The organism is Flavobacterium sp. (assembly GCF_031422135.1).
Taxonomy (GTDB): Bacteria; Bacteroidota; Bacteroidia; order Flavobacteriales; family Flavobacteriaceae; genus Flavobacterium.
In genome coordinates this window covers 1-44,713 of record NZ_JANOQD010000054.1, presented here as the reverse complement: position 1 = coordinate 44,713, position 44,713 = coordinate 1, and the positions used below count along the sequence as shown (strand labels likewise).

The window sequence follows — 44,713 nt, the reverse complement described above, 5'->3', positions numbered from 1 at the left end:
AAATCTGATCCCGAAATTTCGGGACTGAAAACTGAAAGTCTGGATAAAAATCAACAGCGTGAATAAAGAATTAATCATCAGATCTAGTTCCGAAGCCGTAGATTTTGCCTTATTAAAAGATGGAAAACTTATTGAATTACACAAAGAAGAAGAAACAAGCAACTTTCAAGTAGGTGATATTTTTATTGCCAAAATAAGAAAACCAGTTGCTGGACTTAATGCAGCTTTTGTAAATGTAGGCTTCGAAAAAGATGCTTTTTTACACTATCACGATTTAGGCCCTAATCTTGCTTCACAATTGAAATTCATAAAACTTGTAACAACAGGTAAAATAAAAGATTTCTCCTTTAAAAATTTCCAATTTGAAAAAGAAATTGACAAAGATGGTTCCATAGCAAATGTTATTTCGACCAATCAATCAATTTTAGTACAAGTAGTTAAAGAACCAATATCGACCAAAGGACCAAGAATAAGCTCAGAGCTATCTTTGGCAGGACGATTTATCGTTCTAGTTCCTTTTTCTGACCGAGTTTCTATTTCTCAAAAAATAGAATCCAAAGAAGAAAAAGACAGACTAAAACGACTTGTACAATCCATCAAACCAAAAGGATTCGGTGTTATTGTTCGAACAGTAGCCGAAGGCAAAAAAGTCGCAGAAATAGACAAAGACTTGCAAAACTTAGTCGACAAATGGTCGGCAATGTGCAAAAAAATTCCAACCGCTCCCCATCCATCAAAAGTATTAGGAGAACTCAATAGAGCCTCATCCATACTAAGAGATGTTTTTAACGATACTTTTAGTGGTATTGTTATCGATGAAGAAGAGCTTTATAATGAAACAAAGGAGTACATACAACAAATTGCTCCTACAAAAGTATCAATGGTGAAACTTTATCAGTCTAAAGAAACACCAATTTTCGAGAAATACAGTATCGAAAGACAAATTAAAACTTCGTTTGGCAGAACCGTGTCAATGAGTAAAGGAGCTTATTTGATTATTGAACACACAGAAGCAATGCACGTTATCGACGTGAACAGCGGAAACCGTTCAAACAAAGCAACCAATCAAGAAGACACCGCACTCGAAGTAAATATGATAGCCGCAGGGGAAATAGCACGACAGCTCAGACTGCGTGATATGGGTGGCATCATAGTTGTAGATTTCATTGATATGTCAGATCCAGAAAATCGAAAAAAAGTATTCGATTTCCTACGAGACGAAATGGAAGACGACAAAGCAAAACACAAAATATTGCCTCCAAGTAAATTTGGATTGGTTCAAATAACCAGACAAAGAGTACGACCAGAGGTTAATATTGAAACTCGTGAAGAAGATCCAAACAATGTAAATGGAGAAGTAGAAGCTCCAATACTAATCATTGATAAAATCACTTCCGATCTAGAAAGCATTATCAAGTTGCATAAAAAAGTGATCCTCAACGTTCACCCATTTATAGCCGCTTACCTTACTAAAGGGTTCCCATCATTACGTTCAAAATGGTTTTTTGAACACAAAAAATGGGTAAAAATAATTCCACGTGACGCTTACACGTACCTTGAATATCATTTTAATGACAATCAAGGAAATGAAATTAAACAATAATGCAAAAACCGCCTTTCTTTAGATTGGCGGTTTTTTTTATGTCTTTATTTTCTTAAAAATTTTTTGAAGCTAATCCAGCTATTCGTTGCAAGTTTTTTGCATCAGTTTGCCTTTTTTAAATCCTGAAAAGAGCTTCCTTTGGTCGCTTTGCCAGTATAAAAAAACTAAAAACTGATTTCAAAAAAGCTTTTCACTGCAAACGAAGTTCACTGAACTCTAATAAAAAACAGATAGTATGTGAAGTAATCTGGGCTAGGGGATTAGTTTTGGAAGTAACTGTTTTTTAGTCAAGGTTACTTTTTTTATTCCTGATTTATCTAAAAATTCTATTTCAATATTTTGTTTGTTAAATATTTCTTTTCGTTTGTTTTCCCAAAAATCACAAAGTTCTTGTTTGTTAAACTTTGATACATCAATCTTATTAATAGCTGAAACTTTTGTTCCATTCTCAATTTCGAAATCTAATTTATACTCTGTCCAAGAATTATTTACAACAATTGAATTTTCTTTGTAATTTAAACTAAGGCTTAATTGAAAGGAACTCAATTTGTCTTCTTTTATTTCATTAACTGGATCAAAAAAGACAATATCTTTTTTCCAGTCAATTGTTAAAGTATAATTTTCAAAAAATCGATTTCCTAACAATGAATGATTTCCATTTTCTAATGTAATGATTTGTTTTTCTATATTGATTTTGTCTAGACTAACTACATCAGCAATAAATTCATATTCATTTCCTAGTTTAAGAAATTCTAGTTTTTTGCTTTTATCCTGAAATGATTGAAATTTTTTAGAACTAGTCGTAATTTTCCAGTTAGAACCTGTGTCAAATGTAAATTTTGAAAAAACTCCATTAATGCCTACGTCAAAGTAAATATTTCCAGTAATTTTCGCATTCATTTTTATTGGTATAGCCTTTTCACTTATTTTGATTCTTTTTAAATCGTCAGTAATTCTAATAACCTTATTTTTATAATCTATTTGCCAATTTGCTTTCCTCATTAAGTTATTACCAATCAATCCGTTAACCTCAAAACAGCCATAATGTTTTTTAATTGGTATGTTTTGGATTATTGCACCAGTATTTAAAAAATCAACATTTGACAAACTTATTTTAGGAATTTCAATCAATTTCACTTTTTGAGTTGAAAATGAATTTCCACTTGCTTTTACTTCACTAATTGTTTTATATTGGAATTCATTAACTATTTCTTCGTCAATTACATTAAATTCTGCACCTGTATCAAAAAGGAAATTGTAGGTTTTGTTGTTAATATTTACATCAATAAAAATATGATTATTAATGTATTTAAAAGGGATTTCGGTAACATATTCTTTGTTTTCAACATTGCCTTTTTTTGCTAATTCAATTTTTCTAGAAGTTGAACAACTATTTAAAAATAGTGTAATTAATAGAAAATGGAATGTTTTTTTTAACACTGATTTCTTGAAAATTTTCATCATAAAATGTTTTTTAGAGTTATTTTTTAGCAAAAATATCTCTGCAAGATGTTATAAAAAAATCTTTGTGGTCAATCTATGTTTTTAGGTATGAAATTTGTGTTTTCGGGACGAAATGCAAATTTTTGGGTGAATTTAGTTTGCAATAACACTACTGTTTAATGTGTTTAACACATCTTCGGTAAACATTGCCGAAATTGGAATCTTATTTTCAATGTAAGCAAAATGCAAAAAATAACTTCCAGAGTCTTTAGAAATTTTACTTACTAAATTAAGATTACATAAATAAGAACGATGTGTTTTGGTTAAAAAATCATTCAAGATATCTGTTTCAATTGTTTTGATTTTACTTCTTATTAATCTTCGTTCGTATGCATTTTCTTCATTAATAAAGTGAACGTCTACATAATTATCGGCTCCATTCACAAATAAAACCTTGTTAGTTTGGAGTGTTAGTTTTTCAGATTTATTATCACTTTGAAAACTATATAATCGTTCTGAACAGTTAGTTTCTAAAATAATGTTTTCTTTATTGTGTTTTGCAATAGATCTATTAATTGATTCTATGTCATAAATCTTATTCTTTAATGAAGAAATATAATCTAGTAGTAAAATTATTAATGTTAATGGAAAAACTAAAGAAACAAATTTCAAAATAAAAGATAAAAAATTCTTTACGGACAATTCATTACTATAAATAAAACTATGATAGATATAACTGAAAAGATAGCCGAAAAATAAAGTTATCGTTAGCCAAAATAAATATTTTTTGACACTCAAGTCATCATATAAAACCTTAATCATATATTTTGGAATATAATAAAATGAGAATATAAATGTGATATACAAAATAACTCCAAAACCTAAATAAGTTGGTAAAATATATTGAAAAGGAATGGTCTCATTATTAACAATTAAAAATAAGTACACCACAAAAAAAGCCGATAAAATAAAACTTTTGATGAAATTTGCCTTAAATGTCTTCTCTAAAAAAAAATATTTTTTTGATAATAAATCCTTAATATCGGTAATGTAACTCATTTCAAATTCACTTATTTTATTGAAAAATATTTTTCGCAATAGTACAAAATATTTTTTTAAACTACTCCCTCAAAATCTCAATTTTCTTTCTAATCTCATATCCACTTTCATCAACAACCGTAATATAATGAAAACCTTCACTTGGCATAATGGGCATTTCGTGAAAAGTTTTTGTCGAGCCTTTGTACACATTATCCACATACCAAAAAACTTCGGTTTCCCGTTGCGAATGTGCCACTTTTAAAATTACAGGTTGGATTTCGCTATTAAAATTTTTGGTTAGATAAATTTTATTGTTCGTTTTTGGATAAATAAAATCCATAGTTGCGGTGATTGTTCCTGTACAGTTTTCTTTAAATGGCGGCATCGATAGGTATTCAATATGTTGGCTTTTATAATACCATTCCATTACAGGTGGCAAAACAAACCATTTTTTAGTGACTATATTTTCAATGTTTTCACAACTGCTATTCACTCTAAATTTCTCTGTAATATCTAAATGAACAGTTTTATGATATGGACAAATGCTGGTTGTTTTCCCTTTTAAAGAAACCAATTGTTTGATTTTTGGGCAATCATCTTGTGCCAAATGCCCACTCAATTTGCATATTTCTACTTCTTCCATATCTTGAAGTGGCGTTGCAAACCATTTTTGTCTTGGCAATAAATTAAAAACATCAAATAAAATAGGAGCTGCACTAGCCACGCCAGTTAAAGTTGGTCGACCTTCTCCTGAAGCGTTCCCAACCCAAACGCCTACTACATATCTTGAATTGGTGCCAATGGCCCAAGCATCACGATTGCCAAAACTGGTGCCTGTTTTCCAAGCAATTTTGAGTGAACTGTCATAGAACTTCCAAGCTTCGTCACCTTCTGGACGATTGACTTCTTCCATAGCATTGTAGGTTTGCCAAATGGCTCCAGCTCCCAAAATGGTTTTTTGTTTGCTATCTGATCCAAAATCTGGTGAGAAGTCATTATCATAATTAAGTTCTGTAAATTCATTGATTCTATAGTTTCCATTATTAGCATTAAAATAATTCACGGTTGACGACATTCCAGCATAGGTTCGGCACAAATCCCACAAATTACTTTCCGCTCCACCCAAAATTAGTGATAATCCGTAATGATCTGGATGTTTTGAAATGTCTCGCAAATTGAATTTTTGTAATTCTTCGTAAAATTTATTCACTCCATAATCTTGCAACATCAACACTGATGGAATATTCAAAGAACGTGACAATGCTCTGTGTGCTGGAACAGCGCCATCAAAAGTCAAATTGAAATTTTGTGGAGTATATCCTGAAATTTGCGTGGGAATATCTGCAATTAAAGTATTGGGTAACAATTCGCCTTCGTCCAACATTGCTGCGTATAATAATGGTTTTAGAATACTTCCGGTACTTCTTGGAGCATCAATAATGTCAACATCTTTTTGATGGTTCAAATCTGTTGGTGAATTCCCCATATAACTCATTATATTTCTAGTTTTTACATCAATAACAATTATAGCCAAATTATTGACTTCATTTTGTTTGTACTGATTGTAATAGTATTTAGCAATCTGATTCACTCGATTTTGTAAAGCGATATCTAAAGTAGTTTTTAATCGAGTTCCTTCATCATTTGTTGCTACTCTTTGTAACAAATGTGGCGCAATTTGAGGTAAATCATACGGTTTTTGAGGCAAAGGTTCTTCAATGGCCAAATCATAAGTTTGACTATCAATAATACTTTTATTCTTTAATTTTAATAATAATGCATTGCGTTTTTTGAGTAATTTCAATTGATTTTTCCCAGGATAAATCAAACTTGGCGCATTGGGTAAAACTGCCAATGTCGCGCTTTCTGCCCACGACAATTGATGCGATTGCACACCAAAATATCGCCACGAAGCCATTTCCAAACCCACTACATTTCCTCCAAAAGGAGCGTGAGCGGCATATAATTCTAGAATTTTGTTTTTAGAATGACGAAGTTCTAAACGTGTTGATAGAATAATTTCGATTATTTTTTCAAAATAAGTTCTGCCTTTTCCTTTTCTTGATAAACGAATCAGTTGTTGTGTGAGTGTGCTTCCGCCACGAACTATTTTTCCTGCTTTTCTATTTTCTTTGATGGCATTGACCATCGCCACTGGATTAAATCCAGGGTGTTTGTAGAAATATTCGTCTTCAAAATAGACAATACATTTTTTGAATTTATTGGGTATGCTATCTTGTGCTGGAAATCGCCATTGTCCGTCACGTGCAATTTTTGCGCCTAGCAATTCTCCTTCTTTACTTTCAATTACTGTGGAATATGGTTCTTGAAATAAGGTTCTTGGCAAGGAAAAATAATAAATCAGTAATAGTAAAAAAAATACTGCTGATTTTTTTTTGTTACTTTTTACATAATTTAAAATGCGTTGTAGAAACGCTTTGAGTTTTGTTTTCAAGACTGTTTTAATATCTTTTTTTGATTTCCTAACAGGTTTTCAGAACCTGTTAGGTTTCTTTTTAATTTGTGGTTTCTTGTTTTATAATTCCTAACAGGTCGAAAAAAGACCTGTTAGGAGATGTAAACCTGTTGGAAATTCAATCAAAATTATTTCACAACTTCAACCCATTTTCCTTTTGTTCTCGCCAAAAAAGTATTGTCATACATCGCTTCGCATTGCAATCCTGGTAAATAATAATTTCCAAGATAAGAAGCATTTAGCAAAACACTAAACGTTTTGGTCTCGCCAGATTTTAGTGGGAAATAGAAATTGGTTCTATCATCGCGAATGTCAATATAGTCGGCAACATTATTTGTAGCATCACCAAAATCGGTAAAACGAGTATTTACAATTTCGAATCCTGAAGGTAAAATTTGTGATAAGGCAACGTTCTCAACCCTTTCATTTTTCAAATTTTTGATGGTTACTTCGGCAACAAATTCAGTACCTTGATTGATTTTTGAAACATTTATAACGCTACCTTTTCTGTTTTTGAAAACCACATTGGCACTCAATCCGTTTTGAGCAGTTTGCTCTTGACCCACAGGAAGTATTCCAGAGTTTAAAACACGAACATACAAAGTATTGTTTTTATTATTCTTGATTTTCAGACCGTTTGAACCTGTTTTTATTGCCAGATTTCTTTCGGCTAATGTTTTATTGGTGTTTACCATATACGATTTTCCACCATTCACAAACTGAATATCAATTCCTTTTCCACCATTAAATTGTGCAAATTTTGACATCGAATACAAGCAATAAGCTGTAGTTTGTGTGCTCATCCATTGGTCAGTCGACATTTGCTTGGCGAGTTTCGTTGCGGTTGTAAATGCTTTCTGTTTTTGACCTAATAAAATTAAAGTCTCCAAAGTCATTGCACGATTTCTATCGCTTGAACCGTAATAATAATAGCGGTAATTGTTGTCATAATCCTCATCGATTTTAGATTTTAACAACAATGACATTCCTGCTTGTTTTTGTCCAGCCAAAGCGTAGGAAGCTGCCAATCGCAATTTACTTTCATTGGATATTCCGTTGGTTTCCCGTAATCTGTTCATAGATGATAAATCGGGAGAGCCGGCCAATGCTAAGGTGTATAAACGGTAGGCTTGCGCAAAATCGTTGCCATATTTAGGTTCGAAACGCCATTTTTTAGCTTCTTTTTGCTGGAAGCCAATCCATTTTGATTTTAAATTAATAGGTAATACATAGCCTTTTTTCTCGGCTTCCACTAAGAAATGTCCAGCATACGAACTTCCCCAATCGTCTGGAGACGAATCGCCTTGCCAATAAGAAAAGCCACCATTTGATACTTGAAATCCAAATAATTTTGTAATCCCAGCCGTTACATTTTTCTGAATGGTTGCTTTACGACTGGCATCAATATCGGCAATATCACTCAAATACAATTGTGGGAAAACCGATGAAGTAGTTTGCTCGACACAGCCGTGAGGATATTGAATTAAATATTGCAATCTTCCATTAAAATTAATAGACGGCATTGAGGAAACTTCAATTCTGGCTTTATTGCTTCCAGTCACACCAAAAGTTTTCCAAGAGATAGTTTCGGAACTATTGGGTTCTAAAACAATATCTGTGAAAGTATTAGTAACAGGATTTGGATTGGTCATATCAATTTCTACATCATAAGTAGATTTTTCATTTCCAGAAGTAGCAATCACTTGCACTTTTGCGATGCCTGTTGTGGCTCCAACTTCTAAATTGAAATAAGTCATTTTCTCATCTGGACTTGAAAATGTTAAGCTTTGAGTAGATTTTCCAATGACTTTTAATCCTGGACTTGTTTTAATTTGTACTGAAACATTTTTTACGTGATTTTCCATTGCAAAAATGGTAACAGGAATTGTCACTTTTTCTGATGGAGAAATTTTTCGTGGCAACGAAGCCAAAGCCATTAATGGACTACGAACAGGCGTTGCTTTTTCGACACTTCCGTATGCGCTTGTTGTAGCATCGCCAGCCACAACCATTGTTCTTACCGAACCTATGTATTTAGGTAATTTTATTTGATGCGTTTCAGTGTCTCCTTTTCCTAATTTGAATGGACCAAGATACACCACAACTGGCTTGAAACGATTGGCTTTTTTGGCTTTGCCACCACCCAAATCTTGATCACCACCAATACTAAATATCTGATTTATTTTTCCGCCATATGCCCCAATTACATCATCGTAAATGTCCCAAGTTTTTACGCCTAAAGCTTCTCGAACATAGAAACTATCCCAAGCATTAGGGGTTTTAAAACGAGTTAAATCCAACAGACCTTCGTCGACAACCGCAATAGTATAAGTCATAGCTTTTCCTGATTTTTCACTCACATTAACGCTAAATGTTTGTTCTGGTTTCAAAACATCGGGCATTACTATTTTAGGTTCAAGAATCGTATTTTTATTGATAACTTCCACAGGAATAATGCCGTACATTCTTATTGGCGAATCGTTTTTGGTCGATGCATGCGGTTGCAATAATGTAATGTTGAAATATACATTGGGCGCCATTGCAGCTGTAATAGGAACTTCGACTTTGGTTTCCCCTTTTTGGGTTTTCGCCCAAATGGTTTCTACGACTTTTGCGCCATTTTCAATAGAAATTAATGCACGTCCTCCTTCACTTGAGGGAAATGATATTTGCGCTTTTTCACCTACTTCATAATTCTTTTTATCAGTAGAAAAAACCAACATATTGGCCGTTGAAGCATCGGTATTTCTGGTTTTTCCAGACCAAGCGGGCCAATCGATATTCACGGTTTGTGCAGTGGCGTGACCTTCATTGGTATCCATAACTCGAATCAAATAACGTCCCCATTCTTCATCAGTAACCGCAAATTGTATGCTTCCTTTTCCGCTTGAATCAGTGTTAACTCTAAAAGTTTTGTAAGATGTGGTTGCGTTTGATGAATTGTAATTCGATAAATTATCGTTTGATGAATCCCACCACCAACGCCATTCTACCTTGAAAACTTTTACTTCTAGATTTCTAACTGGTTTTGGACGACCATTTTCATCGACAGTAATAATGTCAAAACGATTATTGGCTCTGGTTTCAAGCATCTCATATTTGGTTAACGCTGGCAATTTTAGCCCTACATACGTTTTATACGGAGAATAAGTTGTCGACATTACATCGGTACTAAAATCGCCTCCTTCTTCATACACTTTAGTCATAAAAGCAGCACGCAACATTCCTGGCGCTTGCCCTTGCAATTTAGGATCAATATTTATCGATGCTTTTCCGTTTGCATCTACTTTTCCTGAAAAAACATTGATTTCTTCAGTGCTAAACTGACGTACTTCATCATCAAAATCATATTTATCAAGTCCTTTGAAAGTAGTAATTTGTTGTGAGAATTTGGCTTGCATTTCTACTCGTAAATCTTTGGCAACCGCACCGTGAAGCCAATTTACTTGTAAATCAGCATTGTTTGGATAAGATGCTGAAAGCACTTCGTTTTTGAAAACATTTTTAATTTTTAAACGATTGGGCTTGATTGTTTCAATTTTTATATTTTTATAAAATTTCGCTCCACCAACATTCACCATAGCTTCCCAACTTCCAGTCGGATCGTCTGCATTTGTTGGAACTATAAAGCTATAATGGTTCAACTCATTTGATTTTTGAACCGTTTGATAGGTGATTTTTCCGTTTGGATTGGTCAATCTAAATTTGATAGGATGCGTATTTGGTATTTTGTTTGCTGCATCGTTAAAAATGAATGATAAATACAAATTATCGCCTGGACGCCAAACACCACGTTCTCCATAAATAAAGCCTTTCAATCCTTTTTGCAAAGCTTCACCAGCGACATCAAAATTGCTGACAGACAACGAATTTCCATCATCCAATTTTACATATGTAGATTGATCTCCTTGCGAAACTATCGCGAAATAGGCGAATTTATCCAATTCAAATTTTGCAATTCCGTCGCCATCTGTAGATTCGCTTGCTAATTTTTGTTGTTGAAAATTGAACAATTCTACTTTTGCACCAGAAACCGTTTCCGTTGTGACAATGTTGTTTACGGCAAATAAATACGATTTGTTTTCGCCACGTTTGGCAATAACACCCAAATCTGAGGCTAGAATATTGGTTCCAATGGTAGTATTGTAAAAGTAAGATTGTGTGCAAGCATCTTCGCTTTCGCGCCAGCTGTAATCTTCATAATAATAATCGTCGTAACTATTGCCACTATAATTCACATCATTTTCATCTACTTCATCTTCATCGGCTACATTTTCATCTTCTTCAGATCCTTTACATTTATATAAGGAATACTTTTTCTTAAACGAAAACTCGACGCGATAAATGGCGCCAGGTTCTGGCATAATTATCTTTGATAAATCAAGTGCAAATGTGTTCCATTCGCCAAAATTGACTAATTTGTTTTCTTTTAAATTTATAGTTGATTTTGCAATAGGCTGTGCAATTTTCTTCAAATTTTGAGAGCCATTCAGCTGATTGTATTGCAAAAATTGTAGAATGTTGTTTTTGTATATTTTATAAACCTTAACATCAACAGCACTTAAATTTACCGCTTCAAAATTGAGTTTTAAGTTGTTTGAACTAGGTAGAATAGTGCCGTTTTTGGTAAACTTTACACTAGGTTTAATTTGGTCGAATGAAATAGAAGTAGAAAAATTCTGTTTCATTTTGTACCCATTTTCACTTTCAACACCTTGAAAAACTTCTACCAAAACTTGTCCAGACATCACCTGTTCAGGTGTTGTGGTTTCTTGAATAGGTTCAACATAAGCTACCACTTCAGTAGTGGCATCGACCACATCAGTAGCTGTGGAATCTACAGCGACAGCTTCTACAGCTGATGTATCTATAGTAGTTTGAGCAATTTCTGCAACTGCCTCAATAATTGGAGCTGGAGCGTTATCTGTAACTGCATCATTATTAAAAAAAACTTTCAGAACATTTCCTTCTGTAGCAAATTTTAAATTTTTTGCGTTTTGAATATTAACCAATCCTTTGAAATCTTGCCCTTTTTGTAAAGCGTCAGAAAAGTTAATTAACAAGGTTTGATTGTCACCTTCAGGAATGGAAACATCAACCACTTTAAAATTGTCTTTACCTACAATTGTGTACTCTATTTTGCCCTTTTGATCAATATCGAAATCATCTCCATCGTACAAAATTTCTATTTTACTATCATTGTCAAAACGTTGAATGCTGTCAACAATAAATTTGAATTCAGTAGTTGTACTTGAGGATTTGGAAAATTTTAAGGCTAATTTTTTACCATCTTGCTCAGCAGTAACCAATTTTTGAGCCGTTTCAAAATCGAGATTATCGGCTGTTTTTAGAGTACAATTCAAATATTGATAATCTTTACCGTAAGACTGAATGTCTTCGGTAGTGACTAAAAAGTCTTGTTTTACTGTTTTAAGGGTAAAATTAAATACTGCTAAATCTTTGCTTTTTTCATCCAGTGTTACCACTTTGTCGACTTTGAAAGTCACTTGATATTCGGTATCTGGATCTAATTTTTCTTTAGGAATAAAAGCAATAGTATTTGGAGAAAGTGCCACAACCTTACCACTTACACTTGGTGATATGTCAAATAAATCATCATCCAAAACTTGATTGGCAGTCCATTCTTTTTTATCAAAAGCAAGCACAACTCGAATATCTGATCCAGCCGAGACTATTCCTCCCGTAAAATTTGAAATTATGCCTTTAAATAACGAAAAATCTGAATTAAAATCGGCAGCTGATTTTCTACCACACGCTTGAAAAATAAGAAAAGTAACAAACACCCAAACAAGATTTTTCGTTTTCATTTTGAATAAAGAATTAAGAGTAAATAATTGGTTAATTTTTCATTAAAAATACATCAAAATGCATACCGATTTTGTTAATTTTTTTTATTTTTTAAAATTTATTTTTTATTTTTAAAAATGCATTAATTGATAGCATTAAATAATATAAAAATTGCAATGATAAACAGTTCTTAAAAAAATAACACTTATAAAGTATTTTATTTAGAAGCATTAAAAATAAGAGTTATATTGATTTTTTTTGATGGAAAAAGTGAAATTTTATTGCGATTTAATTCCAGCCACGTATCTTTGTAGTTGTTATTTTAATTTTTTCAAATGCAATCAAATCAATTAGATTATTTTCCAATTTTGATGCAAATGCTACTCGCTGTAGGATTTGTTGTTGGAACTATTATAATTTCAGGTAAATTAGGACCAAGTAGATCCTCGGTTAATAAGGATAAAAATTTTGAAAGCGGAATCGATTCCATTGGAAATGCTCGTATTCCGTTCTCAGTAAAATATTTTTTGGTTGCCATTTTATTTGTACTTTTTGATGTCGAGGTTATATTTCTGTATCCTTGGGCAATCAATTTTAAGGAATTGGGAGAAGAAGGGATGATTAAAATGGTGATTTTTATGTCATTATTATTAGTTGGGTTTTTCTATATCATAAAGAAGAAAGCCTTAGAGTGGGATTAATCAATTACGAATTAAAAATTACGAATTACGATTTTATAATCTACCGTTCATAATTCATAATTCATAATTCATAATTTTTATAAAATGAGTTCAGATATAAACATAGTAGAAGCTCCGGAAGGAGTAACAGGAGAAGGTTTTTTTGCTACAAAACTTAATGACGTAGTAGGTTTGGCTCGTGCCAATTCTATGTGGCCATTGCCTTTTGCGACTTCCTGTTGTGGAATCGAATTTATGGCAACAATGGCATCGCATTACGATTTAGCACGTTTTGGGTCAGAAAGAGTGAGTTTTTCTCCTCGTCAAGCGGATATGCTGATGGTTATGGGAACGATTTCTAAAAAAATGGCACCTATATTACGTCAAGTATATGAGCAAATGGCAGAACCACGTTGGGTTATTGCAGTTGGTGCTTGTGCTTCATCAGGCGGAATTTTTGACACGTATTCGGTTTTGCAAGGAATTGATAAAGTAATTCCAGTCGATGTTTATGTGCCTGGCTGTCCGCCTCGTCCAGAGCAAATTGTAGATGGTGTAATGAAATTGCAGGAATTGGTTAGATCAGAGTCAGTTCGTCGTCGCAGCTCACCAGAATACCAAGAACTTTTAGCATCTTATAACATTAAATAAGAAAATGGCTTTAGAAAATACTCAAATTCAAGATAAATTAACCGAAACATTCGCTGAAAGTGTAATGCATTTTCGTCAAGAAAAAGACATTTTTACTTTTGAAGTAGATTCAGACCAAATAACTCCAGTAATTCTATTTTTAAAAAATGAAGAAGCATTAAATTTCCATTTTTTAACAGATGTTTGTGGCATTCATTATCCAGATAGCGATGTGAACGGGCAGTTTGCAGTCGTTTATCATTTGCACAATTGGATTGAAAACAAAAGAATTAGAATTAAATGTTTTTTGAATGGTGAAAATCCAGAAATAAAAACAATTTCCAATATATTTTTATGTGCCAATTGGATGGAACGTGAAACTTGGGACTTTTACGGAATCAATTTCATTGGTCATCCACAATTAAAACGAATCTTGAATATGGATGAAATGATTTCTTTTCCAATGAGAAAAGAATTCCCAATGGAGGATTCAGGAAGAACAGATAAAGACGATCGATTTTTTGGAAGAACAACGATTAATTCGTAATAAATTATGTCAGAACTATTATTACCACCAGAGCATCGATATGCTAAATTAATCAAAGAGAAACTAAACGATGATGGAAGCGAACTTTCGATTCTAAATTTGGGACCTACGCATCCAGCAACACACGGAATTTTTCAAAATATTTTGCTGATGGATGGCGAACGCATTATTGATGCCGAACCAACCATAGGTTATATTCACCGTGCATTTGAAAAAATTGCCGAAAATCGTCCGTTTTACCAAATTACACCATTAACAGATAGAATGAACTATTGTTCGTCGCCTATCAATAATATGGCGTGGTGGATGACATTAGAAAAATTATTAGATATTGAAGTGCCAAAACGGGCTCAATATTTAAGAGTTATTGTAATGGAATTGGCTCGAATTACTGACCACATTATATGTAACTCGATTCTTGGTGTCGATACTGGTGCTTATACAGGTTTCTTGTATGTATTCCAGTTTAGAGAAAAAATATACGAAATATATGAAGAAATTTGTGGCGCCCGATTGACAACCAATATGGGTAGAATAGGCGGTTTCGAAAGAGATTGGTCTCCAAAAGCATTTGAATTATTAAATACATTCTTGGAGGAATTTCCAGTTTGTTGGAAAGAATTTGAAAACCTATTCGAAAGAAATAGAATTTTTATTGATAGAACAGTCAATGTTGGAGCAATAACTGCCGAAAAAGCAATGGCTTACGGATTTACAGGACCAAACCTTCGTGCAGCTGGTGTCGATTATGATGTTCGTGTTTCTGAACCATATTCTTCTTATGAAGATTTCGAATTTATCGTTCCAGTAGGAAAATCAGGCGATACTTACGATCGTTTTTGCGTTCGTAATGCCGAAGTTTGGGAAAGTTTGAGTATTATTCGTCAGGCATTAGAAAAAATGCCAGAAGGAAATGTTTATCACGCCGATGTTCCAGACTATTACCTTCCTCCTAAAGAAGATGTGTACAATAGTATGGAATCATTAATTTATCATTTCAAAATTGTAATGGGTGAAGTGCCTGTTCCAGTGGCTGAAATATATCACGCTGTAGAAGGTGGAAACGGAGAACTTGGATTTTATTTGGTAACCGATGGAAGCAGAACGCCCTATCGTTTGCATTTTAGAAGACCTTGTTTTATCTATTACCAAGCCTATCCAGAAATGATAAAAGGTTCAATGTTATCGGATGCAATTGTAATATTGTCAAGTTTGAATGTAATTGCAGGAGAATTGGACGCGTAAGTATAATTAAAAATTGAGAATTAAAAATTAAAAATTTTGATTCTAGAAAATAAATCTTTGTGAACTTTGTGCCTTCTTAGTGCACTTTGTGGTTAAAAGAAAAGAATATGGAGAAAACGCATATCAAACAAGAAATAAAAATGACCGAATCATTGATGGCTCGCATTAATGAACTCATTAGTCATTATCCAGACGACAAACGCAAATCAGCATTATTGCCTGTTTTGCACGAAGTTCAAGACGCACACGACAATTGGTTGAGTATCGAACTGCAAGACAAAGTAGCCGAAATTTTGCACATAAAACCTATTGAAGTCTATGAAGTAGTTTCGTTTTACACGATGTATAACCGCAGACCAGTTGGTAAATTTATGTTTGAGTTTTGTCAAACTTCCCCTTGTTGCTTGAATGGCGTTGAAGATTTAATGGATTATACTTGCAATAAATTGGGTGTAAAAGTTGGCGAACCAACACCAGATGGACTTTTTGAAGTGCGTGGTGTAGAATGTTTGGGTGCTTGCGGATATGCTCCGATGATGCAATTGGGCGATTTTTACCAAGAACATCTAACAAAAGAAAAAATAGATCAATTAGTATTTGATTGTAAAGAAGGAAAAATCACTTTACACGATAAATAATTATGTCAAAGAAAATATTATTAGATAAAATAAACATTCCAGGAATCAAAACCTACGAAGTATATCGTCAAAATGGCGGATACACTTCCGTAGAAAAATCCTTAAAAACCTTAACACCAGACGAGGTAGTCGAAGAAGTAAAGACTTCAGGAATTCGAGGTCGTGGTGGCGCAGGATTTCCAATGGGAATGAAATGGAGTTTTATCGATAAAAAATCGGGTAAACCTAGATATTTAGTTTGCAATGCCGACGAATCGGAACCAGGAACATTCAAAGATCGATATTTGATGGAGTTTATGCCACATTTATTAATCGAAGGAATGATTACTTCGAGTTATGCTCTGGGTGCAAATTTATCATACATCTATATTCGTGGAGAATATATGTGGGTGTACAAAATTTTAGAACGCGCCATTGCCGAAGCAAAAGCCGCGGGTTGGTTAGGAAAAAATATATTAGGATCAGGTTTTGATTTAGAATTGTATGTTCACGTTGGTGCTGGAGCTTACATTTGTGGCGAAGAAACAGCATTAATTGAATCGTTGGAAGGTAAAAGAGGCAATCCTCGTATCAAACCACCATTTCCAGCAGTTTCAGGACTGTGGGCCAACCCAACTGTGGTAAACAATGTCGAAACTATTGCCGCTGTGCCTTGGATTGTCAACAATTCAGGAGCAAAATATGCAGAAATAGGAATAGGTCGTTCTACAGGAACCAAATTAATTTCAGCTTCAGGAAACATCAAAAATCCGGGTGTTTACGAAATCGAAATGGGAATTACGGTTTACGATTTTATCAATTCAGATGAATATTGTGGCGGAATGGCAACCAATCGACCTTTAAAAGCTTTGGTGCCAGGCGGAAGTTCAGTACCTATTTTGCCTGCAAATTTAATTTACAAAACTGCCAATAACGAAGATCGATTAATGTCTTATGAAAGCCTGTCAGACGGTGGTTTTCCAACAGGTTCAATGTTGGGTTCTGGCGGATTTATTGTGTATGACGATAGAGCTTGTATTGTAAGAAATACTTGGAATTTTGCTCGTTTCTACCATCACGAATCGTGCGGACAATGCACACCTTGTCGTGAAGGAACAGGTTGGTTAGAAAAAATATTGCATAGAATAGAAACTGGAACAGGTCGAGAAGAAGACATAGATTTGTTGTGGAATATTCAATCTAAAATTGAAGGAAATACAATTTGTCCTTTAGGTGATGCGGCATCGTGGCCAGTGGCTGCTGCTATTCGTCATTTTAGAGAAGAATTTGAATACCACGTTCGTTTTCCAGAAAAAATAAAAAATAGAGACCATTTTGTGAATGAGCCATTTGAAAAAGTGAAACATTTGGTTTCTAAATTAACAGTATAATTTAAAAGTCAGAAGTTGGAAGTTGGAAGTGGAAACACTTAAAACTTAAAACTTTTAAACAATTATAGAATGAAAGTAACCATAGACGGACAAAGTATAGAAGTAGAACCAGGAACAACAATCTTGCAAGCAGCACGAATGATTGGAGGCGAAGTAGTTCCACCAGCCATGTGCTATTATACAAAGCTAAAAGGAAGCGGCGGCAAATGTCGTTGTTGTTTGGTTGATGTAACCAAAGGTAGCGAAGCCGACCCAAGGCCTATGCCAAAACTAATGGCATCGTGTGTAACTGGTTGTCAAGACGGAATGGAAATAGCCAGCAAAGCATCACCAAGAGTTCAAGAAGCTAGAAAATCGGTAACAGAATTTTTATTGATTAATCATCCACTAGATTGTCCCGTTTGTGATCAAGCAGGAGAATGCGATTTGCAGAATTTAAGCTTCGAACACGGCAATCCAAAATCACGTTTTATAGAAGAAAAAAGAACATTTGAACCAGAAGATATTGGTCCGAATATTCAACTGCATATGAATCGTTGTATTTTGTGCCAACGTTGTGTTCAAGTAGCAGACCAATTGTGCGACGATAGAGTTCACGGCGTAATGGATCGTGGCGATCACGCAAATATTTCGACTGCAATTTCTAAAGCAATTGATAATGAGTTTTCTGGAAATATGATTGATGTGTGCCCAGTTGGCGCATTGACTGATAAAACTTTCCGATTCAAATCGCGTGTTTGGTTCAATAAACCTTACAATGCTCATAGAGATTGCGACAAATGTTGTGGAAAAACCACCGTTTGGATGTTTGGCGGGGAAATTCAACGTGTAACAGGTAGAAAAGATGAGTACCATGAAGTAGACGAATTTATTTGTAACGGTTGTCGTTTTGATCATAAAAATGTGGAAGATTGGACTATCGAAGGACCAAGAAAAGTAGAGAAAGATTCGGTTATTGGACAAAATAATTATACTCAAAAATTAGAAAAAGTCGAAATTGCTACCGAAAAATTCATATTGGAAGGTAGAGACGAAGACCGAAAAAAAATAAGTATGGCAGAAATAGATTACAACGAAAAAATTGATGGCAACTTAATAAATTCTAAGAAAAATGGATAGTACATTTATAATAGAAAAAAGTGTTGTTATATTAGTTGTATTTGCTCTAACAATGCTAATGGCGATGTATTCCACTTGGGCAGAACGTAAAGTAGCTGCTTTTTTGCAAGACAGAGTGGGGCCAAATCGTGCTGGTTGGGGCGGTTTATTGCAACCTCTTGCTGATGGATTAAAATTATTTTCTAAAGAAGAATTTATTCCAAATACACCTAATAAATTTTTATTTATAGTTGGACCAGCCATTGCAATGAGTACGGCTTTAATGACGAGTGCTGTAATTCCTTGGGGTGACAAATTGCATCTTTTTGGTAGAGATATTCAATTGCAAGCGACTGATATTGATGTAGCTTTGTTGTATATTTTTGGAGTAATTTCAGTAGGGGTTTACGGAATTATGATCGGTGGTTGGGCATCAAACAACAAGTTTTCGTTAATGGGAGCAGTTCGTGCTGCTTCGCAAATGGTTTCATATGAAGTAGCGATGGGATTGTCTATGATTGCTTTATTGATGATGACAGGAACATTGAGTCTTAAGGAAATATCTGTGCAGCAAGCCGGAATGAATTGGAATGTTTTTTACCAACCGGTTTCGTTTTTAATATTCTTAATTTGTGCTTTTGCAGAAACCAATAGAACACCTTTTGACTTGGCAGAATGTGAAAGTGAATTGGTTGGAGGTTATCATACCGAATATTCATCGATGAAAATGGGATTCTATTTGTTTGCTGAATATGCGAATATGTTTATTTCATCAGCAATTTTAGCTGTTTTATTCTTTGGTGGTTACAATTATCCTGGAATGCAATGGATGGTGGAAAATGTTGGTGTAAATACGGCTAACCTTTTAGGATTTGCCGCTTTGTTTATTAAAATATGTGGATTTATATTTTTCTATATGTGGATTCGCTGGACGATTCCTCGTTTTAGATACGATCAATTAATGCATTTGGGATGGAAGATTTTGATTCCGTTAGCGATTGTGAATATTATGATCACTGGAGTTTGTTTGTTGATTTTTAAATAAAAATCTTGAGGAGCCAATTTGACACCTCAAGTCTATAAATAAATTTTAAGGTGGTCACAATTTGCAACCATCCAATCTTAAAAGTAAGTGTTGAGTTTTTAAAAATAGAATGTTAGGTGGTCACAATTTGTGACCACCTAACTAAATAAAATAATATTTAAAGCATTAAAAGTAGAAGTTAAGGGTGTCGCAAAATGCGACACCATATAAAAAAATTAAAATGAACGATATTATTATTCCGAATGAAATAATAACTAATAAGATTTATTTTATTAGAGATCAAAAAGTAATGTTAGATATTGACTTAGCGGATCTTTATTAAGTAGAAACAAAAAGAATTAACGAACAGGTAAAAAGAAATATATTAAAATTTCCTGATCACTTTATGTTTCAACTAGATAAATATGAATTTGAAATCTTGAAGTCGCAAATTGCGACTTCAAGTTGGGGAGGAAGTCGCAAATTGCCATATGCTTTTACAGAACACGGAGTTTTACAATTATCTAATGTTTTAAAAAGCGAAAGAGCTACTCAAATGAGTATAAAATTATTGAAGTTTTTGTTAGTTTAAGAGATTTTTTGACAGATAATTTGAATTTAAAATTGGAAGTGGAAATGATTAAGAAAAAACTAATCAATCACGATAAAAATATGGAATTGGTTTTTTCTTATTTGGATGAATTGATGGAAAAACAAGATAATAAAGTAGAAAGAAACAAAATAGGTTATAAAAAATAAGAATATTACTGGAATGCCCTAGCCCTGATAGCAACGGAAATCCTTTTTAAATTGTCATACTGAGCTTGTCGAAGTATAACAATTTAAAAAGATTGCAGTGGATAGCAGGAAATAGCTTCAAATAAAAAAAGATTTAAAAATAGATGTATGAATTTGGGAGAAATCCTAAATCGTAAATCCCAAATCTAAAAATTAAAATGTCAATAGAAACAATATCATTATCGGGTAGAAAAAAATTGGTTTCCAATAAGGAAATGACTTTTTGGGAAAGCCTTTATTTAGTGGCCATCGTCAAAGGTTTACTGATTACAATCAAACACTTTTTTAGAAAAAAAGTGACTATTCATTATCCAGAGCAAGTGCGAGAAATGAGTCCTGTGTATCGTGGGCAACATATGTTGAAACGAGACGAGCAAGGTCGTGAAAACTGTACAGCTTGTGGACTTTGTGCTTTGTCTTGCCCTGCGGAAGCCATCACAATGAAAGCGGAAGAGCGAAAACCCAACGAAGAGCATTTGTACAGAGAGGAAAAATATGCATCTATATATGAAATCAATATGTTGCGTTGTATTTTCTGTGGTTTGTGTGAAGAAGCTTGTCCTAAAGACGCTATTTACTTGACTACTTCTAAGGTTTTGGTGCCTTCAAGCTACGAAAGAGAAGATTTTATTTTCGGAAAAGACAAGCTGGTTATGCCTTTGGATATCGCAATGAAAAATGCACAACTTAAAAACGCTAACTAAATGAGTACTTTATTAATTATATTCTACTTTTTGTCGGCCATAACTTTGGCGACTGCTTTTTTAACAATTATTAGCAAAAACCCGATTCACAGTGCCATTTATTTGGTGATTTGTTTTTTTACCATTGCTGGACATTACTTATTATTCAACTCCCAATTTTTGGCTATCGTGCATATTATTGTCTATTCTGGAGCCATTATGGTTTTGTTTTTGTTTACCATTATGTTGATGAATTTGAACGAAGAAGGCGAACCTCACAAAAAAATGGCAACCAAATTGGCAGCGGCAGTTTCTTTCGGATTGGTTTGCTTTGTAATGTTGGCAGTCTTTATAAAAACAATGCCAATTATTGATGACTATAAAAGTTCGGGACAAGATTATCAATCGATAAAAGTTTTGGGAAAAGTATTGCTTAACGAATATATGGTTCCGTTTGAGTTTGCATCGGTTTTGTTGCTCGTTGCAATGATTGGAACGGTATTATTGTCTAAAAAAGAAAAAACAATTCAATAAAATGAATACTATATTACAAGAAATAGGAATCGAAAATTACATTTTTTTAAGTATAATTTTGTTCTGTATCGGAGTTTTTGGGGTTTTGTATCGACGAAACGCCATTATTATGTTTATGTCTATCGAAATTATGTTGAATGCTGTAAACTTATTGTTTGTAGTATTTTCGACCTATCATCAAGATGCACAAGGACAGGTTTTTGTGTTTTTCTCGATGGCGGTAGCTGCTGCCGAAGTGGCTGTGGGATTGGCAATTTTGGTATCGATATTTAGAAACTTGAGTTCTATAGATATTGATAATTTAAAAAACTTAAAAGGATAATTACTAATGGAAAAAAATGTAGCTTTAGTATTATTGTTAACTCCTTTTTTAGGATTTTTATTCAATGTTTTCTTCGGAAAAAAAGCAGGAAAAACAATTTCGGGAAGTATAGGAACGTTGTCGGTTGTGGTATCTTTTGTGGCAACAATTTACTTCTTTATTCAAATTCAAGGTAATCCAAAACCAATCCAAATTGATTTATTTCAATGGATTTCATTAGAAAATTTCAATGTGAATTTTTCGTTTTTGTTGGATCAATTGTCCATTATTTGGTTGCTTTTTGTTACTGGAATAGGATCGTTGATTCATTTGTATTCTATTTCGTATATGCACGATGACGAGAATATGCACAAATTTTTCGCCTATTTGAACTTGTTCGTTTTCTTTATGATTACTCTCGTTATGGGAAGTAATCTTTTGGTAATGTTTATTGGTTGGGAAGGCGTAGGATTGTGTTCTTATTTATTGATTGGTTTTTGGTATAAAAACCAAGAGTATAATGATGCTGCCAAAAAAGCATTTATAATGAATAGAATCGGCGATTTAGGATTGTTGATTGGAATATTTATTTTGGGATACTATTTCGATACGTTAGACTATAATTTGATGAAAGAGAAAATGGTGTTTGGCTCTAATATTCCAAAAGAATATTTTACATTATTACCAATCGCAGCATTATGCTTATTCATTGGAGCTTGCGGAAAATCGGCACAGATTCCATTATATACTTGGTTACCAGATGCGATGGCTGGACCAACACCAGTTTCAGCATTAATTCACGCAGCCACAATGGTTACCGCAGGAATTTTTATGGTGACAAGAATGCACTTTTTGTTTGATATAGCGCCAGATGTACAATTGACAATGGCAATTGTGGGAACAGTTACCGCAATTGTTGCCGCATCGATAGGATTGGTTCAAAACGATATTAAAAAAGTACTGGCTTACTCCACCGTTTCACAATTAGGACTGATGTTTTTAGCCTTAGGATTGGGTGCTTATGAAGTGGCTGTTTTTCACGTTATCACACACGCTTTCTTTAAAGCTTGTTTGTTTTTGGGTTCAGGATCAGTGATTCACGCATTGCACGGCGAACAAGATATGCGTAAAATGGGCGGATTAAAAAAGTATATGCCAATTACCTTTTGGACAATGATGATTTCCACTCTAGCTATTTCTGGAATATTTCCTTTTGCAGGATTTTGGTCTAAAGATGAAATTTTAATGACAGCTTTCCACGGAAATAAAACCCTTTGGATTGTAGGAAGTATCGCATCTATAATGACCGCTTTTTATATGTTTCGATTGATGTATTTGACTTTCTTTAAAACCTTTAGAGGAACTGATGAGCAAAAACATCATTTACACGAAAGTCCAAGTTTGATTACCATTCCATTAATTATTTTGGCAATTTTAGCAGCCTTTGGAGGATTGATAAGTTTGCCAGGAAACAGTTGGTTGAATCATTATTTGGCTCCTTTGTTTACTAAAGTGCACGAAGCACATCATTTAGACGGAACGGCTTATATGTTGATGGGAATTGCAACTGTTGGTGCTTTGGTAGGTATTGGAATTGCCTATTTTAAATACATCAAAAATTCAGAAGTTCCTTCGGAAGATTCTGAAATTAAAGGAATTGCTAAAGTTTTATATAACAAATATTATGTTGATGAAGCATACGATACAGCCATTGTAAATCCATTATATAAAATATCACATTTCTTTAGAAAGTATGTCGAAACTGCCCTTTCAGGATTTGTTTTTGGTTTAGGAAAAGTGATAAATGCAATAGGAAATCAAGGGAAACTGGTTCAAAACGGAAACATTGGATTGTATCTTTTTGCTTTTGTTTTAGGAGTTTCATCGATTTTAATTTATTTATTTTTAGTTTAATAATTATACCTAATGAACGTATCTTTTATACTCATTCTCTTATTATTCGGTGCTTTGGCAACTTTTTTTGCTGGAGATAAATTGGCAAAAACGGTCGCTTTAATTTTTAGTTTGGCTTCTTTTGCTGGTTCGATTTTTATTTTGAACCAACACAATCAAGGTGTCAATTCCGATTTTATAGCCAATTGGATTTCAAATCCAAATATATATATCGCCTTAAAAGTAGATGGATTGTCACTAGTAATGTTGCTTTTAACAACCGCATTAACTTCTTTAATATTATTTTCATCTTTCGGAAACCAATACAAAAACAGCAAAAATTTCTACGCTTTAGTTCTGTTTATGTCGTTTGCAATGGTAGGAACATTCTTGAGTGTTGATGCATTTTTGTATTATATTTTCTGGGAATTGGCATTAATTCCAATTTATTTTATAGCTTTAATTTGGGGTAATGGCGATGCAGAAGAACGCAAAAAAGCGGTGATTAAATTTTTCATTTATACTTTGGCTGGATCGTTGTTTATGTTGGTTGCTTTTATTTATTTGTTTCAAAAATCAGGAAGCTTAATGATTGGTGATTTATACGCCATTCAATTAACCGAACAAGAACAATTTTGGATATTTTTGGCTTTGTTTTTAGCTTATGCCATCAAAATTCCGATTATTCCTTTTCATACTTGGCAAGCTAATGTGTATCAAAAAGCACCAACTGTAGGTACAATGTTGCTTTCAGGAATAATGTTAAAAATGGGATTGTACAGCGTTTTGCGTTGGCAATTACCAATCGCGCCAATGGCTGCAAAAATGTTTATGAATGTTCTAATCGGATTAAGTATTGCTGGAGTAGTTTATGGATCAATTGTAGCCTTGAAACAAAGAAATATCAAGAAACTGTTGGCCTATTCCTCACTAGCACACGTTGGATTAATCGCGGCTGGTGCTTATTCTCTTTCCATCGATGGATTGCGTGGTGCTGTTATGCAAATGATTGCTCACGGATTTGTAGTCGTTGGACTTTTTTTCGCTGCTGAAGTAATCGAAAGACGTTTCAATACGCAAGAAATTTCAGAAATGGGAGGCATTAGAATTCAAGACAACAAATTCGCTTCGATGCTTATGATTGTAATGTTGGCATCGGTAGCATTGCCGTCAACATTCAATTTTGTGGGCGAATTTACTTTGCTTTACAGTTTGTATAATGTGAATATTTGGTTTGCTATCATTGCCGGAACCACCATAATTTTAGGAGCCGTTTATATGCTTAAAATGTTTCAGCATGTAATGTTGGGCGAAGCAAATTCAAAAGTTTTTAAATCTATTACCATAAATGAAACCATAGTTTTTGTTGTAATCATCGCTGTTTTGTTGTTTTTTGGATTGTATCCAAAACCAATTACAGATTTGATTACGCCAGCATTAATGGAAATTGTCGCAAAAATTAATAAGGTTTAGTAGTAGTTAAATAAACAAACTATAAAGCAAAAAACAATATATAGATTTAGTATTTGAGATTCAGGAATTTTAAAATCCTAAATCTCAAATCCTAAATCCCAAATTAAAAAAAATGAATACACTTATAACCATATCGGGATTAGGAATTTTAATATTACTAGCTGAAATATTTAACGCTAGAAAAGCAATTGTGCCAATAACTATTATTGGACTTTTGGCAATTTTAGGATTTAATATCTCTGCTTACAATCACTTTGGAACATTTTACAATAATATGATGGTTGTCGATAAGTTTTCGGTAGCATTTTCTAGTTTGTTTATTGTAATTACTGTTTTTTTGGTGGCATTAAGTCACGATTTCTATAAAAACCAAGCTACTAAAATTTCCGACTATGTTTCCATAAAAGTATTTCTTTTAGCTGGAGCGGTTGCTATGGTTTCTTTTGGAAATTTATCGATGTTCTTTTTAGGAATTGAAGTATTATCCATTGCATTATATATTTTAGCGGCAAGCAATCGTTTGAATTTAAAAAGCAACGAAGCAGGAATGAAATATTTCCTAATGGGGTCTTTTGCTTCGGGTATCATTCTTTTTGGTATTTGTTTGATTTACGGCGCCACAGGAAGTTTCGATTTAAATACGATTTATCAAGTTACACATAATCAAAGTTATCCGCAATGGTATTTTATAGGTGTTGTATTTTTAGTTATTGGAATGTTATTTAAAATTGCAACCGTTCCATTCCATTTTTGGGCGCCAGATGTGTATGAAGGTGCTCCAGCTCTTACAACTGCCACAATGAGTAGCTTGGCAAAAGTTGTTGCTATGGCTACATTGTATAAATTAGTAATGACTTTGATACCAACACAAACCTATTCTTTTCAGCTTATAATTGTTTGCGTGGCTATTGCGTCAATGGTTTTAGGAAATGTTATGGCATTACGCCAAAACAATGTGAAACGTATGTTTGCTTTTTCAGGGGTTTCTCACGCTGGTTTTATGGTAATGACACTTTTGTTGACAAACAATGCTGCAAGTACTTTATTATACTATGCCTCGGCGTATGCTGTTGCTGGAATAGCTTTCTTTGCAGTGGTTTTATATGTAACAAAAGATAGAGAAAACGAAACCATCGATAGTTTTAACGGTTTTGGAAAAACACACCCTTTGTTAGCAGGAATACTTACAGCATCATTATTATCAATGGCTGGAATACCTATTCTTTCAGGTTTCTTTGCTAAATTCTTCTTATTAAACCAACTAGTTCAAACGGGTTGGATGGTTTTGGTAATTGTAGCGATTATTAGTTCAATAATAAGTGTTGGGTATTACTTCAAGATTATTTTGGCGATGTATACCAAAGAAAGTGAGGTTGCTTTGCCAAAAGTTCCAGTGATGTATCAAATTGTAGCTGTTTTGGCTTTGCTAATTAATATTGTTTTGGGATTGTTTCCTAATGTAGTTCTGGATTTGATTGCATAAATATAAAATATTTTTAGCTTCCATAAATGATTGTCTATAATCGAAAGCATAGGTTAGTAAATTTATAATTACTTTTGTAAAAAAATATTTAGATGCCTACTAAACTATATGTTCTGTTTTTTTTTATAGCTAATATTGCCTTTTCTCAAAGCAACTATTCCCTAACAGACCAAGAATATCAAAAACTACATGATAAATCAAGACTGTTAATAAATTCTAATGTAGATAGTTCTTTTATTTACGCAAATAGAATCGAAAAGTCAAATAATCATTTGCATAAATCATTTGCTTATGGTATCAAGTCCTATTTGTATCAATTAAAAGGCGATAGTATAAAATCCAAGCAATTTTACAAACAAGCTCTTGTTTATTTAGATAAAATGCCACAATCAAATAACAAAACAAAACTTAATGCTTATTTACTTAATTATGGTGGGCTAGCTGAAAGGAAAAGGGGAAATTTAAGTAATGCTTTACTGCAATATGAAAAAGGTAAAAAACTTTCTTTAAAGCTAAATGATATTATTCAAGTTATTAAATTCAGCTATAACATCTCAAATATTTATGGTGATACTGGAAATTATAAATTAGCAATAGAAAAGGCTAAAGAAGCGGATGAATTTTTAAACAAATATCAATCAAAATTAGATTTTGATCAATTTTACAACAATAAAAGTAATCTCAATATTAATTTAGGAAATTTTTATGAGAACTTTTATTATGTTGATTTGTCTAAAAAATCTAGATTAGATTCCGCTATCTTTTATTACAAAAAAAGCATTGTTTATTCTAAAGATTTTATCAGAAATAAAATAATAGCCCAAATTAATCTTGCTAACATTTACTTAAATGAACGGGACTATGTTAATTCTGAAAAGTTATTTCAAGAAATAATACTGTTTACAAAAGAAAATAATTTCGAATTTGAATATTATAGTACAAACTATAATTATGGGTGTTTATTATATACACAAAAAAAATATAATAAAGCATTAATTTGTTTTAGTAAGGTGGATTCAATATACAAAACAAAGAACGCATATCCTAAAGAGTTTTATTTGTCAAACTATTACCAAGCCAAAATTTATAATGAGTCGAATAATCCTGAAAAAGCATTATACCATTCGGAATCATATATTGAGAATTACGAAAAGATCGAATCTAAATTATTAGATCAGTCAAAATCAGTAAATTTAAGTTTGATTAATGTCAAGTATAATGAGGAAATGAAAATAATTCAAAATAAATATCATAAAAGTGAATTGTATGGTAAAATTCTAAAAATCGGGTTAAGTTTAATTTTCATTATTGTATTAGTATTGTTGATTAAAAACAACATTGCTAAGAAAAAAGCCCAACTGCGAATAAAAGAATTAATTGAAGAATTTAGAAATAATAAAGAAAAAATTACTGTTATTCCAGATGGCAATATTGAGCCTAAAACGGATGTAATCAGTAAAAATAAAAATAACACATTAAATATTGACGAACTAAAAGAGAAAGAAATTATTTCCAAACTTAACGATTTAGAACATAAAGAAGCTTATTTAATGGAGAATTTCACACAACAGTATGTCGCAAAAAAAATTAAAACAAACACCACTTATTTGTCATATGTAGTCAATAAAAATTTCGGAAAAAGTTTTAGTGAATATGCTAATGAGCTAAAAATAAATTATGTTATTAATCAAATGATTGTAAATTCTAACTATAGAAAATATTCAACTCAAGCTATTGCTGAAAGTGTCGGGTTTAAAAATGCAACGTCATTTACCAAATCATTTAAAAAAAGAACTGGAGTCACTCCAGTTCTTTTTGCTCAAAACATATAGTTTTATAAACCATAAACAGGTATAATTATAATCTCTTCATCACCAACTAATCCACCATCAGTTGTGGATTGTGTCGTTACAACTTCATTTCTTTTAGGTGGGTCACCTGCAAAAATAGTATTACTTTCTTTTCTAGACAATTGATTAATTTCAAAATCAATTAAATTTTTTTTTGTTTTCATAATGTGTTTAGTTTTTTACTACTCAAATTTAAAATAATAATTTAAAAATAATTTGTTTTAAAATAAATAAATAAAAACGTGTATTAAATTAATTATAATCGCTGTTTATCAACAGTTTTATTGAAAAAAAATGGCTAAACAATTTATAAATTATATTACCTATAATTTACAAATTACCAAATTAAGTACTTTTTTTAACGTCAGTAACCTTTAATCTTTGAAAAAAAATTCACTTATGTTGAATAATTTTAAAAGATAAAGTATGATAAATTTAGTAACAAAGTATTTAAGTATAAATCAATATTCACATTTAAAAAACTCTTTTGAAGATTTATTCTTATCACACCCTAATTATCCCAGTGTATTTGCCATAACAGATTCGTTAACGATGTTGTCTATAGAAAACATTGCGATAAAAGTACCTAAAGAACAATTCATAGAATTGCCTGTAAATTTTTTAGCAATTTATAATGATACTGTAGTTTTAGTTTACAAAACAAATACTAACGTAATCATTGAAAACGAAAAAGGGAAACAACAAAAAATAAGCTATAATGAATTCCTTTTAGGCTGGAACCAAGTTGTTATCGCAATAGAGCCCAATTCAAGTACTACAATTCAAAGCGAGGTGAAAATTACCAACGGGTTATTATATGCTTTGCCAGTATTTGCACTTATTGTAACATCTTTTTTTTACAATAATTATACTATTAAGAGCATAACATTTTTAATCACATCCTTAATAGGCTTATTGATTAGTGTTTTTATTATACAAGAAAAGCTTGGGATAAAAAACGAAATAGCATCAAAAATTTGTAATATAAACCCGAGTACTTCTTGCGATTCCGTGATAAAATCTACTAAAAGCAATATTAACAAATGGATTGGTTTTTCCGATTTGCCGTTGTTGTTTTTTACCGTAAGCTTTTTAGCAATATTACTGCAGCCGGAATCCACCATTTTCATTGTAGGTTTGTTAAGTTTACTGTCAATTCCTGTTATACTTTATTCTGTTTGGCTGCAAAAATTTCAACTCAAAAAATGGTGTGTGTTGTGTTTGGTAATTTCGTTTATAATCGTAATGCAAAGTTTGGTTTTTGGTTTCACAGCCACATCATTTTTTAATATAGCGGCAATAAATGGATTTGGCTTTCTATTTTCTGCTATACTCCTCACAACACTGTGGTTGTTTATAAAACCTGTTTTAGAAACAAAAATAAACGCCGAAAAAGGAGAAACTGAATTAAAAAAATTCAAACGCAATTTTGAAGTTTTTAATTTCTTATCAAAAGATATTCCTGCAATAAATGGATTTTCCAAACTCGAAGGATTGCATTTTGGTAACAGAACAGCTAGTGTACAACTCACCATAATTATCAGTCCAAGTTGCGGGCATTGCCACAAAGCGTTTGAAGATGGTTTTAATTTGGTCAAAAAATTTCCTGAGCGTGTATTTTTGAATATTCTTTTTAATATCAATCCTGAAAATAATGAAAATCCATATAAATCAGTTGTAGAAACACTATTGACAATAAGTAACATCAATCCAGAAAATGCAGAAAGTGCCATTACAGATTGGCACATTAAGAATATGGATTTAGAATTATGGCTCAAAAAATGGAAAATGAATACGCTAGAAATGAAAGTGAACCATCAAATCCACCAGCAATACAATTGGTGTGTAGCAAACGAATTTAATTATACGCCAGTTAAAATAGTAAATAATAAATTATTGCCTAACGAATACGAGATTAATGAACTAAAATATTTCTTTAATAATTTTTCAGAAGAAAAAGAAGAAAATCAAATTTTAGCGCAAGCATAAAATTCATAAAAAAACATTCTTGGCCGAGAACCAGACACAGGATCCAAGTGTCTCTAAACGATTGGATTTTAAATCAACAAATAAATTAGACTATTATGTTAAAAAACATTTTAAAATTAGAGGGTGCTCAACAATTAAGCAAAAATGAGCAAAAAACAATTAATGGTGGAATTACAAGAGAATGTTCCAATGCCTTATCATATTGTACAAATGTTGCAAGAAAAACGCTAGCTCAATGTAATGCTCTTGGAGGAGATCTTTTTTGTGGCTACTGTTGTTTTTAATATTTTAAAAGAGCATAAAAACTTTTTCATTTTGCAGACACAAAATCCAAGTGTCTCTAAACGATTGGATTTTAAATCAACAAATAAATTAAGCTATTATGTTAAAAAACATTTTAAAATTAGACGGTGCTCAACAATTAACTAAAAATGAGCAAAAAACAATTCAAGGAGGAAAAATTCTTTGTAAAGTTGATGGAGTATGTACTTCTTATGGGATACAATGTGCCGAAAGAGAGTGTAGAGTACTACTTGAACTTGAATTTTAATAATATTGCTTCTAACAGTCTAAAGTTATTTTAGACTGTTTTTTTGGTATTAAAAAAGGGGTTAAAAAAAATTAAATTATAAACAATAAATGATACTACTATGTTAAAAAACATTTTAAAATTAAACGGTGCTCAACAATTAAGCAAAAATGAGCAAAAATCAATTAACGGTGGATTAAGAGCTTGTGGTCCAGGTGGAACATGTGGTGCGGGTTTTTGTTGTTCAGGAAGTGTTTGTTATAGATACGGTACTCCAGGGCATTTATGCAATCCTCCAGGTCTTGAATTAGGGGAATAATAATTGTAAGTTTGACTTAAATTTAAACAGTCTAAAAAAAATATTTTTTAGACTGTTTTACCTATTTTTACATCCAAAAAAACAAATTGAAAAAATTTCCCAACTATATACAAGCCGATAATAAAGACTGCGGTCCTACTTGCCTCAAAATTATTGCCAAACATTATGGTAAAACGCTTAATATACAGGACCTTAGAGATTTTAGCGAAACCACTCGTGAGGGCAGTAATTTACTTTTCTTGAGTGATGCCGCTGAGAAAATAGGTTTCAGAACACTAGGTGTAAAACTAAATCTAGAACGACTAGACGAAGCGCCATTGCCTTGCATTTTGCACTGGAACAAAGAACATTATGTGGTTCTTCATAATATAAAAAAGGACAAATATTGCATTTCAGACCCAGGTTATGGTCTGATAGAATACAACCAAAAAGATTTTATAAAATTCTGGATAGGCAACAATGCAGATAATTTGACACAAGAAGGGATTGCATTACTACTAGAGCCAACGCCAGTTTTTTACCAATCAGAATTTGACAAAGAAGACAAAAAAGGACTTGGTTTTGGTTTGTTAGCACAATATGTATTGCGTTACAAATCGTTTCTTATCCAATTAAGTATCGGTTTGCTTGCCAGTAGTTTGTTGCAATTGATTTTTCCGTTTCTTACTCAAAGCATCGTCGATGTTGGGATTCAGAATCAAAACATCAATTTTATTTACCTCATTCTTTTCGCGCAACTGTTTTTGTTTGCAGGAAGAACAGGTTTAGAACTCATTAGAAGCTGGATTATGCTTCACCTTTCTACACGAATCAACATTTCATTAATCTCTGATTTTTTTATCAAATTAATGAATCTACCCATATCTTTTTTCGATGTCAGAATGACGGGCGATATTATGCAACGCATTAACGATCACCATCGCATCGAAAAAATTTTAACTACATCCTCACTCAACGTATTGTTTTCAGTTATCAATATGTTTATAATGGGAGGCGTTTTAGCGTATTATAATGTGCAAATATTTCTAGTGTTTTTTGCAGGAAGTTTGCTTTATTTTGGTTGGATAACCTTGTTTTTAAAACGACGAGAAGCATTGGATTACAAACGTTTTTCAGAAGTTTCCCAAGAGCAAAGTAAGGTTATTGAGCTTATCAATGGTATGCAAGAAATAAAACTCCACAATGCCGAAAAACAAAAGCGTTGGGGTTGGGAATATGTCCAAGCACGATTGTTTAGAGTTTCTATAAAAGGATTGGTTTTAGAACAAACACAAACCATAGGTTCTTCGGTAATTAACGAATTAAAAAATATTTTTATTATTTTTCTTTCCGCAAAATTAGTTATCGATGGCTCCATTACGTTAGGAATGATGATGGCAATAAGTTCCATAGTAGGCAGTTTGAATGGTCCTATTACGCAATTAATTTCTTTTGTTCGGGAAGTGCAAGATGCCAAAATTTCGTTAGCGCGGTTGTCTGAAATTCACGAAAAAGAAGATGAAATTCAACAAGAAGAGTCACAAACCCACGATTTCCCTAAAGATGTGGCTATCGAAATAAAAGAATTGTCGTATCGGTATTTAGGATCTGACATTTCGGTACTAGAGGGTTTGAATTTGATTATTCCAGCCAATAAAATCACGGCTATTGTAGGCACTAGCGGAAGCGGAAAAACCACGTTAATGAAGTTGTTGTTGAAATTTTATGAACCCAATAGTGGTCAAATAAACATTGGTAACACGCAACTATCTAACATTGCACAAAAAACGTGGCGAGCGAATATCGGTGCGGTGATGCAAGAAGTATTTATTTTTAATGATACAATTGCTAATAATATTGCCATAGGTGTCGATATAATTAACAAAGAGCGACTGGTTTATGCTGCAGACGTAGCCAATATAAAAGAATATGTTTCCGGATTGCCATTAGGATACAACACAAAAATAGGTTCAGAAGGAGTAGGAATGAGTACAGGACAAAAACAACGATTGTTAATTGCAAGAGCAGTCTACAAAAATCCTGAAATGTTGTTTTTTGACGAAGCCACATCAGCGCTTGATGCCAATAATGAAAAGGAGATTATGCAAAAACTGGATATTTTCTTTAAAGACAAAACCGTTGTAGTCATTGCGCATCGATTAAGTACGGTTATGAATGCAGATCAAATTGTAGTGCTCGATAAAGGAAAAATTATTGAAATTGGAAACCACCAAGAATTGGTAAATCTAAAAGGGAGTTATTACGAATTAGTTAGAAACCAGTTGCAATTAGGAAGTTAATAGTTTGATTGAAGATTTAAAACGATCAAATTCCTTCAAAATTTCATTATATTTGATTAATATAATTAAACGGAAATAAGATGACACTAGTTATAAACAAAAAACTAACGGCTAAAGAAATTAAATCTTCGCTTGAAAAAATAATTAAAAAAAACAAGCAAGTTGGATTAAGAAAACATTTTGGCTTGTCTAAAGAAAAAATTGATGCACTAGAATTTCAAAAACAAGCAAGGAATGAATGGGATTGATTTTTTAGCCGACACTAATTTTATAATTCATCTAAATCAGGGAAACCCTTTGGTTGAGTCTTTTTTAGAGTATGAATTTGGGGTCTCATTTATATCTGAAATAGAACTTTTAGGTGCATTTGGTATTTCTAAAACTAAAAAAGCACAGTTAAGCGACATTCTTAAAGATTGTCTAATATTAGATTTGAATGCTCAAATAAAAGAAACTTGTATTAAAGTTAGACAACAATATAAATTGAAAATTCCAGATGCAATTATAGCATCAACTGCGATTGTATACAGAATTCCTCTGATTACTTCCGACCGAGATTTTGAAAAAATAAAAGAAATTGATTTGATTTTTATCGAAAAATAAATAATGTCTGAAAACGAAATTCAAACCCAAAACACCCAACTTCCTACTTCAGACTTCCATCTTCGTAGCGAAGAAGTACAAGATATATTAACTAAAGTACCACATTGGATGATTCGTTGGGGGACTATTTTGATGTTTGGAATCATTAGTATGCTATTTTTTACTTCGTGGTTTTTAAAATACCCTGATGTAGTTAAAGCAGAAATTACAATTACAACCAATATACCACCAGAGAAATTAGTAGCTAAAACATCGGGTGGAATAGAAGCTATTTTGGTTCAAGACAAATCCATAGTAAGTCAAAATACGCCATTGGCTATTATTGAAAATACGGCAAATTATAAAGATGTTTTCAAGCTAAAAGCAGTAATCGATAAAATCAATATTAATGATTCCAAACAAAAAATTCCTTTTGAGCAATTGCAAAATCTACAATTAGGCGATATTGAAAGTAGCTTTGCCCTTTTTCAAAAAGATTATATAGCTGACGGACTTAATACTGATTTAAAACCATTTCAGGTTGAAAACAATGCGCAAATTTCCGAAAGCAAACAAATAACAGAACGATTAAACCTTTTGCATCAGCAAAAAAACATTACTGAAAGTGAATTACAACTTCAAAAAAATGATTTGAATCGATATGAAAATTTGCATAAAAAAGGAGTGGTTTCTACACAAGATTTAGAAAACAAAAAGTTAACTTATTTGGGAGCGGATAAAAATTACAAAAATTTATTGTCTTCAATATCACAATTAAAATCTGCATTGATAGACAATACTAAAGCTACGAAGAGCACACAAATAAATAGCGCCAAAGAGACTGTAAATCTTGAACGAAGCGTAATACAATCTTTCTATCAGCTCAAAAAAGTAATAAAAGATTGGGAGCTGACCTATGTGCTTGAATCATCAGTAGCTGGAGAAGTTACATTTTTGCAAATCTGGACAGAAAATCAAACCATAACCTCTGGAGACAATGTTTTTTCAATTATTCCAACCACTCGAAAAGGGTTTATAGGAAAACTGAAAGCACCAGCCTTAAATTCTGGGAAGATAAAAATGGGGCAACAAGTAAATATTCGTTTGGCTAATTTTCCTGATAAGGAGTTTGGAGTGCTTAAAGGAGTGGTGAAAAACATTTCACTTGTGCCAGACAAAGAGGGTAATTTGTTAATAGACGTAGTTTTGCCAAAAGGGTTATTCTCGTCGTATAAAAAACAAATTCCTTTTCAACAAGAAATGAAAGGCAGTGCCGAAATAATCACAGAAGATTTACGATTGTTGGAAAGAATATTGTATCAGTTTCGTGAGGTTCTTAAAGTCGAATAGCTTTAATTATCCCCAGCAAACCATTCCGCAAACGAAGTTTCTGTTTCTTGCAATCTTAATGAATGGAGTTGAATGGTTTCAGGTAATCTGCGTTTTATTTTTTCAGAAAAATCAATAACCATATTTTCGCTTGTGGGTTGGTAATCTACTAGAATGACTTCGTGACCACGAGATTTTAGTTCGTTTGCCAGTTCAATGTGAGGAGTTGTGCCATTAAAAACAGTAGCGTGGTCAAAAATATCAACAATATCTTCTTTAACTATTTTTTTTAGGTCAGAAAAATCTATTACCATACCAAATTTCACATCGTTTCTATCCGAAATAGGAGTTCCAATAACTGTTACCGAAAGTTTGTAACTGTGCCCATGTACATTTTTACATTTTCCATCATAACCGTATAAAGCATGACCCGTTTCGAAACTAAATTGCTTGGTAATTCTAATTTTGCTCATAAAATAATACTTATTTGTAAAGGTATCGAAATAAATTATTTAACCGCTAATTAGCTAATTTTTATTAATCATAAAATAACGTAAGTACGATGTAAATAACATAATTTAACCACAGATTCACTGATTATAATATGTTATGCTTATAAATAAATTTCACAAGATTTTAATTTTAAATATTCATAAATCTAAGGAGTTTTAACTTTTTATCAAAAATTAAATAAAATCTGTGAATCTGTGGTTAAATTATTTATATCGAACCTAAGTTGAAATAAAATTAGCGAATTGGCGGTTAATTTTAAATACAAAAAACGTCCAATTTCTTGGACGTTTTGTAAACTATAAGTTAGATAGACTAAGCTTCAAAAGCAATTACAGAAACATAAGATTTGTTTTCACCTTTTTTCTGAAATTTCACTACGCCAGGAACTCTTGCATGCAAAGTATGATCTTTTGACATGTAAACGTTTTCTCCTGCGTTGTGTTTAGAACCTCTTTGTCTAACAATGATATTTCCAGCTATTGCAGCTTGACCACCATAAATCTTAACGCCTAAACGTTTTGATTCTGATTCTCTACCATTTTTTGAACTACCGACACCTTTCTTGTGAGCCATGACGTTTTGGTTTTATAAGTTAATACTAATTAAACAGCTTTACCACCGTTTAATTCATCTTGTAATTTTTTTAATTCGTCCATTTTACCATCAGCAGCAAGTTGTGCTTGTTGCGCCCAAGTAGTTGGATCTAAATGTTGTACTTTAGCTTCAGCAGCATCTAAAATCGTATTGATTTTTTCTGCTTTTGTTTTAGCTAATTTAGCGAAAGTGTCAATTCCGGCAGCAACTAATACTTCAGCAGCTTTAGGGCCAATACCTTCAATAATTTTCAAATCGTCCCCTTTAGCAACTTTTGCTTTTGGAGCTTTAGCTTCTGCTACTGGAGCATCTACTAATTTTTCTGCTTTTGGAGCTGCAACTTTTTCTGCTTTTGGAGCCGCTTTTTTAGCGCCTGAAGCGGAAATGCCTTCAATTACAATTTGAGTAAGATACTGTCTGTGACCGTTTCTTTTCTTGTAACCTTTTCTTCTTTTCTTTTTGAAAACGATTACTTTGTCTCCTTTTAAGTGTTGTAACACTTTAGCTTCTACTGAAGCACCTTCTATAGCTGGGGCGCCTAAAGTGATTGTGCCATTGTCATCTAATAAAAGAACTTTGTCAAAAGAAATTTTTGAACCTTCTTCATCAGATAAACGGTTAACATAAACCTTTAAGTCTTTGCTTACTTTAAATTGTTGCCCTGCTATCTCTACGATTGCGTACATAACAATGATGTTTAATTGATTTTTTTAAGGTTGCAAATATACAATTATTTATTAAACCAACAAGTTAGCTTGTAAAAAAGTTTTGTTTTTATGTGTTTTCAATCTTTTTTTGCCAAAAAACACTTAAAAAAGCAACATCTAAATTCTAAATTAAAGTATATTTGATGTAACAATTACAAATACCTAAACACTAACTCAAAAACAAAATTATTAATTAATATGAAAAAATCTTTAATGGCAATAAGTTCATTGTTTTTATTGGGAGGCACAGTTACTGCCCAGAAAGTTGAATTTCAAGAATATAAATTGGATAATGGTTTACATGTTATTTTGCATCAAGATAAATCAGCACCAGTAGTTATTACTTCTGTCATGTATCACGTAGGTGCAAAAGATGAGAAGCCAGATCGAACTGGTTTTGCTCACTTCTTTGAACACCTTTTATTTGAGGGAACTAAAAATATAGCTCGTGGAGAATGGTTCAAAATTGTTACTGCCAATGGCGGTGTCAACAATGCCAATACAAACGATGACAGAACGTATTATTACGAGGTTTTTCCTTCTAACAATCTAGAACTTGGACTTTGGATGGAATCGGAAAGACTAATGCATCCTGTAATCAATGAAATTGGCGTGAAAACCCAAAATGAAGTGGTTAAAGAAGAAAAACGCCTACGTGTAGACAATCAGCCTTATGGTAGTTTGATTGCCGAAGTAAAAAAGAATATGTTTACTAAACATCCGTATCGTTGGGCAACAATAGGTTCTATGGAACACTTGGATGCAGCTACATTGAAAGAGTTTCAAGATTTTAATGCTAAATATTACATTCCAAACAATGCGGTTTTGGTTGTAGCGGGTGATTTTGAATTTGCGAATGCTACAAAATGGGTACAACAGTATTTTGGGTCTATCAAAAAAGGAGTAGATATTGTTAGAGAAACATATGTTGAAGAACCTATCACACAAACAATAACAGCAAATTATCAAGACCCAAACATTCAAATTCCAATGATGGTCGCTGCATACAGAACACCATCGATGAAAACCCGTGATGCAAGAGTATTAGATTTTATCTCAACGTACCTAAGTGATGGTAAAAGTTCTAAATTGTACAAGAAAATTGTAGACGATAAAAAAATAGCCTTGCAAGTTGGAGCTGTTGGACTTTCGCAAGCAGATTATGGAATGTATGTTTTGTATGGGTTGCCTTTGGGTAAAAATACATCGGAAGTATTGTTGCAGGAAATTGATGAAGAAATTGTAAAAGTTCAAACCGATTTGATTTCTGAAAAAGATTTTCAAAAAATCCAAAACAAATTCGAAAACCAGTTTGTAGACAACAATGCTACGATTGAAGGAATTGCCTCTAATCTAGCTACATATTATATGTTGTATGGCGACGTGAATTTGATAAACACGGAAGCAGATATGTATCGTTCCATTACTCGTGAGGAAATGAGAGATATTGCTAAGAAATATTTGAACCCGAATCAACGATTGATTTTAGATTATTCACCATCAAAAGACAAAGCTCAAAACTAAAAAAATGAAAAAAATATTAATATTGACAAGCTTGTTTTTAACCATAACAATTATGCAAGCACAAACAGAAAGAAAACAGCCAAAACCAGGACCAGCACCAACTGTAAATATTGGGAAACCACAACGATTTACCTTATCAAATGGTTTGAAAGTAATGGTGGTTGAGAACAGTAAATTGCCTCGAGTTTCCTTTAATCTTAAAATTGACAATGCTCCTTTTGCCGAAGGAAATAAAAAAGGAATTGACAATTTGACTGGAACTATGATGGGTAAAGGAACCAAAACCATTTCAAAAGATGTTTTTAACGAAGAAATTGATTTTCTGGGAGCAAACATCAATTTTTCTGCCGATGGAGCCTATGCTTCAGGTTTGTCAAAATATGCCGGTAGAATTATGGAATTAATGGCGCAAGGTTCACTAGATCCTAATTTTACTCAAGAAGAATTAGACAAAGAAAAAGCCAAAATGATAGAAGGTTTAAAATCTAATGAAAAAAGCGTAGCAGCTGTAGCGGGTCGTGTAGAGGATTATTTGACTTTTGGAAAAAATCATCCAAGAGGAGAATATATGACAGAACAAACCATAAACAATGTTACCTTAAACGATTTAGTGCAACACTACAATACCTATTTTGTTCCTGAAAATGCTTATTTAGTGATTATTGGCGATGTTAAATTTGCGGATGTTAAAGCCAAAGTTGAAACAGCTTTCGAATCTTGGACAAAAGCGACTGCTCCTCAGTTAAGCTACTCTGAACCAAGAAATGTACAGTACACACAAATCAATTTTGTGGATATGCCTAATGCGGTGCAATCTGAAATTTCTGTTGTGAATACAGTAAATTTAAAAATGACCGACAAAGATTATTTTGCTGCAATTGTGGCAAACCAAGTTGTAGGGGGCGATTTTAATAGTTATTTGAATATGAATTTGAGAGAAAAACACGGTTGGACTTATGGAGCAGGTTCTAGCATTTCTGGAAACAAATATGTAACCAAATTCAAATCGTCTTCACAAGTTCGAAATGCCGTGACTGACAGTGCTGTTGTTGAATTTATGAATGAATTGAAACGCATTCGCAAAGAAAAAGTAACTGACGAAAATTTAAAAAATGTTAAAGCAGGTTTCATAGGCAAATTTGTAATGCAAATTCAAAAACCTGAAACCGTGGCTCGTTATGCTTTGAATACTGAAACTCAAAAATTACCAGCAGATTTCTACGAAAATTATATCAAAAGTATCAATGCGGTTACGGCTGATGATGTTTTGAGAGTCGCAAACAAATATTTTCTAGTGGACAACACAAGAATTATAATAACAGGAAAAGGAAGCGAAGTAATTTCAGGATTGGAAAAGCTCAAAATACCAATCTTCTATTTTGATAAATTTGGGTTGCCTGCTAAAAAAACAGAAGAGAAGAAAGCAGCAGTCGGTACAACTGTAAAATCGGTAATTGATAAATACATTGCGGCAATAGGAGGAGAACAAGCTGTGAAAGCAGTTAAGACCACTGCAACAAAAGCCACTGCAACAGTACAAGGTATGCCTATGGAAATGACGATTAAGAACTCTAGCGACGGAAAATCACTTGTCGAAATGACTATGATGGGGAATTCTATGATGAAACAAGTTGTAGGAGAAAAATCAGGATATGCCATTCAACAAGGACAGCGAAAAGAGTATGATGCAGCAAAATTAGCAGAAGAAAAAATAGAGGCATTGCCTTTTCCAGAATTAGCATTAGCGACCAAAACAGATGTAACACTTTTGCCAATTCAGACTGTTGACGGGAAAGAAACGTATGGAATTAAAGATGGTAAAAAAACCTATTTCTTTGATCTTGCTTCAGGTCTAAAAACAAGTACTACAGCGGAAATGGAAGCAAATGGACAAAAAATGAGCCAAACCGTTACTTTTTCGGATTATAAAGAAGTAAAAGGAATTATGTTTCCATACAAAATGGTTTTGAATGTAGGAATGGAAATCGAATTGATCACTTCTGATGTAAAAATTAACGAAGGAGTTACAGAAGAAGATTTTAAATAATCTTTTTTTTAAAATAAATTAGAAAGCGTCTCAAGAACTGGAGACGCTTTTTTTATGATTCATATTTTCTTCAAATAAAAACAACCGTTATAATAATCAATAATTGCCTTGCCTTCAAGCAAAACATCGGCTCCAATAATTCCATGAACTGGTTTAGCTTTGTGCTGAATTAGGGCTTCATTTACGTGCGACATATTGAAAACAACCAAATCAAATTTTTGAAATTTAAATTTTCCAATTTTAAGGATATTTTTTTTAGAAATTAAAGTGTCCATATTGGTTCCTCCAGCTCCTGAAGCTTTGGTTTTTGAATGGGAAGTTTCTAGTTTAAAATAATCAATACTTTCAAACCCTACACAACTAGTAGAAGCACCTGTGTCTAGAATGAAATTTCCAACAACATTGTTGATTTTCGCTTCTATCAATAAATGTTGTGTTTTAGAAAGTTTAAATTTTATTTTCGTATAACCATTGTCTAAAAGTTGGTGCAAATTTTTCATTTTTCAAAAATAGATGAAAAACAAAACAATCCCAAAGAACCTTTGTAACTTTGTAACTTTAAAACTTTGTACCCAATCGAAAATGATTTTTACTGACACACACACCCATTTATATTCTTCAGAATTTGATAACGATAGAAACGAAAGAATTCAAGATGCCATTTCAAAAGGTGTTTCTCGTTTTTTTATTCCTTCGATAGATGCCAGTTATACTCAAAAAATGTATGATTTGGAAATCAAATATCCTGAAAATATTTTCCTAATGATGGGTTTGCATCCGTGTTATGTCAAAGAAAATTTTGAGGAAGAATTGGCTCACGTAGAAGTCCAGTTGTCCAAAAGAAAATTTGCAGCCATTGGCGAAATTGGTATCGATTTGTACTGGGACAAGACTACTTTAGGAATTCAAAAAATAGTTTTTCAACGTCAAATTCAGTTGGCAAAAAAATATAAATTGCCTATCAATATACATTGTCGTGAGGCATTTGATGAAATTTTTGAAGTATTAGAATTAGAAAAAAGCCCAGAATTATTTGGAATTTTTCATTGCTTTTCAGGAAATTATGAGCAAGCTTTACAAGCCATATCCTATAATATGAAACTCGGAATAGGTGGTGTGGTCACTTTCAAAAATGGTAAAGTCGACCAGTTTCTAAATCAAATTGACCTTCAACATATTGTTTTAGAAACCGATTCACCTTATCTGGCTCCAGCACCTTTTCGAGGCAAGCGAAACGAAAGTAGTTATATTACTTTGGTAGCTCAAAAACTTGCAGAAATTTATGGTCTTTCAATAGAAGAAATTGCAAGGGTAACAACTCAAAATTCCAAAGTAGTTTTTGGAATGTAACTTTGTCTTAATCTGTATCTCAAAAAAAAAGCGTTCTTTTGCATAAGAAATTAAATTTAAAATGACCAAATTCGATTCCATTCGTCCTTATTATGATGCCGAAGTAAACGAAGCACTACAAGCTACAATCAAACATCCAATGCTTAGGGCAATGATGAATTTTGCATTTCCTGGTACTGAGGACGAAGTGTGGAAAAATCAACTCCGAAGGACACATTCTATTCGTGATTTTCAATGTAATTTTATATATGAAACAATCAAAAAAGTGCTCGAAAAAAGCTCTGAAGGATTGTCTACTTCTGGATTCGAAAAATTAGAAAAAAATTCAGCCTATCTTTTTATATCCAATCACAGGGATATTATTCTAGATACATCGTTGTTAAATACAGCGCTTTTTGAACACGGTTTGGTAATGACTGCTTCTGCAATTGGAGATAATTTGGTTAAAAAAGATTTTCTAAAAACCATTTCAAGACTCAACAGAAATTTTATAGTGCAACGTGGATTATCGCCTCGAGAGTTATTGCAAAGTTCTAAATTAATGTCAGAATATATCGAAAGATTGTTGTTGCACGAAAATCGTTCTGTTTGGATTGCCCAACGAGAGGGTAGAACAAAAGACGGAAACGACGCTACAAATTCTGGGATTTTGAAAATGCTAACGATGGCATCGGGTGAAAAAGATGCTATGGATTATTGTAAAGAACTAAAAATAGTTCCTGTCTCTATTTCTTACGAATATGACCCTACAGATGCGCTAAAAATGCCACAACTTTTGGCTGAAGCCAATCAAGAAGTGTATGTAAAAAGCGAAAACGAAGATTTCCAAAACATACTTAGCGGAATAATGGGTCAGAAAAAGCACATTCACATTCATATTGGCGATGTATTAGATACAGAATTAGACATCATTAAAAACGAATTTCCAAACACAAACAAGCAAATTCAAGCGTTAACTCAAGTGGTTGATGATTCGATTTTGCAATCCTATAAATTGTGGCCTACTAATTTTATTGCTTACGATGTTTTAAACAATACAAATCAGTTTTCTAAACACTATTCTGAGAATGAAAAGTCCCTTTTTGAACGACGTTTAGAACTAAAAATTGACTCCAAAAACGAGCAAATGCGCGATAGTTTTTTAGCGATGTATGCCAATCCAGTAGTTAACAAATTAAAATATGATGCTATCTAAAGCCAATATTCTTCTCATTTATACTGGTGGAACCATAGGTATGGTTAAGGATTTTGAAACAGGAGTTCTCAAAGCGTTTAACTTTAGTAAATTACTAAAAAACATTCCAGAACTCAAGTTGTTGGATTGTGAGATTGCAACCGTTTCTTTCGAAAACCCTATCGATTCTTCGAATATGAATATTCAGGAATGGATAAAAATAGCTAAAATTATTGAGGAAAATTACACAGATTATGATGGATTTGTAGTGCTTCACGGATCTGATACAATGTCTTATTCTGCATCGGCATTGAGTTTTATGTTAGAAAATCTGGACAAACCAGTTGTATTTACAGGCTCTCAATTGCCTATTGGTGATTTACGAACAGATGCCAAAGAAAATTTGATTACTGCCATACAAGTGGCATCGTTACAAGAAAATGGAAAGCCTGTTGTTACTGAAGTTTGCTTGTATTTTGAATACAAATTGTATCGTGGTAATCGAACTACAAAAATTAGTGCAGAACATTTTAATGCATTTGCTTCGCCAAATTTCCCTTGTCTGGTGGAATCTGGAGTCAATTTAAAAGTAAACAAATCTGATTTATTGAAGCAGTCAATTGTCAAAAAACTTAAAATTAATGGCACTTTTGATGACAATGTGATGATTTTAAAGATTTTTCCAAGTATTAGCAAAAAGGTAGTAGAAACTATTTTGTCTATTCCAGATTTAAAAGGAATTGTTCTGGAAACCTATGGCGCAGGAAACGCTTCTAACGAAAAATGGTTTATTGATTTGTTGGAAAAAGCGATACAATCAGGATTGCATATTGTCAATGTTACCCAATGTTCAGGCGGAAGCGTTGTTATGGGGCATTATGAAACCAGTTCACAACTCAAACAAATTGGTGTTATCTCTGGAAAAAATATCACAACAGAAGCTGCCATAACAAAACTGATGTATTTGTTAGGTGAAAAAGTAGCTCCCAATGTTTTTAAAACCATTTTTGAAACTTCGTTGCGTGGCGAAATGAATTAATTCTAAAATAATTACCTCAGACAAATATTTTTTTCTTTTCTTTGCAAACTCAAAATAGAGAGGTGGCCGAGTGGCTGAAGGCGCACGCTTGGAAAGCGTGTATATGGCAACATATCGAGG

The 44,713-nt window shown here is 32.8% G+C and carries 40 protein-coding genes; 31 read left to right on the top strand and 9 right to left on the bottom strand.

Annotation, left to right across the window (positions count from 1 at the left end; genetic code table 11):
• Window positions 1-58 precede the first annotated feature (58 nt).
• Entirely contained in the window at window positions 59-1,603 is a 1,545-nt protein-coding gene (locus tag RMO70_RS07585) for a ribonuclease E/G (RefSeq protein WP_310555823.1), read from the top strand.
• A 252-nt stretch (window positions 1,604-1,855) separates the two neighbouring features.
• Here RMO70_RS07585 and RMO70_RS07580 read toward each other — a convergent pair whose 3' ends face one another.
• From RMO70_RS07580 to RMO70_RS07565, 4 genes are all read right to left on the bottom strand, one after another.
• Window positions 1,856-3,067 carry a retropepsin-like aspartic protease gene (locus tag RMO70_RS07580; protein WP_310555822.1) on the bottom strand — a complete coding sequence of 404 codons (1,212 nt, stop codon included), beginning with the start codon at window positions 3,065-3,067 and terminating at the stop codon, window positions 1,856-1,858.
• Between the two features lie 132 nt (window positions 3,068-3,199).
• Complete coding sequence (locus RMO70_RS07575) at window positions 3,200-4,105, bottom strand: LytTR family transcriptional regulator DNA-binding domain-containing protein (protein ID WP_310555821.1); 906 nt, start codon at window positions 4,103-4,105, stop codon at window positions 3,200-3,202.
• 61 nt (window positions 4,106-4,166) lie between these two features.
• Window positions 4,167-6,542, bottom strand: a complete 2,376-nt coding sequence (gene pbpC / locus RMO70_RS07570) for a penicillin-binding protein 1C (protein WP_310555820.1) — start codon at window positions 6,540-6,542, stop codon at window positions 4,167-4,169.
• 149 nt (window positions 6,543-6,691) lie between these two features.
• The gene (locus tag RMO70_RS07565) at window positions 6,692-12,391 is read right to left on the bottom strand and encodes an MG2 domain-containing protein (protein ID WP_310555819.1); all 5,700 of its coding nucleotides are present in this window, start codon (window positions 12,389-12,391) and stop codon (window positions 6,692-6,694) included.
• A 315-nt stretch (window positions 12,392-12,706) separates the two neighbouring features.
• Between RMO70_RS07565 and RMO70_RS07560 the strand changes: the two genes are divergently transcribed.
• From RMO70_RS07560 to RMO70_RS07480, 17 genes are all read left to right on the top strand, one after another.
• On the top strand, window positions 12,707-13,072 hold the full coding sequence (locus RMO70_RS07560; RefSeq protein WP_310555818.1) for an NADH-quinone oxidoreductase subunit A: 366 nt from the start codon (window positions 12,707-12,709) through the stop codon (window positions 13,070-13,072).
• Window positions 13,073-13,156: 84 nt separating this feature from the next.
• Complete coding sequence (locus RMO70_RS07555; protein WP_310555817.1) at window positions 13,157-13,702, top strand: NADH-quinone oxidoreductase subunit B; 546 nt, start codon at window positions 13,157-13,159, stop codon at window positions 13,700-13,702.
• A 4-nt stretch (window positions 13,703-13,706) separates the two neighbouring features.
• Window positions 13,707-14,228 carry an NADH-quinone oxidoreductase subunit C gene (locus RMO70_RS07550; RefSeq protein WP_310555816.1) on the top strand — a complete coding sequence of 174 codons (522 nt, stop codon included), beginning with the start codon at window positions 13,707-13,709 and terminating at the stop codon, window positions 14,226-14,228.
• 6 nt (window positions 14,229-14,234) lie between these two features.
• Entirely contained in the window at window positions 14,235-15,473 is a 1,239-nt protein-coding gene (locus tag RMO70_RS07545; RefSeq protein WP_310555815.1) for an NADH-quinone oxidoreductase subunit D, read from the top strand.
• A 107-nt stretch (window positions 15,474-15,580) separates the two neighbouring features.
• Entirely contained in the window at window positions 15,581-16,111 is a 531-nt protein-coding gene (locus RMO70_RS07540; RefSeq protein WP_310555814.1) for an NAD(P)H-dependent oxidoreductase subunit E, read from the top strand.
• A gap of 2 nt (window positions 16,112-16,113) precedes the next feature.
• On the top strand, window positions 16,114-17,481 hold the full coding sequence (gene nuoF, locus RMO70_RS07535; RefSeq protein ID WP_310555813.1) for an NADH-quinone oxidoreductase subunit NuoF: 1,368 nt from the start codon (window positions 16,114-16,116) through the stop codon (window positions 17,479-17,481).
• 69 nt (window positions 17,482-17,550) lie between these two features.
• On the top strand, window positions 17,551-18,600 hold the full coding sequence (locus tag RMO70_RS07530; RefSeq protein WP_310555812.1) for a 2Fe-2S iron-sulfur cluster-binding protein: 1,050 nt from the start codon (window positions 17,551-17,553) through the stop codon (window positions 18,598-18,600).
• Entirely contained in the window at window positions 18,593-19,624 is a 1,032-nt protein-coding gene (gene nuoH / locus RMO70_RS07525) for an NADH-quinone oxidoreductase subunit NuoH (protein ID WP_310555811.1), read from the top strand. The genes RMO70_RS07530 and nuoH overlap by 8 nt, the downstream gene beginning before the upstream one ends.
• A gap of 337 nt (window positions 19,625-19,961) precedes the next feature.
• Window positions 19,962-20,195, top strand: coding sequence for an ORF6N domain-containing protein (locus RMO70_RS07520; protein WP_310555825.1), 234 nt, complete (start codon window positions 19,962-19,964; stop codon window positions 20,193-20,195).
• 44 nt (window positions 20,196-20,239) lie between these two features.
• Complete coding sequence (locus RMO70_RS07515) at window positions 20,240-20,362, top strand: hypothetical protein (protein ID WP_310555810.1); 123 nt, start codon at window positions 20,240-20,242, stop codon at window positions 20,360-20,362.
• A gap of 197 nt (window positions 20,363-20,559) precedes the next feature.
• Window positions 20,560-21,105, top strand: a complete 546-nt coding sequence (locus RMO70_RS07510) for an NADH-quinone oxidoreductase subunit I (protein ID WP_310555809.1) — start codon at window positions 20,560-20,562, stop codon at window positions 21,103-21,105.
• The gene (locus RMO70_RS07505; RefSeq protein WP_310555808.1) at window positions 21,106-21,618 is read left to right on the top strand and encodes an NADH-quinone oxidoreductase subunit J; all 513 of its coding nucleotides are present in this window, start codon (window positions 21,106-21,108) and stop codon (window positions 21,616-21,618) included.
• A gap of 1 nt (window position 21,619) precedes the next feature.
• The gene (nuoK, locus tag RMO70_RS07500; protein WP_310555807.1) at window positions 21,620-21,940 is read left to right on the top strand and encodes an NADH-quinone oxidoreductase subunit NuoK; all 321 of its coding nucleotides are present in this window, start codon (window positions 21,620-21,622) and stop codon (window positions 21,938-21,940) included.
• A gap of 6 nt (window positions 21,941-21,946) precedes the next feature.
• Window positions 21,947-23,833, top strand: a complete 1,887-nt coding sequence (gene nuoL, locus RMO70_RS07495) for an NADH-quinone oxidoreductase subunit L (protein WP_310555806.1) — start codon at window positions 21,947-21,949, stop codon at window positions 23,831-23,833.
• Window positions 23,834-23,845: 12 nt separating this feature from the next.
• On the top strand, window positions 23,846-25,285 hold the full coding sequence (locus tag RMO70_RS07490; RefSeq protein WP_310555805.1) for an NADH-quinone oxidoreductase subunit M: 1,440 nt from the start codon (window positions 23,846-23,848) through the stop codon (window positions 25,283-25,285).
• Window positions 25,286-25,397: 112 nt separating this feature from the next.
• The gene (locus RMO70_RS07485) at window positions 25,398-26,768 is read left to right on the top strand and encodes an NADH-quinone oxidoreductase subunit N (protein ID WP_310555804.1); all 1,371 of its coding nucleotides are present in this window, start codon (window positions 25,398-25,400) and stop codon (window positions 26,766-26,768) included.
• Between the two features lie 92 nt (window positions 26,769-26,860).
• Window positions 26,861-28,600, top strand: coding sequence for a helix-turn-helix domain-containing protein (locus RMO70_RS07480; protein WP_310555803.1), 1,740 nt, complete (start codon window positions 26,861-26,863; stop codon window positions 28,598-28,600).
• A gap of 2 nt (window positions 28,601-28,602) precedes the next feature.
• On the opposite strand, the gene RMO70_RS07475 is transcribed toward RMO70_RS07480, so the two are convergent.
• Window positions 28,603-28,782 (bottom strand): hypothetical protein, encoded by a 180-nt coding sequence (locus RMO70_RS07475; RefSeq protein WP_310555802.1) that lies wholly within the window; start codon window positions 28,780-28,782, stop codon window positions 28,603-28,605.
• Between the two features lie 262 nt (window positions 28,783-29,044).
• Between RMO70_RS07475 and RMO70_RS07470 the strand changes: the two genes are divergently transcribed.
• The 8 genes from RMO70_RS07470 (at window position 29,045) to RMO70_RS07435 (ending at window position 35,666) form a co-directional block, all read left to right on the top strand.
• Complete coding sequence (locus tag RMO70_RS07470) at window positions 29,045-30,607, top strand: vitamin K epoxide reductase family protein (protein ID WP_310555801.1); 1,563 nt, start codon at window positions 29,045-29,047, stop codon at window positions 30,605-30,607.
• Window positions 30,608-30,702: 95 nt separating this feature from the next.
• Complete coding sequence (locus RMO70_RS07465; protein WP_310555800.1) at window positions 30,703-30,891, top strand: hypothetical protein; 189 nt, start codon at window positions 30,703-30,705, stop codon at window positions 30,889-30,891.
• 98 nt (window positions 30,892-30,989) lie between these two features.
• Window positions 30,990-31,157, top strand: coding sequence for a hypothetical protein (locus RMO70_RS07460; protein ID WP_310555799.1), 168 nt, complete (start codon window positions 30,990-30,992; stop codon window positions 31,155-31,157).
• Window positions 31,158-31,257: 100 nt separating this feature from the next.
• Window positions 31,258-31,455, top strand: a complete 198-nt coding sequence (locus tag RMO70_RS07455) for a hypothetical protein (RefSeq protein WP_310555798.1) — start codon at window positions 31,258-31,260, stop codon at window positions 31,453-31,455.
• Window positions 31,456-31,541: 86 nt separating this feature from the next.
• Entirely contained in the window at window positions 31,542-33,734 is a 2,193-nt protein-coding gene (locus RMO70_RS07450) for a peptidase domain-containing ABC transporter (RefSeq protein WP_310555797.1), read from the top strand.
• An 80-nt stretch (window positions 33,735-33,814) separates the two neighbouring features.
• A complete protein-coding gene (locus RMO70_RS07445) occupies window positions 33,815-33,982 on the top strand; it encodes a hypothetical protein (protein ID WP_310555796.1) in 168 nt (55 codons plus the stop codon).
• Window positions 33,969-34,337 (top strand): type II toxin-antitoxin system VapC family toxin, encoded by a 369-nt coding sequence (locus tag RMO70_RS07440; RefSeq protein ID WP_310555795.1) that lies wholly within the window; start codon window positions 33,969-33,971, stop codon window positions 34,335-34,337. Before RMO70_RS07445 ends, RMO70_RS07440 begins: the two co-directional genes overlap by 14 nt.
• Before the next feature lie 3 nt (window positions 34,338-34,340).
• Complete coding sequence (locus RMO70_RS07435) at window positions 34,341-35,666, top strand: HlyD family efflux transporter periplasmic adaptor subunit (protein ID WP_310555794.1); 1,326 nt, start codon at window positions 34,341-34,343, stop codon at window positions 35,664-35,666.
• Between the two features lie 2 nt (window positions 35,667-35,668).
• Here the strand turns inward: RMO70_RS07435 and RMO70_RS07430 are convergent, their stop codons facing one another.
• The 3 genes from RMO70_RS07430 to rplU all read right to left on the bottom strand — a co-directional run bounded on the left by RMO70_RS07430 (window position 35,669) and on the right by rplU (window position 37,438).
• Window positions 35,669-36,118 carry a 6-carboxytetrahydropterin synthase gene (locus RMO70_RS07430; protein WP_310555793.1) on the bottom strand — a complete coding sequence of 150 codons (450 nt, stop codon included), beginning with the start codon at window positions 36,116-36,118 and terminating at the stop codon, window positions 35,669-35,671.
• A 352-nt stretch (window positions 36,119-36,470) separates the two neighbouring features.
• Window positions 36,471-36,731 (bottom strand): 50S ribosomal protein L27, encoded by a 261-nt coding sequence (gene rpmA / locus RMO70_RS07425; RefSeq protein WP_310555792.1) that lies wholly within the window; start codon window positions 36,729-36,731, stop codon window positions 36,471-36,473.
• 29 nt (window positions 36,732-36,760) lie between these two features.
• Window positions 36,761-37,438, bottom strand: a complete 678-nt coding sequence (gene rplU / locus RMO70_RS07420; protein ID WP_310555791.1) for a 50S ribosomal protein L21 — start codon at window positions 37,436-37,438, stop codon at window positions 36,761-36,763.
• 219 nt (window positions 37,439-37,657) lie between these two features.
• Here rplU and RMO70_RS07415 point away from each other — a divergent pair, with 219 nt between their 5' ends.
• A complete protein-coding gene (locus RMO70_RS07415) occupies window positions 37,658-38,983 on the top strand; it encodes a pitrilysin family protein (RefSeq protein WP_310555790.1) in 1,326 nt (441 codons plus the stop codon).
• Between the two features lie 4 nt (window positions 38,984-38,987).
• Entirely contained in the window at window positions 38,988-41,030 is a 2,043-nt protein-coding gene (locus tag RMO70_RS07410; protein ID WP_310555789.1) for an insulinase family protein, read from the top strand.
• Between the two features lie 59 nt (window positions 41,031-41,089).
• Here the strand turns inward: RMO70_RS07410 and RMO70_RS07405 are convergent, their stop codons facing one another.
• Window positions 41,090-41,530, bottom strand: a complete 441-nt coding sequence (locus tag RMO70_RS07405) for a retropepsin-like aspartic protease (RefSeq protein WP_310555788.1) — start codon at window positions 41,528-41,530, stop codon at window positions 41,090-41,092.
• 82 nt (window positions 41,531-41,612) lie between these two features.
• Between RMO70_RS07405 and RMO70_RS07400 the strand changes: the two genes are divergently transcribed.
• The 3 genes from RMO70_RS07400 (at window position 41,613) to RMO70_RS07390 (ending at window position 44,593) form a co-directional block, all read left to right on the top strand.
• Entirely contained in the window at window positions 41,613-42,380 is a 768-nt protein-coding gene (locus tag RMO70_RS07400; RefSeq protein ID WP_310555787.1) for a TatD family hydrolase, read from the top strand.
• 61 nt (window positions 42,381-42,441) lie between these two features.
• Window positions 42,442-43,575, top strand: a complete 1,134-nt coding sequence (locus RMO70_RS07395) for a 1-acyl-sn-glycerol-3-phosphate acyltransferase (protein ID WP_310555786.1) — start codon at window positions 42,442-42,444, stop codon at window positions 43,573-43,575.
• A complete protein-coding gene (locus RMO70_RS07390) occupies window positions 43,565-44,593 on the top strand; it encodes an asparaginase (protein WP_310555824.1) in 1,029 nt (342 codons plus the stop codon). Before RMO70_RS07395 ends, RMO70_RS07390 begins: the two co-directional genes overlap by 11 nt.
• The last annotated feature ends 120 nt before the right edge of the window (window positions 44,594-44,713 follow it).

What these genes read in the sequence shown, in the direction of transcription:
- RMO70_RS07580 (WP_310555822.1), bottom strand. Translation starts at nt 3,067, where the DNA reads ATGATGAAAATTTTCAAGAAATCAGTGTTAAAAAAAACATTCCATTTT.
- RMO70_RS07575 (WP_310555821.1), bottom strand. Translation starts at nt 4,105, where the DNA reads ATGAGTTACATTACCGATATTAAGGATTTATTATCAAAAAAATATTTT.
- RMO70_RS07565 (WP_310555819.1), bottom strand. Translation starts at nt 12,391, where the DNA reads ATGAAAACGAAAAATCTTGTTTGGGTGTTTGTTACTTTTCTTATTTTT.
- RMO70_RS07560 (WP_310555818.1), top strand. Translation starts at nt 12,707, where the DNA reads ATGCAATCAAATCAATTAGATTATTTTCCAATTTTGATGCAAATGCTA.
- RMO70_RS07555 (WP_310555817.1), top strand. Translation starts at nt 13,157, where the DNA reads ATGAGTTCAGATATAAACATAGTAGAAGCTCCGGAAGGAGTAACAGGA.
- RMO70_RS07550 (WP_310555816.1), top strand. Translation starts at nt 13,707, where the DNA reads ATGGCTTTAGAAAATACTCAAATTCAAGATAAATTAACCGAAACATTC.
- RMO70_RS07545 (WP_310555815.1), top strand. Translation starts at nt 14,235, where the DNA reads ATGTCAGAACTATTATTACCACCAGAGCATCGATATGCTAAATTAATC.
- RMO70_RS07540 (WP_310555814.1), top strand. Translation starts at nt 15,581, where the DNA reads ATGGAGAAAACGCATATCAAACAAGAAATAAAAATGACCGAATCATTG.
- nuoF (WP_310555813.1), top strand. Translation starts at nt 16,114, where the DNA reads ATGTCAAAGAAAATATTATTAGATAAAATAAACATTCCAGGAATCAAA.
- RMO70_RS07530 (WP_310555812.1), top strand. Translation starts at nt 17,551, where the DNA reads ATGAAAGTAACCATAGACGGACAAAGTATAGAAGTAGAACCAGGAACA.
- nuoH (WP_310555811.1), top strand. Translation starts at nt 18,593, where the DNA reads ATGGATAGTACATTTATAATAGAAAAAAGTGTTGTTATATTAGTTGTA.
- RMO70_RS07515 (WP_310555810.1), top strand. Translation starts at nt 20,240, where the DNA reads ATGATTAAGAAAAAACTAATCAATCACGATAAAAATATGGAATTGGTT.
- RMO70_RS07510 (WP_310555809.1), top strand. Translation starts at nt 20,560, where the DNA reads ATGTCAATAGAAACAATATCATTATCGGGTAGAAAAAAATTGGTTTCC.
- RMO70_RS07505 (WP_310555808.1), top strand. Translation starts at nt 21,106, where the DNA reads ATGAGTACTTTATTAATTATATTCTACTTTTTGTCGGCCATAACTTTG.
- nuoK (WP_310555807.1), top strand. Translation starts at nt 21,620, where the DNA reads ATGAATACTATATTACAAGAAATAGGAATCGAAAATTACATTTTTTTA.
- nuoL (WP_310555806.1), top strand. Translation starts at nt 21,947, where the DNA reads ATGGAAAAAAATGTAGCTTTAGTATTATTGTTAACTCCTTTTTTAGGA.
- RMO70_RS07490 (WP_310555805.1), top strand. Translation starts at nt 23,846, where the DNA reads ATGAACGTATCTTTTATACTCATTCTCTTATTATTCGGTGCTTTGGCA.
- RMO70_RS07485 (WP_310555804.1), top strand. Translation starts at nt 25,398, where the DNA reads ATGAATACACTTATAACCATATCGGGATTAGGAATTTTAATATTACTA.
- RMO70_RS07480 (WP_310555803.1), top strand. Translation starts at nt 26,861, where the DNA reads ATGCCTACTAAACTATATGTTCTGTTTTTTTTTATAGCTAATATTGCC.
- RMO70_RS07475 (WP_310555802.1), bottom strand. Translation starts at nt 28,782, where the DNA reads ATGAAAACAAAAAAAAATTTAATTGATTTTGAAATTAATCAATTGTCT.
- RMO70_RS07470 (WP_310555801.1), top strand. Translation starts at nt 29,045, where the DNA reads ATGATAAATTTAGTAACAAAGTATTTAAGTATAAATCAATATTCACAT.
- RMO70_RS07465 (WP_310555800.1), top strand. Translation starts at nt 30,703, where the DNA reads ATGTTAAAAAACATTTTAAAATTAGAGGGTGCTCAACAATTAAGCAAA.
- RMO70_RS07460 (WP_310555799.1), top strand. Translation starts at nt 30,990, where the DNA reads ATGTTAAAAAACATTTTAAAATTAGACGGTGCTCAACAATTAACTAAA.
- RMO70_RS07455 (WP_310555798.1), top strand. Translation starts at nt 31,258, where the DNA reads ATGTTAAAAAACATTTTAAAATTAAACGGTGCTCAACAATTAAGCAAA.
- RMO70_RS07445 (WP_310555796.1), top strand. Translation starts at nt 33,815, where the DNA reads ATGACACTAGTTATAAACAAAAAACTAACGGCTAAAGAAATTAAATCT.
- RMO70_RS07440 (WP_310555795.1), top strand. Translation starts at nt 33,969, where the DNA reads ATGAATGGGATTGATTTTTTAGCCGACACTAATTTTATAATTCATCTA.
- RMO70_RS07435 (WP_310555794.1), top strand. Translation starts at nt 34,341, where the DNA reads ATGTCTGAAAACGAAATTCAAACCCAAAACACCCAACTTCCTACTTCA.
- RMO70_RS07430 (WP_310555793.1), bottom strand. Translation starts at nt 36,118, where the DNA reads ATGAGCAAAATTAGAATTACCAAGCAATTTAGTTTCGAAACGGGTCAT.
- rpmA (WP_310555792.1), bottom strand. Translation starts at nt 36,731, where the DNA reads ATGGCTCACAAGAAAGGTGTCGGTAGTTCAAAAAATGGTAGAGAATCA.
- rplU (WP_310555791.1), bottom strand. Translation starts at nt 37,438, where the DNA reads ATGTACGCAATCGTAGAGATAGCAGGGCAACAATTTAAAGTAAGCAAA.
- RMO70_RS07415 (WP_310555790.1), top strand. Translation starts at nt 37,658, where the DNA reads ATGAAAAAATCTTTAATGGCAATAAGTTCATTGTTTTTATTGGGAGGC.
- RMO70_RS07410 (WP_310555789.1), top strand. Translation starts at nt 38,988, where the DNA reads ATGAAAAAAATATTAATATTGACAAGCTTGTTTTTAACCATAACAATT.
- RMO70_RS07405 (WP_310555788.1), bottom strand. Translation starts at nt 41,530, where the DNA reads ATGAAAAATTTGCACCAACTTTTAGACAATGGTTATACGAAAATAAAA.
- RMO70_RS07400 (WP_310555787.1), top strand. Translation starts at nt 41,613, where the DNA reads ATGATTTTTACTGACACACACACCCATTTATATTCTTCAGAATTTGAT.
- RMO70_RS07395 (WP_310555786.1), top strand. Translation starts at nt 42,442, where the DNA reads ATGACCAAATTCGATTCCATTCGTCCTTATTATGATGCCGAAGTAAAC.
- RMO70_RS07390 (WP_310555824.1), top strand. Translation starts at nt 43,565, where the DNA reads ATGCTATCTAAAGCCAATATTCTTCTCATTTATACTGGTGGAACCATA.